Below are 43,447 nucleotides of genomic sequence, written 5' to 3'. Positions count from 1 at the left end.
CGCGACGCGCAGGGGCAGGTGACGGAGGTGCTCAACTTTGCCGTGGACGTGACGGCCCAGGTGGAAGCCCGCCAGCAAGTCCAGCAGCTCAACCAGGAGCTGGAAGCCCGCGTGCAGGCGCGCACCCAGCAGGCGCTGGCCCTGCAAGCCGACCTGCTAGAAGCGGCCCAGCGCCAGGTGCAGGTGCGCGAGTCCTTCTACCAAATCTTCGAGCAAACCCCGGCGGCCGTGTCGCTGCTGCGCGGGCCGACGTATCGCTTCGAGTACGTCAACCCGGTTTTTCAGCAAGTCTTTGCCGGCCGCCAGCTGGTGGGGCGCGACTTTGCCGAGGCCCTGCCCGATGCCGCCTCTCAAGGCTACCTGGCCATGCTCGAGGGCGTGTACCGCACGGGCGAAACGTTCTTTGGGGCCGAGGTGCCCTTCGTGTCCGAACAGCCCGACAGCCCGCCCCACCCGGTCTACTTCAACTTCACGTACCAGGCCTACCGGGAAAATGGCGAGATAGTGGGCATTTCCACCTTTGCCCTCGATGTCACCGAGCAGGTGCTGGCCCGCCAGGAGCGCGAAACCCAGCGCCAGCAGCTCTACACGGTGTTTGAGCAGGCCCCCATCGGCATCGCCATTCAGGCGGGACCCGACCTGGTGTACGAGTTTCACAACCCGAGCTACCTGTGGATGGTGCCCGACCGGCAGCTGGTGGGAAAACGCTTTTTTGATGTCTTTCCCGAAATGGCCGGCACCCACGTGGAAACCTTGCTCCGGCACGTGTACGAAACGGGCGAAACGCAACAGGAGCAGGAGCTGCTCATCCCCGTGGCCCGCGCCGACGGCAGCACCGAATTGGAGGACCGCTACTTCACCGTCGTTTACCAGGCCCGGCGCGACGAGCAAGGCCACAGCAACGGCATTCTGGCGTTTGTGATGGAAGTAACCGAGCAGGTACACGCCCGCCAGCAGGTGCAGGCCCTAAACGAGGAGCTCGCGGCCATCAACGAGGAGCTCGCGGCCATCAACGAAGAACTCACAGCCACGAACGAGGAGCTGAATACGACCAATACCCAGCTCACGCGCACCAACGTGGACCTGGACACGTTCGTCTACACCGCCTCGCATGACCTGAAAGCCCCCATTACCAACATCGAGAGTATTACCCTGGCCCTGCGCGACACGCTGCCGGCTGCCGTGCAGCAGGACGAGATGACCGCGCACCTGCTCCACCTGCTGGAGCATACCACCACGCGCTTTCAGCTCACGATTGGCCAGCTGACGGACTTGTCCAAGCTGCAACTGGCCCACGCCAGCTCCGCGGAGCCGGTCCCCCTGGCCGCCGTCATCGAAGCGGTGCGCCTGGATCTGACCCCGGTGCTTGCGGGAGCGAACGCGCAGCTCACGGTCGAGGTCGCACCGGACCTGCTGGTCTCTTTCTCCCCCGCCAACCTGCGCTCCGCGATCTACAACCTGCTCAGTAATGCAGTTAAGTACCGCGCCCTGGACCGGCCCGCCCAGGTACAGGTGCGCGCCTATTCGACGGGGCCGCGGGTGGCGCTGGAAGTGCAGGACAACGGACTGGGGCTGAACGCCCACCAGCAGAGCCGCCTGTTCGGGCTGTTTCAACGGCTGCATACCCACGTCGAGGGTACCGGGGTGGGCCTCTACATCACCAAGCGCCTGGTCGAAAACGGCGGCGGCACGATTACCGTGGCCAGCCACGTAGACGTGGGCACCACCTTTACGCTCACCTTCCCCACCTAAGGGCCTTTTCGCCATGCCTCACTTAACCAGTGTGCTGCTCATCGATGATGATAGCACAACAAATTTCCTCAACAAGGCGCTGCTGACCCGCATGGGCGTAGTGGAGCAGGTGCTCACGGCCGAAAATGGGGAGCAGGCCTTGCGTACGCTGGGCCAGACCTGTCACGGTCCCGACAGCACCGCGTGTCCCCAGCTCCTGTTCCTCGACATGAACATGCCCGTGCTCAACGGGCTGGGCTTTTTGGAAGCCTATGTGCAGCTGCCACTGGCGCAGCAGCGGCCGATTGTCATCGTCATGCTCACCACCTCGCTGCACCCCCTCGACCAGGCGCGGGCCGAGCAACTGCCCATTGCCGGCTTTCTGAATAAGCCGCTCACCAAGGAGAAGGTGACGGCCATTTTAGCGCAGTACTTTGCCTAGCAACTGCTGCCGGTGGGTATGGCTAGTAGGTAGCCGTCAGCCTACCTCCTGCTTGGTCCTAGCAAAATAGGATGTTGGGCAAAGTTGGCGGCGGCTTCTTTTCCCTCTTGCTCCTGGGAAAAGTTGCTTTATATAAGGTTTCTTCTCGGACACTCCCTGGAATATGTAGGGTTTCTGCCTCGTCGCTCGCAACCTCGGATTATGGTATTTTACCTTAGCAAGACGTTCTTATTTGCCTCGCCTATGTCTCGTGTTCTGTCCCCCTACTGCCAGTTTCGCCTTGGCTATCGCTACGGGTTGCTTGGAGCAGTGTCCACCCTGCTAGCGTGTCAAACGCAAACAGCGCCGGTAGCGCCACCAGCCAATGCCTTTCGGGAAGGTCATCAGTTCACCTATCAAGTGGCTCGGGTTGCTCCCGGCAGTCAACAGGTACAACTAGATACGCTGGTGCTCACCAGTTTCGGAATCGATCCTAGTTGGGAAGTTGACACCTTCCGTACGGCCCATTTCGCCCTGCGCACGCGGCAGACGAGACTCGGCTATAGCTACGGGGCTCACGCCACGCCTACAAATTTTTCTGGGGTAATTGAACATGATTCGCTCCTGTGGAGTCACCCTCCGCGGGAGGGGGACTACGCCATCTTGGAGCTGAGTCCTTTCCCCTACATACAATTACCCGCTAAAACAGGCCATCAGTGGACGTGGGATCTAACAGTGGGTGAGAGTTGGAGTAATCCGCAGTGGGCCACGTGGCGGGGTCGAATCCAAGTGCGCAGCCAGTACCGGGTGGTCGGGAAGCAAGTGGTACATATGCCGCTCGGTTCACTCTCCTGCTGGCTGGTCCGCGCCCGTGCCAGCTGCCCGGTGGGAAATTCTTCCCTGGACCTATGGTACCATCCAGCCTATGGATTTGTGCAACTAGACTACCATACGATCACGGGTACTCGTCTCACGTTTAAATTAGTAGGGGAACGTATGGAGCAATCTACTAGACCCTTTCCAGTACCGAATTATCAACTGTCAGCCTCGAAGTGAACGCACTGATTACAGTCTATAACCTTTATTAAAGGGTGAATTACAAGGTGTTACGACACGGTTTTCTTCACTGTCAACTGGCTATCTTCTAAGGGAAGCGTATAGAGTCCCTATTGTTTCCTGCCGTATGTTGGTAATATTGTATTTGTGCATTATACACACGCACAACACAAAGCATATTGTCAATACCTACAACATCTCCAACATTAAGAATACAATGTGCTTTTTATGGTTCGTATTGTGAATACTGCGTATGTTTACTCGCAATGTTCTCAACAATACCAATACGATGCAGATACTAACGTTTACAAACCGCAAGGGAGGAACAGGCAAATCCACTTCTGCATGGGCCGTTGCTCACTGTCTTGCTCATGATGGGCACCGGGTGTTGCTTGTTGACGGCGACCCGCAGATGAATCTTACCCAGGCACTTCCAGCCAGCTCACAGGACAAGAGCCTGACCCAGATACTTGATGGCTCTCTTGGCTTCCCAGAAGCTATGCAACAGGTCGGTACTAACCTGTGGCTAGTACCCGCTTCTCCGTCGTTGGCGGCTGCCGAAAAGTTGCTGGGTACCGACGCCATGTACCCGTTGGCGTTCAAGAATCTGGTAGGCGACCTGCGCAAGCTGGTGGACTTTGTGATTTTCGATACAGGGCCCAGCCCAAACTCGGCCTTGGCCATGGCAGCGATTACAGCATCGGACCAAGTCTACATTCCTACAACGCCTGAGTACTTTGCTTTCAACGGCCTGGAGTCACTGCTCGACTTAGTAAGTCGCATTCAGAAAAACTTCTCACCGAACCTACGGGTAGGAGGGGTGTTTCTGACGAAATACGCCAAGAACTACCGCAAGAGCTTGCATCACCAATTTGTCGATGTCATGCAACAGCACCCCAACCTGGGGGCCTATTTGATGGAATCTACGATTCGTGATAACGTCGCAGTAGCCGAAGCGCAAGTCAACCAGCAGTCGTTGTACGAGTGGGCTCCTCAATCCGCAGCTTTGCAGGACTACGAAGCGCTTACCCAAGAAATTCTACGCAAAAAGTAATGTCGAAACAGAAAGTAACCCTCGGTCATCTGCTCCCAAAGCCTGCCCAATCGGTGGACGATCTTCTTCTGGGCAATTCACCTTCCCCGCGGATCGAGCCTGCACCTGAACCAACGGCAGGTGACGAGGCCAAGATTCGATTCACCAACGCGTTACCACCTAGCACGTTCCGTCGTCTACAACAGTACACCTTCTGGTCTCACGAGACGATCGGTGACGTACTTAACGATGCGCTGCTGGCTTACTTGGATGGCAAACCTGAAGCTGAACGAGAGATCCCAGCAAAGCAAGCGAAACGCCGTCGATTGCCCCCGGCGTAGAAGAGGACATGACTGTATCGTAAGGTCGTGATGTGAGCTACAACCCGTTGACTGTCAGTACATAAATAGGTAGTATCTAGAAGTATAAAAACGCAAAAAACGCGCGGTGTAAAATTGAGCTTGTATACTAATTTATACTCCCCAGAACTTAACAACCGCTACAAAAATGACGTCAAAAAAAGCTAGCTAGCTTTTACTACTTGTTACTATATTAATAGTATTATAGGTGCCATAACTCACAGTTTTACAAATAGTTAAGAGGGTCAACCGCTACAAAGATGACGTTAACCGCTACAAAGATGACGTCGGGCGCTACAAAAATGACGTCAGTCAGCTACAAAAATGACGTCAAGTAGGACTTCAACCGCTACAAAAATGACGTTACTTCCATGAAGAGTCCAGCCAGCAAGATTACAGCCGTCGTTGCCCAACACAATGCGCTTGTGAATGCCCGCTTTAGCTTCGCTCCCATGCAAATGCGGCTTTTCATTGCCCTACTCACGCGCATTGACTTCAATGACGAGGAGTTTCAACCTCAGTTCATTCCGTTTGAGGAACTGCTGCACTCCAAGAGTAAAAAAGGTGGCTCCAGCTACGAGGCAATTGCTGACATGTGTCGTGATATCACCAAATTCACGGTGCACATAGAAGAGCTGGATGAGCAGACTCGGAAGCGAAAGAAGAAGCCTGTGTATCTCAACCGGCCGCTTATGGCGCAAGCGGACTACCATGGCGAAATGGGTGGGGTAGTCGCCTCTTTCAACCCACTGATCATGCCTTACCTGCTACAGCTTCGAGAGAGCGGCAACTTTACTACGGCCGAAGTAGAGCAGCTACACAAACTGAAGAGCCCGTATTCGCTCCGCATCTACTTCCTGCTCCGTGAGTACGGCGACTTCGGCAAGCGGACTATGACGCTGGAACAGTTACGGTTTGCCCTTGATATTGATGAGAACGAGTACCGTGAATTTAAGAACCTCAAAGCCCGGGTACTTGACAAAGCACAAGACGAAATTGCGACAACGGATATACCGTTCACCTACAATGTAGAGCGCAGTGGGCGGTCCGCGAAAAGCATCATCTTTTCCTTCCCGCCAACGGGAACCGCTACAATAATGACGTCCATTGCGCGTCCTGTGTGGCAGCAGCGTCTGATAGAAAGCGGAGTGGGGAACCGTAGTATTGCCACCATCGAAGCGCAACTGAGCGCCGGGGAGTACGATGAAGGGTACGTGGAATACGTGATGCACATTGTGCAGAGCCAGTTTCGCAAGGGCAAGATTAAAAAGCCCGCTGGCGCCATCTACAAAGCCCTGGTGGAGAAGTACCTCTTGGAGGATTATACTGCCTCCAAAAAGCCTCGGCAATTAGCAAAGAAGGAACTACCCCAGGTCACGGAGAAAAAGGCGGAGGTGGCTTTCCGGCTAAGCGAAGTGCGGGAGATGTACAACAACCCTGGGCCCTATGCGCAACGCCAGAAACGGGCGGATACCTTTGAGCAACATCTGCAGCAGATCTATCTACAGGACGGCTTCAGAATAGAAAAGCGAGAGCAAGAAGACTGGCTGGTAAAACAGGGCTAAGACCATGTTACTTTCGTTTCCATAAGGCGTAACTCACCTCAGCACATTCCGTACTAGAGCCTCAAAGCTGTGATAGCTTTTGTACTTTATTGCTGTATCATGTCTTCTGGTTACTTGCCTTGCCCGCCTGCTTCTCTGTCTCTACCTGAACAACAAGGGTGGTTATCGCGCCTCCAGCAGGCAGAGCAGATTGTGGGAATAGCCGAAGCAGGATTCCCGCAAGTGAGTTCTGAAACACTATCACTGTGGCAACGCTATGTGCAAGGCGAACTGACCCTGGAGCAGCTGTTGATTCTACAGTGTCACCGCTTACGGATCCGGTAGGCAGGGAGGCAAGCACTGGTTTACATTACCTATAGAAAGCTAGTAAATAATACACTTCCTGCGGAAGAGGCTAGCAATAGAAGGCCTACACAGATCGTTCGGTAGAGGCGGCCGATTTTCGTTCAATGTATAACCCACTATACATTGGAAAATCCCCTCCGGCTTCTTTCTACCTGTATCCGTAGCCCGCTACCTGATGGCCTTTGCAATTATTCGCGTCACCAAGATTACGAGTCGGGAGCAGGCGCAAAGCGTGGCGCACCATAACTATCGCACGCAAGAAACGCCCAATGCCGATCCTACTTTGCGCCATCTGAACCAGGAACTGGTCAACCACTCCCAGCGCAGCTACTGGGACTTGGCCTTCTTATAGCAGCGGGGGGATAAAATTACTCTAAGCCGTTTCCAGCGGCTTTCGCAGGCTGCGCAGCCCGTTGGGCTCCACTTCCACCTGGCTGGGGAAGGTGTATTTGCCTAACCGGTTGATATGCTCGTAGCGGGCGGGCGAGAGCCGGGCCAGGTCTTCGTCGCGCACCGCCACGCCTTCGGCCCGCAGCGTTTGCACCACCTGCTGCAGGTAGACCGTGTTCCAGAGCACCACCAAGTTGGTAACCAGATTTAAGGCTCCTACGACCTCCTGCTGGGCTTCTTCCTGTTTGCGGCGAATGAGCCCGTCGCCGCCAAACCAAAGAAACACCCGCAACGCGTGCAGCCGCTCGCCCTTGTTGAGCTGCGCGTGAATCTTGCGCCGCAAGGGTTGACTGAGCAGGTAGCGTAGGATGAAATTGGTTTTGATGAGCCGCCCGTATTGCTGCAGCACGTAGGTCAGGTTGTGCTGACGTGGATAGGCCTGCAACTTGCCGATGAAGAGCGAGGCCGTCACGTAGCCGAGCTTAAACGAGCCGGCTATTCGCAGCAAGTCTTCCAGGCGGGCCTCGATGTAGCCGGGCTGCACGTGGCCCGTGAAGTGCAGGCCTGGGTAGCTCAGCTCGCGGCCCCGGATGCGGCAGAGCTTCTGGTCGCCGATGTCGCGCAGGCGCGGCGAGTACTGCAGGCCCAGCAAGTCGAAGAGTCCGAAAATCAGGTCCGTGTAGCCGTGCGTATCGGTGGCGTGCTCGACGATGACCACGTCGGTCTCGTTGCCCAGCACCTCGTCCAGCACGTAGGTCGCGTCGCGGGTGGTCGAGGAAATGGCCCGGCTCCCAAACTGGGCGTAGTGGTCGGCGGTGTGGGTATAGAAGGTCAGGCCCTGCCCGTAGCCGAAGTAGCGGGGGATGGCGCGGGCGTTGCGGATTTTGCCACTGACGGGAAAGCGCTGGCCGTCGGAGGAAGAGAGCGTGCCCCCGCCCCAGTGCCGGGCCAGCCATTGGCGGTGCTGGTGGTTGACTAGGCGGGTGGTGGCGCGCTTGAGCGTGTCTTCGCGTAAGTAGTTGGCGGCCACCCAACACAGGGACTGGTAGTCGAGCCCCGTGCTCTGGGCCATCTCGCGCAGGGAGATGTGGCAGGCGTTGGCCAGCAGGGCCGCGTAGAGCAGCGCCTGGTGCTCCGGGGCGCGGGGCGTCGTCTGGTCCAGGCCGGTCAGCTCGGCCGAGAAGCCCGTCCACTGGTCGACTTCCACCAGCACTTCCGTCAGCTCCGCCCGCGGCAGCGAGGCGCTCAGCAGCGCGCGCAGCTGCTCGACCTCGGGGCTCAGTTCCTCGGCCCGTAACGGGGTGACGACCAACTCCCCGTCCTCGTCGAGGCGGATGTCCTGGCCCTGCGCCAGTAACTGCTCCAGCAACGGCAACTGCGCCTCGACTTCCTGCAACCGCTCGTCAAGACGCTGGGCGCTGCCGAGTTGCGCCAGTAGGTCCGGGCGCTGGCGCGCCCATTCGGCGGGCGAAAGCAGGTAGGTATCGAGCGAGGCGTATTTGCGCGAGGCGTTGACGACCACGTCGCCCGCCCGCAGCCGCTCGCGCAGCGTGGCCAGCACGCACAAGCCGTAGCGCACACGCTGGGCGCGGCCGGTTTGGTCGAAGACGAACGCCCTCCAGCTGGCGGGAATAAAGGCCGTGGCGGCGTCCTCGGGCAATTTGCGCCGCTGGCCCGTGTGCAGCTCTTTGATTAAGATAAGCGCGTCGGCGAAGTCGTCGCCCGCAAACGCCTGCTCAAACACTATCTGCTGCAAGAGGCGGCCCAGCAATGTATTCAGGCGGGCGGCCACCGGTAGCAGATAGTCCAAGTACGAGTGACGGGCCGGGCGGGCGAAGTCGGCCACGGCGGTGAGCGCGGCTTGCAGCTGCTCGCGGGGTACCTGGGCGTAAATCTGTTCCCGCAGCACCTCGTCCGGTACGTGTTCCTCGTCCATGACTAGGCCGATGGCCTGGCCCAGCGTGCGTAGGGCCTGGTCTTTGGCCCGCGCGTGCGCCAGCTGGTCGTCCTGCAGCGCCCGCCGGGCGCGGGCCACGGCGTGCTCCCAATGCTCGTCCATCATTTTGAGCACCGTATCCGTCAGGTCGCGATAGGCCTCCCGACACGCGGCCACCAGCAGCGGATAGCGCTTGGCCGGCGCGAAGCGCTGAAGAACTTGGTTGGTTTTGTTGCGGGCGGTGTGGGCCAACCGCTTCTGGCGGTTAGGGTGCAGCTCGTCCGCTTGCCAGCCCGGCACACCGAGCTGGTCGAGGTACGCTAGCTTGCCCAGCGTCTGCAGGATGCTGGTCGCCGAGCTACTGGTCGGGGGCTGGTGCAACCACGTGTGCCGGCACAGACCCAGCGCGGGCTCCACGACCAACAGGGCATCGAGTTGGGTCACGACTTCGGGGGTAAGCAGTGCGAGCAACCGGCGGTAGGTTTCGGCCTGGGTACGCTCAGACAGGGCGCCCACCAGCCGCTCCAGCTCCACGATGCCGGGCCGCAGGATGCCGTGCTGGCGCAGGTGGCCCAGGGCCAAGGTGAGCAGCAGGCGCTCGTTATCGTGCTCCAAGGCCCGCTCCACCAGCCAGGCTTCAAGCCACGGGGCATCCAGCACGGGTTGCCAGCGGCGCACCTGCAAGTGGTTCAGCAGCACGCGCAGGTGCTCGGTTAGCGTCGCCTCGCGCTCGCCGTAGGCCTGAAACAACGCGGGGTCGATCTCCAGTTGCCGGGCCACGAACTGCACGAGACTATCCGGCACCTGACGGTACCACTCCGGTGGCAGGTAGCCCAGCAGCCGTAGCACGCCCAGTTGCACCGCAAACCCGAGGCGGTTGGTGTCCCGGCGCTGCTGGGCGACCAGCTGCTGGTCGGCGGGGGTAAGCCAGCAACTGGCTTGCAGGTCTTCTTCGCGCAGGTCGGCGGGAAGGGTCTGGTAGCGCTGGCGCTCCAGGGCAGTCAGGAAGTCGGCGGGCATGCGCAAGGCGACAGGTGGTAAACAAACGCCCCTTTTCCGGTACCACCAAGTACCGCCCAAAATCGGACGCCTGACCCGGCAAACTGCGGTACCCGAAACGGGTTTCCGCAATCAAGATACCCTAAATTCGCGTTTCGCCTCTTTCCGGTACCACTCACCCTCCTTTTACCATGAAGAAACTCGGCTACGCCCGCGTCAGCACCAGCGAGCAGGTACTCGACCTCCAACTCGATGCCCTCCGGCAGGCTGGCTGCGACGATATCTATACCGATACCGTCTCCGGGGTGCAGGCCCACAAGCCGAACTGGGAAAAACTGCTGGCTTACGCCCGCAAAGGTGACACGGTCGTGATCTGGCGGCTCGACCGGCTGGGCCGCTCCACCAAGCACCTGATTGAGGTGGTCGAGGACCTGAGCCGCCGCGGCCTGCACCTGATTTCCCTCCAGGACCCGATTGACACGACCTCGCCGGGTGGTCAGCTCGTGTTTCAGATTTTCTGCGCCTTGGCCGAGCACGAGCGCAACGTGCTCGTGCAGCGCACCCGCGCTGGGCTGCAGGCGGCGCGTGCTCGCGGCCGCCAGGGCGGCCGGCCCCCGGGCCTGGCCCCGCGCTACCAGAAAATCGCCCCCGCCGTCAAGGAACTCTACGAAGCCGGCCAGCAGTCTACCCGCCAACTCATGGACTACTTCCACATCGGCTCCCGCCGCACCTTGTATAAGATCCTGCGCTTTGCGGGCTGCCAGATCAACGAAAAGTCCACGGTGCCTACTGCAAAAGCAGTCGACAAGGCCTTACCGTAATTCTTTGTCCAGTTACTAACGCAACCCCATAGCGGTCAGTACTTCCCCTTCCAAACGCTTGAGGTGCTCCAGCGTCACGTAGAGAAAATTTCCCGACCCACAGGCAGGATCTAAGATGCGCACCGATGTTAGGCGTCGCAAAAAGCGCGTTAGTTCAGCCCGGGCTTCTTTCGTCTTACCCTTCTCCAGCCACAACGCACCAGCAGCCTGGGCAGCTGCCCATTCCCGACGGAGCGGCTCAATGATCGTGGGAATCACTAAGCGCTCCACGTAACGCCGCGGCGTATAGTGGGCACCCAATTGGTGCCGTTCCTTTGGGTCCAACGCACGCTCCAGCAGCGTACCGAAAATTGTAGGCTCTACTTCGGTCCAATCGGCTTTGGCGGCTCGTAGCAGCAACTCCATTTGATCCGCTGTCAGTGGCAAGGCAATCGCATCGTGAAAGAGCTTCCCGTTGAAATGACGCAGCCTGGCCTTCAAATCGGGAGAGAACCCTCCTTTGTCCATCGTATGCCACAGGCTCTGTAGTGCATCAGGTAGCAGGTCACGTAGCTCGGGCGTACTGTATTGTTGCAGCAGACCCGTAAAGGAGGCCTTCGGAATCAAGTTGACGTCCTCGGCGAACATGGTGAACAGGCAGCGCATCAGAAAGTGCGCGACCGTATCGGCAGCGTGGCCAGCTCGTTCTAGTTGGGAGGAAAGCCCTGCAAGGTAACCAGCGAGCTCGCGGGTGACGCGGGCAGCCCGCCGGGAAGGATCGAGTTGTTGGGGCTCTAGGAAGATTTGACGAAGCGTTTGCCGGGTGCTTTCCTCCGCCAGGTCTTTCAAATAGAGGCGGTAGCGGGTCTGGTCAGGGAAGGGGACGAACGCTTCGCTGACGCTGGCAAAGTTGCTATAGACGTCAATACAGTAGCCCACGTCGGCCACTAGAATGAAGAGGGGTTGGGGCTCTTCGGTTGGTAGGGCACGGGCGTAGCTCAGGGCTTGTTGGCGGGCCGCCTGCATCATCTGCTCCCATTTGGCCGTGCCGCGAGTGGCGTGGCCGGTGCGACGCTTCTCGGGGGCTAGACCCAGTTCACGCCTGAGGTCCTGAGGTCCTGAGGTAAATCACGCGCCGCGCGTTTTTTTAGAGTAGTTAAAACTTCAACAAAGTCGTTGACCCCCTGCTTTGTTTCGAGAATAAAGCAACCGCGTTTGTAGAGGTCGATTCGGCCGGTGCTTTTCTTGCCGCCGTCGTTGAACTGCACGGCCCGTTCGAGCACGTAGGCGTCGTGGGCGGGGTTATCCGTTTTGGGGTCGGGGCGGGGTACGCCGAGCAGGTCGCAGAGGTCTTGGATGAACAGGCCGTAGTTGGACAGCTCCGCGCCGCCGGATGTTTTCCAGCGGGTTTCAAATTCTGAATAGGTCACGAGCAAGTAGCGTTACAATAGAGGTACTCGCGAAGTAAAGAATAAATTCGCCTCGTGCTAGGGAGGTGCTACAAACTATTGCCAGAATACGTCCTGTTGCCAATTTGCCGGGAAGTCCATCACGCGTTGGGGAATAGTGGGATGGGCTTGCAACAACGCTTTCAACTCTTGCTTGAACGTCACGGCCGCTCGTGGATCAATCGCATCCAAAAGATAAGCAGCAACGACCAGTACGATGTAGAGCCGGTCGTCCTGTGGCATAGGGCCTGTGACGGGCCATAGGTTACGGGGTCGCCGAGGCAGCACTGGTTTGATCGTCAGGGTACGATTCCACAGCCGGGAATGGTGCGCGCAGATGTTGCGCACGTAGCTTAGCATTTGCGCCCAGCTTTTCAGTACGACGTCATCCACGCCGAAGTAGGCCCCAATGGCTTTGGTAGCAGGAGAAGAGCGTAGGTTGTGTAGCAGTTTGGATACTATGCCGAAAGAGGCCACTTCAAAGGCCATCCAGCAGGGCGGACGTTGCGGGGAAGAATATGTTGCTCGGTAGTGATCGAGAAACATCTCATGGGCGCGGCCTAAATCCTTATCTAGTGCTACTAGATTGCCTTGGAAACGATGCGAACTAATAGCCGTGCGTGGGTTTTCATACCAATGCGGTCCCCATAGAAGCGCATTGTGATAAGCGAGTTGAGCCCGCAATGCTATTTCGATGGTTCCGGTGGCTCTAAAGACCAGCGAGCGCAGTGCCTCATCAAATTCGTAGAGGCCAATAACGGTTTCCAGCGTGGTACCGGGACGAAATGAATGCGTAGGGTCGCCGGGCGTCTGGAACGAGAGAAAGTAGGCCGCCAGCCGGTAATAGCTGAGCCTGGCCAGGGCGCGTTCGGCTTCGGCAACATCGGTAATAAGCAGCCCACGACTCTGCAATAGAGCCACTTGTTGCGCAAACGGGAGGGCAGGCTTGGAATAAATCACAGGCGATAGGCAACAAAAAACCCGCCCTGGTGCGCTGATCTAACGAGAAGCGTGGCGGGTGTTGTTGTGACAAATGTAAAACGAAAGAGAGGAAAAACAAGTTTCCTCCCTCTGTGCACTGCTAGAACGTGGCTGCAACGGCTTTGCTTTCTTGCGGGGTATCGGTCGATTGGCACTGTGTAGATTCTCTATCAGAAACTTCTCCATGCCGCCGGGGGTACGTAAGAGTTCTAGGAAGTCATTTCCTTCAATGCGGCAAGTGTAGGTGCCGCGTCTGCTACGCGCGCTGAGCATAATACCGTCGTCGCAGGCATCCATGATGTAAATACCCCAACCATCGTCGCGCCATGCCTTCCACTGCGAAGGATAATCTGTAATCGATACGGCATGAGAGGGGTGAATGACTCCTAGATAGGCGGCTAGTTCTGCTGTAAGACGAAGGACTTGGCCGGTGTCCTGGGCCACGAGTACGCGTTGTCTTCTGCGGAGCTCTACGCGCCACAAAAATGAGCGTTGGATAGGCTCTCCATCAGGAAACCCCCAGCGGGCAGGATACACCCAGACTCCTTCCACCAATGGTTCACCCAGCGCCGCGCAGAATATCTCTTGAGCCATAGTGCTTATACTTTTGGGATGGTATGCTCTGAGAGTAGCGGTAAGCCAGGTGGTCCTTGCCGATAGTATGCCTGTACAATGGCTTTTTCCTTCGCCAATTCTTCTTGGTAACGCTCCAAAATGGAGTTTATAGCCTGAATATTAAGCTCTAACAACCCAATGATTTGCGCGTGAAGCAGGAGTTCTTGTGGTATGGTAGCGTGCGTCTCCGACATGTTCCTAGAGTAGGTGGGATAATAGGAATCAGATGGTTGGGGCGCCTGCTTCAGAGAATGCTGGGAGCAACTCGCGCAGCTGCTCTTCCTCTTCAGGTGTCAGCAGGCTGGCTTCTTCGCGTATGAGCAAATTCAACATCCGCCGTTCCCGATCTAATTGGCGTTGCGTACGCTCCAGCAGGACGTTGAGCATCATCACTTGCGATTCCAAGCTGCCGATTAGTCGGCCCGACAGATGCATGTATTGTGCTTTGTAATCAGCTGCCAGTTGTTTATAGTCCGACGTAGACTCTTGCGTGTAGCTTTGTTGTGGAGTAGTAGGTGGTTGGGTGGGCTTAGGCATAGGTGTAGAAGATATGGGTACAGAAGATAATCAGTGCTCATATTAAGCAGAATATCCCAGCTCTTTTACCGCACGCTAAGATGCGAGTGTTCCAGCTTTTTTCCAGAGAATATTAGCAGACTGCCACATTATGTGTAGAATAGTGGCACTGAGCAAAGTATTTTGTTCAGAACTATTGCTGTATCAAGAATTGTTAAGTAATTGCTAAACATTTATGCCTGCTTCTAGTAGTAAGAGAGCACCTAAGTTCGAGGTCGAAAGACTTACGCAGATTCAGGGCAAGGTTACTTTTTACAAGCTTCTGAAAGATGACGTCTGCTTTTTTGATGAGTTTCAACAACAAATTAAAGACGATGGCAACCACGTTTCAGAACTAATCAGTGCATTTAGCTTGATGGACCAGGTAGCAAAGCTCAGGCATCTACCTGGGACGAAGTACCATCCGTTGGGCGAGAGCTTTACTTACACATCGAACGGTAAAGCTTGTAGGGCGCGCAACCACGAAATCAAAACGAAAAACTTACGCGTGTATTTGTGTCACTTAGATGACCCTGCTGGAAAGGTAGTGGTGATGGCAGGACATAAAAACACACAGGCCGCTGATATAGCTGCTTTTGAAAATCTTGTATTACAGTACCTCTCTACACTCTAGCATCACACTCTATGTTCTCCCGCCGCGAAATCCTATCCCATCCTAGCTATTGGCTCACCGAAATGCGCACGACTGTCTTCGAGGCCGTTTCTGCCTTCATGACGAAACGCAACATGACTCGCCGGCAGTTGGCAGAGCATCTTGACTGCAGCCCCGGTTATGTTTCGCAGATGCTCAATGGCGATACAAATGCCTCGTTGGAAAAGCTTTCCGAAGTGTGCCTGGCTATTGGCGTTGTTCCCCGTCTGCGGTTGGAAGACTTAGATGATGTTCTAAAAAGAGATGAAATCTTGGGTTTTACTTTGAGCAGTCAAGCTCAAGGCGTTTTATCAATGCCTAGTTCAACAAAAGCAGTTACTGAGAAACCTGCTGCCTTTATTTGACCCCTGCCTAAGCTTCAAAATAGTTGCTATTATGCCTGAAAACGCATTCCCTGGAAGTGTTATAGTGGAAAGCATAGATCTTACTTCTTTCTACTATGACATAGATTTCAAACCAGATGATGACCACAAAATAATTTATCAATTAAATACGCTTCATCGAATATTCCTTGAAAGCAAGCGGGTAGAAGTTAGAATTGATATTACATACCTTGCTGAGGGGCACGACAAGCCTGTCGTCAGTGGTACTTGCGTAACCTCATTTATGATTGAGGAAATATCGAAAGTAGTCGTTGAATCGACTGGCCGCGTGAAGTGGAGGTTAGCGGGTGAACAGCTCCAGATTTTAGCACATGAAAGTGTCGCTCATACACGAGCATTACTGGCTCTTCACACAGCCGCAACGCCTTTAGGGAATACACACCTAACTATTTTCGATCATTTGAAGCTTCAACTTGAGCCTGTACAGGATGATGAGCCAGTTGAGTAACAACTAATAACAAAGCCCCTCAATTGAGGGGCTTTTTACATTTAGCCGAATCTTGAACTATTGCCCTACAAGAGTGCAATCAGCATAGCTGTCGACGTTTGGAGATCTGGGGCAGTAGAGGAGCCAACGGATCGGATTACAGGCCTTAAGCTTACAAGTATTGCATGGTAAAATGAAAACTTCTTCTATTTTAGTACGCAATGAAAAACGCAGTACACCTCAAGCAACAAGTTGACGCACTTGAAAAGCAATACATAGTCCTTCTCCAGAAACGAGCAGCTCTTCCTAGTAGACGCCCGACAAATGGCAGCAAAGCCCGACAAGAGCGCGAAATATCTGACGAAGCATACTTCCTTTTGCAAGAACTCAATGGCCTATCATATGCAAACACTGCTTATGCTGCAGCATTAGATGATAGAAAAGAGGGATGTATGAGGATGATAAATGACCCTTACAATCATAACAGTAGATAAATATCAAGCTCTACATTTTAGATGCTTGCCGCCAGCTCCATCATAGGGGTCTTCTATCAATAATGTTGTAAGAAGTGTCTTGATGAAGTAACAGGAGGTATATACTTTTCCCTAGGGGTTCCCCCAAGGTTTCGTGTGTCTTAGAGGAGCTAAGCCATGACCAAGTAGGTTCACATAGACATTGCCAATGATCCTCTTTCTCTAAGTGAACCTGCTCTCCGCAATCCCAACACCAAACATGAAACTTACCGCAGCCGTCGCATTTACCGACCGCATGCATGGCAATCATTCCACCGGTCTGAATATAGAAGTAATAATCCCAAAGGACGAGCCCGAACTTACATGTTTCAGACATGCACTCGACCCATTGGCTCAAGTTTAAACTTTCGATATCCTCCTGCATTATGAGGCGGATGCCTATATGGTCCTGAGCTCGATTCAAAGCTGCTTTGGTATGTCCATTCGTACAAACTAAGAAGCCTCTCTTAGCTTGTACGTCACGCATTAGGCCTTCGAAAGCTTCTACCTCCTTGACATCAATTGGGCGCTTCTTGTCCTTGGCATCAAAGATTATCCTCCTCTCTATATCAGTGCCATACCTGTAATCGACTAGGACATCAATCTGTCGTTTGTAGCCACTTAAGTGACCCTTGATCCTAGCGTTAGGAATTACAGTGAATAACAGGTTGTCTTGATATTCTACTGCAGTGAGCAGAGCAACTAATCTTTCTAGGGCTCGCCACTGTTGCATAATTAAAAGCGCTCATCCCGCTCTTCTTCATCGTCAATATAGATAGTCACTAGCTGTCCCGCCAATGGCATCTCCATTGAAAGCTGTGCTTGGCGGTATGCTCCTTGTCGGTCTGTAGCCAGCACCATGAATTCTTCTGTCAACTCTGGAAGCGTTCGCCCACCAAGTGGATCAGGTCCCGCTACCGCATGTACACGCACCTTATAGAGCTGTAGGCCTTCAGGTAGTTCATTGGTGTACCAAATGTATTCCAGCTTGCAGTGGGAGCAACGCACCAAAATGTGCCAAGCACCCTTATAATGTCCTACCCAACAAGCCAAAAGGCGTCGCTGTATGTGTGGCAATACCTTTTGGCTCACTGGACATGTGAGGGATGAAAAAATACTTTGCTCTATGGTATCACCTACAATCATCTTGATGTTTTCTGTATTTTGAGCTAGTATAATTTATTAAATGCAATAATAAATTATATAATTAAAATTTTATACAGGTTGCTAGTGTGTGCTGGTCTAGCGATGCTTGCTTATATTAATTGTATAAATCATGCTTTGTTATTGATCTTTCATCATGTATAACTAGGAGATCGACATTGTGTCTTAATATACCGGCTGTTACAAAATTATCCTCTTCAATATACCTATAATATTGTTCCCAGTAATAATCTATCATTAGTTTTACTGACTCGGTTAGGGTATCACTTGTATTTAAAAAATGTACTAGTCCTTTATTCTCACATGTAATAAATATATCTTCATCTTCTACACTATCAGGAAGCCGTACTTTTCCTTTATATCCTACATAAGCATAACAATTAGAATTGATTAGTGAATCCTTTAATTCTAATGCTGAATAACAGCTATTAGTATAAACCAAGCTGCATCCAAATAAATGAGAGTTATTTGAGTTCAAATATCCCATTTGGTCTGCTGTGGATACAAGCGCGCTTGGACTACCGTGTGAATAGGCTACGAAAACGAATTTTCCTTCGTTAAACGACGCAATTGAAGCCTCAACATTTACTGAATGACATGAATCTCCGCTCAATACATGTAAGTTATGTGAATTCAGATCAAAGGATGTGCATAAATGAATATAGGAACGTCTGCAGTTATCTCCGATTGTTTCATCACAATCATCAGACACTATTATTATATTAAGCATTCTATTTATTACCAATTCGTGATTTATCGCGTGCTAAAATATCAATAGCAACAGCTAATATGTTAGAGATCATTTCCTGGCCGATATTGTCGTCACCTCCCTTTCTAACGGAATCAAGGATATCTAGAAGCGAATATGATTCCCCATTACGTGATTTTATAAAGGGTCTGATTTGCTCTTCTCTCGAGTGACGCAACACCCATTCTTCAAGAGCACTATCGACACGTGACGATATGTGAGCATCAGCTTTTTTTATAATATCTAGAATATATTGTGCTGGTTTATCTCTTTGTACAATATACCAAGCATGTCTATTTATAAGTTTAACTAAATCTTCCTTGCTAATATTATTGATGCTGCCAGTCATGATTATAAAGCAAATCAAAAGGCTTTTTTCTGTGATAGCATCAAAAACATTAAGCCCCTCAGCAATGCTGCCGAACATAATGTCTAGCAAGACGATAATTCTTTTAGATATATTATTTTCTATATATTCTATTCCTTCTTTCGTTGTTGGAAATATATGTATGTTGTCTGCATCATAGATCATCTTCAGTCGATCTACAAGCGGATAAGCTTCAGTAATGTTATCATCAATAATTACCAATTCTGGCTTTATTTTAGTTAGCATACAAATTATTTTTTAAGTGGAAGTGTAAGTTTGAAAGTTGCGCCAATAGGTGAGTATACACTGTTAGTTAATTCTATACTTCCATTTAGTGCAGACATTCGTGTCTTAGCGATAAATAAGCCTAAACCAGCGCCACCTTCTTCAGCAGTTGTAGTCGAAAACATATCAAACATACTGTTTTTAATTTTATCATTGACACCGTGTCCATTATCAGAAAACAAAATATAAACGCTTTTGCTGTCAACGTAGCTTTCGCACAATATGTGTTTATCACTGGTTTTTTTAAGTGCTTTAATTGAATTAGAAGATAAATTAGTTAATACATCTTCTAATAGTTTTTTCTTTCCAGTTAACTGAATATTTGAGCTAATATTAATGTCAACATGTATGTTTTCCTGTTCGAATTTTAGAGCATATGCTTCTGATAATACAGAAGTTATTAAATCCTTTATAGAGAAAGTAGTATCCTCTACATCAACTTGTGCATAGCTCAACATAAAATCTATTAAAGAACTAATTTTTTCACTTTGGTCAAAAATAACCTTGCTGTATTTAGTGTATAGAGTATTGTAATTCGGATTCGGGAAAGTATCAATAAAAAATTCGGAAGCGTGCTTTATCGGAGTTAATGCAAAACGAATACCATGAGCTAATTCCCCAGCAAAATCTTGTAGGGACATTAAGCTTAAGTACAGTGCTTCTTTTCGAAGAAACTCTTGTTCAGTCTCTTGTTGGTCTTTGACCCCCTCCTTTACTATATCAGTAACTTGTCTTGCTTTAGCAATTGTAGGAGCTAGTACCTCTTTTAACTCTGGTCTTGCTCTCACAATCTGAGCCAAATTCGTACTTATGTCTTTCACATCTGCAGATGCTCGCTTTAAATTATTTTGAACGCGTATCTTATTTTCAGATCTCTTTTTAACTTTATAATTAACAAAAACATCTAACTGTTCAATTATAAACTCTTTAAGTCTTCTATATGCCTCATTGTCAACAAAGTCTTGTCTATTTGTAGCATCAATAATCTGTGGGTTTCTATCTTTTGTAATATTTATAATTCCAATAAATTCCCTTGTGCTTAACCTGTTAAAGGCATCTTGCCATCTGCGTTTATCAATGCCTAAAATATCTCTTCGCTTATCTAAAACTGTTTCATACTCTGCAAATGGAGTGCAAATAACCCCATCACGATATATTTTAGCTCCCTCAATATAGTTCTCTGTGTCTTTATATTTAGCTTTAAAAGCTCTTTGATCTTCTTGATTGAAAAAATATAAATCTAGGTTTATAGGTCCAAAGGATTCAATATCTCTATACCTTATCTCAAAATCCTGACTGATCTCATTGAAATACAGATATCCTTGTTTTTGCTCATTGTAATCAAAAGGTATATTAGCATGTATTGTGGCCATAGACTCGATAGGCTCAGCAATAATCTTTTTATCCTTTAATCCAGCATTAGATGCGGTAATAAATATGTCAAAAGGAGGATTTAATTTATGAACCGGAGGTATAATTCTTTTTAATTGATTATATAAACGTAAAAGCATTTCAGTATCCCAAGCTTCATGAAGCATAGTAATAATGAGTTCTGTGCCTTGCTCATCTTCAAAAGTATCATCGTTTTCAATATACTCATATTCATTTTCTAAATCTGTGAACATTACTTGCTGCTGTAAGGATATCCTCTCATATTCTTTCCAGTTAATAGTTACTTTTAATATTTTTTTATCTGATTTTTTCTTTGTTTTTATACATAGGTGTTGCCCTAGTTTATCTGTGGCGAAACGACCAACACCTTTTTCCCCTATATATCGTCTCTTAAAAGGAGAAGGAGATAATTTATCCTTTCTTTTGCTAGCAGTGCCAACCACAAGCCACTTATCCTTGATATCATTTAAGGTCATGCCTAAGCCATTATCTCTAATGACAATCCGGCTTTTTGAAGACCTAGAGCTAACATTCGAAAACTGTAATTCAACTTTAGTTGAGTTGGCATCATAACAATTTTTTACCAACTCATATATAGCAGTTATTCTGTCAGTTATTAGACCCCGTCCCAGTAGTTTGAATGTGCTTACGTCAAAACGCCACTTTAACTTGCCTCCCATTATTTTGAATAAAAATTAAGATGCTGGATAATACTTTTAGCAACAGCGCTTCCTAAAGCAGGTGGAACAGCATTACCTATATGTCTCGTAAGTGCAGATGTACTCATTTGAATCTCAGTCTCACTCGGTAAGAATTGATAATTGAGTGGGAAGGATTGTAATAGAGCAGCCTCTCTAATAGATATAGCCCGATGCTGAGCTGGGTGACCATATCGTCCGTTGCTTAGGCCTGTACAATGGGTTGTTAATGTTGGAGCAACATCATTCCATGACATTCTTCCATAGGCACTTGTAAAACGTTTGCCAGAAGTCGTTTCACGGCAAGTCAATCCTGTTAGTAATTCTGATGGCCAATGAGTCCAATCTCCTCCCATAGGAGTAGCCTCTATTCTTCTCTGATTGATTTCTGTTAAAGACCTAGATCTATGTAGCTTATCAAGCTCATGAATCTGCCCGGCTGTTATATGAGGTAACTTTCCTATTGCATCATGCACTGTTACGTAACTGCCTTTTTGATGAGTAGGATTGATCAAATCGACCTTACCTATTAGGGAAGCAAACAAAACTAGCCTATAACGTCGTTGAGGGACGCCGTAATTAGCAGCATTTACTCTATATGTGCTGACATGATAACCTAAAGATTCTAACGTATCGATAAAGTCATTTAAAACCTTTCCCTTCTCATAACTAGCTAATAAAGTCACGTTCTCCATCGATACTATTTCAGGACGAACTTCACTAATTAAATTCGCGAAGGAATAAAGAAGCCGCCACTTCTCATCCTTATCTTCACGTTCACCTGGTACACGTGAAAACGGTTGACATGGCGCGCACCCAACAAGAATTTTGATTTTCCCCTCAGGATATAAACATCTAATATCATCTGCCGTAACTTCCGTGATGTCACGATGAAGGAAATTAGCTTTGTTATTAGCCTCAAATGCATGCTTACAAGTATTGTCAAAATCTAGCCCTGCTACTACATTAAGACCTTCTGTTTGTAAACCATGTGTTAATCCACCTACTCCACAGAATAAATCAACAACAGCATGTGGCGGGACGCAAGTATGTAGTAGAACCCTGCTATTTAAATTATTTTTTTTATTTATTAGCTGGCGTTTCTTCTGCTGAAATTCAGGAAATAATGGTAAGCTATTTAAACGTTTACTGGACATGATCTTGATTACTTCCTGTCTGTATGAAAGAAATTTGGAGGAGTAAGTGGCGTTAATAAATATCAGGAGCTCGATCTAATCGAAGCACTTTCCATATTCCACGTATTTCACTACGTTGTGCAGTCTTTACACCACCTTTCTTCTCATTATCAGACCATAGTTCTAGATATGACTTCTGGCGGAGGAGGTTTGTCTTTATACGCTTAATAACTAAGTAGCCGGCGTAGCTTACTACGAATACTCTATCAGATTGGTACTCCCAGTCTGCTTCATTCACAGGCTCAGCAACGATTCTTTGGCCGTGGTTCAACGTAGGTTCCATGGAGTCACCATTAACTTCGAATACGACACACTTTTCTAGCTGTTCTGGCGACTCTCCAGGCATTATAGGTACCGCAATAGTACCAAATTGATCAAAGTCAGCTTTTGATGCTCCTACTTCAGCGAAAGTGGCGCGAGCTGGCACAGAGATGAAAGTCAATTCAACTGTTCCAAATGGGACAACCTTTCTTAATAGGGGAGCGGTGTTATAACGTGTATCTCCCAGTATACCTCCACGGAGAGAATCAATTGATAAATCAAACTCCTTTGCTAACAGTGAAAGCACATGATCAGAAGGTTGTGCTTTCCCTTTTTCGTAGGCAGAAATAGATGCCTTAGTTACTCCAACTTTATTTCCTAGCTGCTCTTGTGTAAGAGCAGCTTGTATGCGGAAGGATTTTATTAAGGAGGCTGTGGTACCTATCATTGATTAATTTGACTTTCGGAAAGAAAATCGATTGATTGTAAAATAAATCAAATCAATGACTTGACTTATATTTTATCGTTTGACTATATTTGACTTGTCAATGAAAGACAGTGAAATACGCGGCAAAGTAAACTCTTTCCACGAAAAGTCAAGCGACCATGGATGTCAAAGAACCCCTCACATTAGCTGATCTACTACCTCGTGGGTCTCAGCAAAAGATTGCCGAGCGACTCGGCATTAAGAAACAAGCGGTCAGCGCTGCAATCAAAAAATGCAAGCCCGGGAATGCAGTCGTGATTGAAGCCCTACGCATCGCCCGCGAATGCGGCGCGCTGGATGCGGCCCAGGACTTAGCCAAACTCGCTGCCTAGCCATGAGTGCGGCCCCCATCCCCTTCGCGTTCAACGGCGTGATCATCCGCCGGGACGAAGCCGAGCGCGTGAGCCTGACCGATTTGTGGAAGGCTGCCGGCCGGCCCCGCAAGAAGAAGCCCACCGAGTGGCTGGCCCGTGAATCCACCGTGGACCTATTGGACATGGCGCAGAGTTTAATTACCCCAAAAATGGGGCAATTAGAATTCGTCGCTTCCCAGGCTGGGCGCCACGGCGGCACCTACGCTCAGCAGACGCTGGCGCTGTCCTACGCCAAGTGGCTTTCTCCCGAACTGCACTTGGCCGTCAACCAAGTCTTCTTCGAGCGGCAGGCTGAGGAGAGAGACCCCGACAAGATCCTGGACCGGGCGGAAGCGGCCTACCGCCGACGTGGGTTTACGGAAAGCCAGATTCAAGCCCGGTTCATGGGCAAAGCCTCCCGCAGTCGGTTGGTGTCGGTGTTGTCCCACCACGGGGTGAAAACGCCCAATGGATTTCGTCTGTGCACCAACGCGACCTACAAGCCCCTGTGGGGTGGGGAAGCGTCCCATATCCGCCAGCGCAAGCAGCTGTCTGAGAAAGCCAATACCCGCGAGCACATGAGCGAGAAAGAGCTTGTGGTCCTGCACCTGGCAGAGATCCTGGCCGCGGAGAGCATCGAGCAGAAAAAGGTACGGGGCAACAAAGCCTGCGCCTTGGAGTGTGCCCGCGCCGCCCAGTCGGTAGCCCGTCTGATTGTGCAGCACAAACAGGGAAATCACCTGCCCCCGGCCAGCTAAGGCAAGGTTCGAATCCCCCCTTCTCAGCAACCACCAAAGAAAATGGGCACCCCGCATTCGGGCACCCACCTTCCATCAATCACCACTTTTATCCTCCACAAGAATCATGCAAACCATCCTGCAACAATTCCAGCACGTCGACACCAACGCCGATGCGTTCGACGCCAACTTCTATCCCCGGCTGCTCGCCCGTTTGCAAAAGGCATACACGGCCCTGCTAGCAGATTACGACAGTGTATGGCAGGCGGAAGCCGAAGGCATCCTGGAAGTAACGCTACGCAGCCGCACGCAAACCTTGACCGTGCCCGTGCAAGGCAAGGTAAGCCCGGCGCTGGCGCTGCTATTGAGCGAGATGCTCGGCGACCAACTCCACGACTTGCAGCAGCGCATCATCCTCGAACACGAAAGCCTGGCGCGGGAAGGCGAGTCGCCGGAGCTCGTCAAGCTCCTCACGCTGCTATTGACGCCCATCGACGAGCAGGGCCGGGCAGTGCGCACGCTGGCGCCGGAGGCGCAACAGGCCGCTTAGGCAGAGAGGATGGGATTCGAACTCGCGCTCCTCTCTGCCCTACAGGTACCCCGGCCGGGGTGCCCATCACAAACAACTAACCTCTTGACTACAAAGAAAATGAAAAGTCAGCCATCTCCCAACTTCTCGGCCTCTGCCTTACTCCAACATCAGCGGCAGGAGGGCTTTAACAGCCACGACTTCCCTACTTCCCGCGAGCAACTGGCCGAGGCACAAACCCTATACGCGGCCAAACAACAGATCGTGCGCGCCTTATGGAACGCCATACAGGATGATACGGCGGAGCTAACCATTCGCACGCAGACGCAGCACGTGCACGTGTTTGTGGGCGAGAAGACCCTCTCCGATGCCTTGCGGCCCATCATAACGTACCTGGAAGGCGAGCTCAGCCGCTACGAGCACCGCATCTTGCAGCAGCGGGTGTACGTGGAAGCCGGCATCAATGAATGCGGCTTGGATGCCAGCGAGCAGCAGTGGGCGGTGTCGGAGCTACTGGCTGCGCCGGCGGAATCTTCGCCCCTGCATCCCTCAACGGAGAAACAGGCCGCCTAAGCGTCGGCCCCATGAATTACATCTCCCTGATCAATCAGTTCTGGGCCAAGGATCTGGAGCATTCCTTCACCCCCAATGACATCGCCGTGTACTTCAGATTACTGGAGCGCTGCAACGCGTTAGGGTGGAAGAATCCCTTCAACTTCTCAGTAGACGAATTACTGATGAAGCTGCGACTGAAGACCAAGGACCCGTTCACCACGGCCCGCAACCGCTTGAAGCAAGCCGGCCTGATTGAGTTTAAGAATGGGGATGGACGCGGCTGGACCACGCAATACTACTTGATCGATCCGGATGAAGATGAGGAAAGGGATAAGAAAAACACCCCCCTTATGCCACCCCTTTCGCCTACCCTTTCCCCACCCCTTTTACCCCCTGAGACCCCGCTACTACATAAAACTAAACTAAACAAAACAAAAAGAAAGACAGCTAACGCTGTCAGTGCGGGTGCGAGTGGGCAAGAAGCTGCTTCGCTTGCCGGGCAATCACCACCGGGGAAAGAACCCCTGGAAGGCGATGAACCGCCGCCCCCTGGCAAGACAGGCAAGAAAAGCCGGGCCGCGGGCCGGGCGTCCCCGGCGCGGGCTTCTCCGGCCAATCCTCTCCTGCCGCTGGCCGAGCGCTACGCCGAGGAGGTAGCAGCCCTGAGCGAGGAGGACCGTGCGGTCTGGGACCGGTTCGTAGCCTGGGAGCAGCACAACCCGTTGCCCAAGCTCTTCCAGATGGCCGAACCCCTGCGTCCCCGTCAGTTGGCAGCCCTTACCCGCCGGTATTCGCCCGAGGCCGTAGCCGACGTGCTGCGGGATATGCAAAACAAGCCCAAGCTGACCACGCAGTACGACTCGGCGAATCTGACTGCCCAAAGCTGGCTCAAACGCCGGCAGCAGTAAGAAAACGGCCCTTCCTGGCCTTGTCTCTTCTTTCACCTCTACCCCTACTGTCTTGAACTACGAAATTGTGCGCGGCAGCCTCACCAACCGGGGGACTGTCAAGCCCCGCGCCGAGATTGCCCTGACCCCCACCAGTGAGGAATTCTACCTCTCCCTGTTCGGGTTCGACAACTCGATCTACGAGCACCTGCAACTCAACCATACGGTCTCGGGCTTTGCCGGGAGTTACTTCTGTGAGTTCCTGTACTTCGATCTGGACCGCAATGGCGACTTGTGGGGCGTGCTGGAGTCCGCCCGTGACTTGCTCCGGCGTTTGCACCAGCGGTTTCAACTCTCACCCAAGCAAGTTTATCTCTCTTTTTCGGGCAGCAAAGGGGTTCACATCGGCTTTCACCAGAGCCTGTTCGGTGGGTTTGCTCCTTCTCCCCAACTGCCCCAACAAATCCAGGTCTTGGCGGCCCGTTTGCTCGCCGAGTGCCACGACCTGACGCTGGATGAAATGCAGGCCCGGCACGTCGAGGCGAAAAAAGCGGGTGGCAACTTCGCCGACGCCGACCTGGGTATTTACAACCCCAACCGCCTGTTCCGAGTGATCAACTCCCTGAACAAGAAAAGCGGCCGCTACAAGGTGGGCCTCACCAGCGAAGAGCTCTTCAACCTGCCCCTCACAGAAATCGAGGCGTTGGCCGCACAGCCCCGCACCGACTACAAGCCCGAAACCAAGCTCACGGCTCAGGTGGCCATCCCTGAACTCGCGGCCCTGTGGGAGTACGCCCGCACCTTCGACGTAGCGGCGTTCACCAAGAGCACCACCGGCAAGGGTAGTACGATCGACCGGGACTTCTTCGCTCCTCCCCAGACGGGCAACCGCAACAACGAGTTATTCAAGCAGGCCTGTCACCTCTTCGACCATTCCGACCTGTACGAAACCCACGTGCTGCAACTCGTGAGCCTGATCAACGACGCCAGTGGGGTACCCCTGCCCAACGACGAGGTGAGAACGTTGGTTAAATCCGCTTTCAAGCGCACCCAGCAGGGTAAGGCCCAAGCAAAAGCTTCGGTACTGGGCACCCAGCCCGCGGCCACCGACAAGGTGGAAATCTGGAGTGATTGGACCGAGGAGTGGCTGGAGTACTACACGCAGGCTCCCTCCCCCATGACGTGTCTACTCCCGGAAATCGACGAAGACCAGGAGCACAACCTGAAAGGCAAGCTGGCGGTGTTCATCGGTTCGGGCGGTACGCGCAAGAGTTATTTCCTGCAGAATGTGATTACCCATAACGTGCTCGGCTACGGGCAACGGGTACTGTACTCGTCGATGGAAATGGGCAAGCCGGAGACGGTGAACCGCTTCCTGGACATGTACTTCGAGCCCGAGGAGGGACTGGCGGCCAGCAAACGCTTGCAGCGCTACGCCCGTGAGAATAAGGATGATACCCGGGAGATGCTCCGACTGGGCTCGCAGACGATCAACGATCAACTGATCCTCACTAGCGTCGGCGGCAAGACCACCCAGGACTACGAGCGCGACATCCAGAATACCATCCGCCTGTACGGCTCGCTGGACATCCTCGCCATCGATGGACTGTCCGTGATGGGTGGGAAAGCCAAGGACGAGACCGAGCGCTTCAACCTGATCACGCTGGAATTGAAAGAGCTAGCCAAGCGCTACAACCTATTCATCATGCTGATCTGCCACACCACCAAAGCCTGTGCCGCCCACACCCGCGACGCAAGACCCTTCGTGCGGGGCTCAGAAAAGATCCTCGACAACTCCGACTTCTCCATCAGCTTCGCCAACATCATCGACGCGGTGCGCTCTACGCCGGAAAACATCCAGTACGCCAGTCATCTGGCCCACATCAAGTACTACAACAAACGGGGCTCGGGCAAGATGCTCAACCAGCTCCTACAGTTCGACGGACTGCGCAAGTCTTTCTCGGCCTCCCCTGCTCCCTTACTGGAATACCCCGACTACGACACGTTCGTGCGCGAACACAACCGGCAGGCCCGCAAGGCCGAAGCTCAGGGGAAAGCCAACAACGACGCTTACTAACCCCTGAAGTAGTCCACACCTGTGGACTACTTCCCCACAAGGCTGCATCAAGACGGTGCACCCCCTCTCCCACTTCTTTTAATCTACCCTATGCGCTACCATATCCTTCAGCGTTTCGACGCCGACGATAACCTCGCCCTGCTGCTGAACGCCTACATGAAGCCCTTGTTCCTATACGAACAAACCGTGCTGCCCCGCGAGAGCATGCATGAATTCCGGCAGCTACTCAACTCCGCCGCCGGTCTGTCGCCTACCGAAGAAGCCGAGCAGCGGTTGCAGTGGGCTCCTCCCCGCCTCTACCAGCTGTGCGTGCTGGACAACTCCCTCACCGACCTCCATAAACACATCCACTGGGCCCTGGACGCCTTGACCAAGTTCTTTGCCGAGTACGAGGGTGATCTAAAGCGCTACGCCATCGAGACCCGCCTGAAAGTCCTCGACGAGTTCGGCAGCAACGACGAATCGGACTGGGAAGAAACCGGCACCCTGGACGAGGAAGGAGAACCCGAATGGAAAGTCACCTACAAAGACGACGAGCAGAGTCTAGAGCGCTACAGCCTGCACCGTGACCTGGCCCAGCACTTCGCCGCCCCCGACACGATGGGCGAGCGCATTGGTACGAGCAAGGCCGGGGACTTTGCCTACTTCTCCGATGTTGTCGCTCGCGCCACTTCGTTCAACCCGCTCAAAATGCTACGCGACTTCACGGGCAAAGAATTACCCCTCTACCACCCCAATGACGAAGGGCAGATGATCCCTGAATCACTGGGCGAGGAGGTAGAACGAGAACTCAGCGAAGACCTACGCAACGAGTCCATTGTCCAGTACTTCCACCTGGTGCTAGACGAGGCGCAGAAAACCGCCACCCACTACCACACCTGTAAAACGAGCGACGACTTCCGCGAGCTCCTCACCCAATTGGAGCAGCTGCGCGACGTGTGCTTTTTCTAACCTTCTACCTTTTCGACTACCATGTTCTACGATATCCTGCGTCCCATAAAAGCCGACGACCCGCTGGCCCAGCTCTTCAACCGCTATCAACAAGGCCTGTCGACCATCGAAATTGTCTTCACGCCCCGTGAAACCATGCGGGAGTGCCGGGAGGCGTTCGAAACTGACAAACGCAAGCCCACCTCCAAACACTCCATGGCCCGGCAAGCCAAGGTCTTCTACGAGCTCACCGTGCTGGGCAATGCCCTGCGGGGTATCCACCGTAGCGTCGTGGGAGCAGTCGCCCTGCTGGAAGACTTTTTCACCACCTACCAGGGTGACTTACAACGCTACGCCATTGAGAACCGCCTGGCCAGCCTGGAAAAATACGGCAGTGACGAGGACGACGATTGGCAGGAAACCGGTGAACTCGACGAGGAAGGTAATCCGCAGTGGCAGGCCGTCTACAAGGACGATCCGGCGAGTTTGACCTACTACACCCTGCACCACGAACTGGGCGCTTTCTTCCACGGCCACGAGACCCGGGGGGAGTACATCGGTACCAGTGGTCCGGAAGATTTTGCCGCCTATACCCAGGCCGTGGCCACGCAAACCGACGTGAGCCTGCGCAAGATGCTGGGCCGCTCCCCAGGCAATACGGAACTCACCGTGTACCAGCAAGGAGAAAATGGGGAGATGCAACCGCTCTCCTTGGCTGATCAGATCGAAGACGAACTCAACGAAGACATCGAGAATGCTCGCCTAGCCGACACCTTCACCAGCATCCTTACGCTGGGCGTTGGCGCGGCCCAACTCTACGAGCGCTTGCCCTCAGATACTGCCGCTGAGTACCGCGCCCTACTGGGCCTACTGCGCCTGATGCTGGACGTTGTGCGCCCCAACACCTAACGAACTCTATCATCCCTTAAGACGACTTCCATGAGCAAGATTCAGCATTTTGAAACCGTGAACACGCACTTGCACGTGCGCATGCACTACTTCCTCACCCGTTTGCTGCGCGCCGAGCAGTACGAGTTTACGCCTGAAACCTTTGACCACTACACGAAGACCGTCGGCCAGGCCACCATCCTACAAGCCGAGATCGAAGACCACTGCGACAGCCTAGCGCACATCGAAGCCGCCTGCCAGCACGGTCTGATTGGCACCATCCCGGAGGGCTATGAGGAAGATGGCTACGAGTTTACCGAAGACCCGGAAACGCCGGAGCTCCCCTACGACCCCTACACCGACATGCTGGGCTACCTGCACGGGGGAGGTAATATCAGCTGCCTGACCCTGAGCCCGGCCTTGCTGCGCTTTATCGAACTCCTACCCGACGTGGCCGCCGAGCGGGCCGAACGAAGCGTTAGCGGACAAGACGGTACGTTTCTCTGCCACGACGAGGAAGGCGGCCTACGTCCCATGACCCAGCGGGAGCTACGCCGGCAGGGCAACCGGGCCGTGCTGGAAGCCGCCGAGGAAGCGCTGTTTGCCGAAACCTACGCAGGCGACTTGCAACAGATCAAGACCCTGGCCGAACAACGGGGCGACTTACAGCAAATCTTGGACTTGCTCTAGCATACCGGTGCTTCGAAGCTTTGCCAAAGAGCAGTATTCCCCCTTCGACTTGGCACCTAGCCATTTACTCAAAGCAACTTAACGACTGTACGCTATGCCACACTTCACGCAAGAACTCTCCCGCCTACTGAAAAAGGACTCTACTCCTTTCGAGTCCGACCACTATCCCAAACGCATCGCGATGCTACAAGAACTGTATGCCAAGGCGTGCACCGACTACAAGGCTCTCTTCCATGCCTTTGCGGAAGGGCCGTTTGAAATTACGATCTGTAGTGAATCAAAAACGATCACACAGGTAGTTGATCCGTCTGTTGGCCGGGAGGTAGCGATGGCCCTCAATAATGCCCTCCATAGCCGCTTGCGGCAGCTGGCAGCGGATATCGTAGACACGCACAAAGAGTTTGTCGCAGAAGGTGGCGAGAACACGCAGAGCGTACGTTTCCAGCAGTTGCTGTTAACACCATTAGCGGAGCTTGCTGCTACTGCGGACGGTGAGAAAGAGAAGCCGACCCGGAAGAAGCAAGCACCTCAAGCAAGCTAACACAGCATTCTTATGTACACGCTTCGCCATAACAGTGGATACACTCTCGGCCTTTACAACGGCATTTGGGAGTTACCCATCAAGCATCTGGTTGTCTTTCGTAACTACTGGGAACGCACCGCTGTAGAGTTCATTCCCCGCACGCTACCGCCTCCGACCCCCATCGAGACTGCTACTGCGGAAAGCAAGCAGCGTCGTGCGTTGGTTGAGCTCAAACTACAACTTCCAGGAGACGTGCAGCACGCGGAACTGGTGCGCCCAGAGATAGTTTCCCCAAGTGAATTAGCTTTCACCACCCTGGTACAAACCCTGGATGATATGCGCCTGCTTTTGTTAGACGAGGCTGATCGGTATGATTTCCTGTCGCTCCTACGGACGACAGGAATACCACCGCACGTACTCCAGGCGGAAACTGCCAGTAGCAGTGAGCGCCTGATAAACGAGTTGGCTACGGCCTTCCCAAACGTGTGTCAGCAGATGGCAACGGATGTTCAGATCTACCAACAAAGGCAGCGGCGCATGCTGGCTGAATGCGCTCGGCACTTAACTGGAGAAACGCTGCCAGTGCAAAGCCCTCAGCAGCTACATGAAGCGCTGGTGGATTTACTTACTCCCGCCCCATGGGGAGCTGAATTTGCCGAAGCGGCGCAGGAGCTACGAGAACAGGTACTACAGCAACTATGTGATCGGCTACAGGGCGTTGGGGTACAGAAGCCAGCAGAACTACCCGTGTATGCATTCGTCACCCAATGCTTGGTAACGCTCTAAGCTTCCGAATGTGAGGTTTTGTGAGGTCGGTAAGGGCAAAATGTATGGTCTTGACAGGTTTGCCTTCCTCATTATACTGAGATTGAGGTACCCGCAAGCTCATCCACTCAGCTCACCACTCTCCCGAACGTTCCGCGCGCACATGCACGCGTGAGTGCTGACATAGCTGCCCAGAATCCGAGAGGAAGGCAACATCTACGCGCAACAATGTTAGCTTTTGTCATCATTTCTTCCAGAAAGCACCGCTTTCTAACGGTGTCCACGTTGTGCGCCGCCTCTCAAGCACGCTCCCTTTTTAACTGTGTCCGAAGTGTCTCATTATAGCTGAGGTAGCCACGCCTTTTCAACAATGTGTTTCGGATCGGATGTTAGCATTTGTTAGCATTCGATCGGTTGGAAGCACCGCTTTTTTAATGGTGTCCAAAGTGTCCAATGAGGTGGAGACAGCCATCTGCTTTCAGTAGCTTACGCCGACTCAAATGTTAACATTTGTCAACATCTGCCCTGCTTTTTTTGCCGTTTGACAGCCACTGCTCCACTGAATGCTTCCAGTTTCAAAAACCAACTTGTATGGATAACCAACCGCCAAAACGTGTTTTTTATACCCCTGAATTAGGTGCGGCTATTTGCAATCATCTGATAGAAGGCAAATCGCTACGGCAAATAGAGAAAATGCCCGGGATGCCAGCTGCCAGAAGTGTATTTCGCTGGCTGGAGCAGGATGAATCGTTTCGAATGCGATACCGGATAGCACATGAGATACGGGAGCATATGCTGGTGGACGAAATCAAAGAACTGGCAGACGGTGAGCGGATTCCTTGGCCAACTGAGCATAGCATTCAGAAAGCGTGGATAAAGAGAGTAAAGCTGATGATTAACGTCCGACTGTGGCTGCATGAAAAGCAAACTCCGAAGAAGTACATTCTCTAATGCACTTCTGCTACCAGCTAATACTAATTACTACATTGACTAATAATTATTTATGCCTCTTAATTAAAGTAATGATTTAAGTAAATTGTATCTTTATGCTACTAAACAGTGTGTTAGCATATGTCGGAACTAGACCTCTCCAAGTATATTACCGGCCAGCAGGGCGTTACGGAAGCGGCCAAGTCCGTGCGCAATCTGAAAGCCGCCGTTACTCTGCTGAGCAAAAGCCTGGAAGAGGATGGGCGACGCATCGAAGCGGGTCTGGGCAAGATCATGGCCACTGTCCGCACGATCGGCAACACCACCAGCGGGCTGAACCTGACGAGTGAGCCAGAGAAGAAGCAGCTCTACGACCTCTTGCAGCAGGTGGAAGCGCTCCGGGCCGCCAAAGCTGGCCTGCGCGAGCAGGAACGCGGGAATGTCGCGGCCCAGAAAGCCCTGGCTGATACCACCAGCGTCTACACCAAAGAGCTCAGAGAGCAGCGGGCGGCCCTCAAGCAAGCCTACGATACCGGCAACTTCGAGGGGCTGCGCAAAGCGGCGCTCAGCATTCAGGCCCTCAAACAGGATAGTGACCAGTTAGCCAAAGCCACCCGCGGGGTCGCTTCCGAGTTCACCAACGCCAAGGGTAGTTACAACGCTACTTCCGCTGAACTGGCCTCCCTGCGCGCCGAACTACGGGCGTTGGGTGGGGGACTCGACAGTGCTGGGAAGGGCTTCGATCAGACCAACCCGCGGGTCGTCGAGCTCAACACCCGTATCAGCCAACTCGATACCCAACTTAAAGCGGCCGATAAAGCGCTGGGCCAGTCCTACCGGTCTGTCGGGGCGTACGCGGAGGGGATCCTGGAGGCCGTCGCTGCGTTGGAGAAAGAGCAACGATCGCTACTAGGGGCGTCAGCGGCCTTGCGTACCCAAGCACAGGCAACCGGGCTGTCAGCTGAGCAACAGCAGCAATTGCAGAAGGAGATCAAGCAAACCGATAAGGCCCTAGACGATGTGAACGGCCAGCTCCGCACTTACGGCGTTGGACTGCAACAGAGCAATGGCTTTGTCGACCAAGCCGGTAAAAAGCTAAAAGATTACGTCTTAACCCTTAGTGCGGCTTACTTCTCCTTGCAAGCCATTGCGCGGGCCGTGCAGCAGGTCTTTGAGGGGAATGTGGAATTCAGCGATCAGCTCGCCGACGTACGCAAGACCACGGGGCTGACGGCGGATGAGGCCGACCGGCTGGTTGATTCACTAAAAGCGCTGAGCACGCGCACTAGCCTACAGGGGCTACTGGACATTGCCAAAGTAGGCGGACAGTTGGGTATTGCCAAGCAAGATATCGCGGACTTTACCTCCGCCGTGGATATTGCGGTACAAGCGCTGGGCGATGATTTCAGCGGAGGCGCCGAACAGATCGCCACGGAACTAGGTAAGATTGCCAACGTCTTCAAGAAAGACCTGGGGCCGGATATTTCCACCAACCTCCTCGCGATTGGGTCGGCCGTCAACGAGATTGGGGCACAAGGCGCGGCTACGGCCCCTTTCCTGACGGATGTGGCCTTGCGCGTGGGACAAACCTCCGCCGCGTACGGCGTTGGCCTGAAGAACGTGCTGGCCTACGCGGCCGTGCTGGAGGAGTCGGGGAGTTCAGCGGAACGGGCGGGCACTTCGTTAAACCGCTTGTTCTCGACCATTGCCGGTAAGACGGAGGCTTCCTTCAAGATTGCGCAACTGGGCGACTCCACGTTGACGCTCAAAGAGTTCACCCGGCTGGTCAACACCGATTTCAACGCCGCCATCCAGCTGTTTTTGAAAGGGTTGAACGCCGGGGGTACTTCCACCACGAAAGTAAACGCGCTACTGGGCACGCTGAAGCTGCAAAGTGGAGAAGCCAAGAACACCATTCTAGCCCTGGCACAAAACACGCAGCTCTTTGCCGAGCGCCAAGCCACGGCCAGCGAGCAGCTGCAGAAGGGTACTTCCGTGGCAGCGGAAGCCGCTATCAAGAACGATAACTTGGCCGGCTCGTGGAATCGGCTCAAGAATAGCATCACCAACTTAGTGACCGATGGTAGCATCGGCCAGTTCTTTAAAGGACTGATTGACGGTGTTAATACAACCATTGCCGCATTGCAGGGCGACAAGCTACAGCAGAGCAAGCTACGCGCTATTCAATTGTCGGGGGATCAGGTTGCCGCCAACCTGCGGGTTGCGAACTCGGCGCGCGAACTGGAACGGGAGTATGAACGCCTCACGGGTCAGCACCAACTATTGCAGAGTAAGGGGCAGCAGCCTACCTTGGAGCAAAAACAGGAATTACAACGTATTACGCTGCGGCTGCGCGATGCACTGGGCGAGAATATTGGGAAGCTCAATCAGGAAACCGGCGCGTTTGAACTCAATGCGGATGCCGTGCGCGACGCCATCAAGCAGCGGCTGCTGTTGGCAAACCAGAATGCCTCCACGTTGGCGTTACAACTAGATCAGGCCAACCGGGACGCCAAGGGGCAGAAAGCACTGAATGCGGACCTGAGCACCACGTTGGAATTACGCAAGCAGAACCTAGCGGCCGTGGGCCTCACTGTCGCACGCGCCCAGCAGCTCAGCGCGTTGCAGATTGAGGCGCAGGCGAAGGGGCAAACCGTGCGGGGCTACGACTTTAAAGCCATTGATGCCTATGACGAAGCGCAGCGCAAGCTGACGCTGGGTACGCGGGCGTTGAGTGCGATTGAGGAGCGCCGTGCCTTGATTCTGCAAAAACTAGAGGCAGCTGGGTTCAACGCAGCCGATGCCGCCCGCTTGTTGGGAGATCAACAAGTCAAAAACAGCAAGGAGGCAGACAAAAACGCGGGCGATAGCATCAACAAGGACAAAGAAAAGGCAAAGTCCGTGGCTGATGTAACGAAGGCTGAATACGATCTCGCCAAGCAACGCCTGGAAACACGCATTGCGGACTTGGACCGACAAGCAGAGAATCCGGCCAATACGGAAGCCCTGCGCACCGAAGCGCTCCGCAAAGCGGCCCAGGCCCGGCTGGAGTTGGCCAAGTTGGAACAGGTGGAAGGCGTGCGCCTGGCCGTGCAGGCTAACAAAGACAAGCTCAACGGGGAAGCTGCTGCCGGTACGGAGCGCATCCGGCTGGCTGAGAAGTACGCGCAGCAGGTCAAAAGTATTGGAAGTAAACTCAGTAAGGATGAAATTGCGCTGCGTAACGCTACCCTGGATGCCTTCGCCGAGATCGACAAGCTGCTGATTAACCAGGAAATAGAGGCTCTGGACCGCATCATCCAGAACGAGAACGCGGGCTACCAGGTGCGGCAACAAGCGGCCTATGACGCGATGGCCCGCCGGCTGGAACTTGTGGAGCTCGAATCGGAAACCAAGCGTCGGGCCGCGAAAGGCGACTTGTTTGCTCTCAAGCGCATCAACGAAGAAGAACAAGCGGCCCTGGCCCAGACTTTGAAAGGGGCCAAACCCTTCGACGCGCAGAAGTACACCGACGAGGTGGCGGCGGGTTACGCCCGCACCTCCCTTACCTTGGAGACGCTGCGCGGCAAGCGGCTGGTATCAGAGAAACACTATCAGCAGCAAGTACGCGACCTAGCGAACCAACAGGAGCAGGAAGCCATTGCAGCGTTGGAGCGGGAATTCGGGGAGACCCGGGACGTACTGGAGCGCAAACAGCAGCTGCGCCAGCGCTACAACGAGCAGGAGTTGGAGCAGGCCCGGGAGCAGAGCGAAAAGCGACAGGCCATTACGGAACTAGTGGCTCAGCAGATCGACTCGATCAGCAGTGCGTATTTCCAGATTCAGGCCAATCGCACGCAGGCCGAACTGGCTAACACCGAGGCCGCCAAGCAGCGGGAGGTGGACGCGGCCGGCGACAACGCGGAGCTCCGGTTGAAGATTGAGCAGGACTATGACGAGCGGGTCAAGAAGTTGCGACGGGAGGCCGCAGCGCAGGAACGCAGACAGGCGCTCTTTTCCATTGCGTTGAACACGGCGGCGGGCGTGGCATCCGTGCTCAGCACGGGCGGGGGCACGCGGTACGCCGACTTTGGCATTTCCGCCGGTATTCTGAGCGCGTTGGTCGTTGCCCAGGGCATTGCGCAGGCCGCGGTAGTGTTGTCCCAACCGCTGCCCCAATACTTCAAAGGCCGCCGTGGTGGCCCCGCAGAATATGCTGAGGTAGCCGAACGCGGTCCAGAATTGATTGAATCGCCGGGTAAGGGGATGCGATTAGCTTCGAAGCGCGGCATTACGTACCTGCACCAGAATGACGTTGTACACACGGCTGAACGGACGCGCGAAATTCTGCGCGCTACGACGGTGCAATATCAACTACCCGAGGTGATTAATCACTCCTTTGCCCGTGGCGCGGCAGCCATGCAGCAAGCTGCTGCGCCAGTCGTCAATTTGGATAAGCTGACGACTACCATTGAACAAGGCAATCAACAGATGATTAAGGCCATTAAGAAAATGCCCGGCTTCAACGTCAACATCTCAGATGATGGGATTGTCGAGAAGATCGTAGCAAGGGGTGCGAATACCACGCATGTGTTAAACACTCGTCTACGATTGTTAGGTCGTACATCCTAATCGGATAGCGTCCGGCTATATATAGCTGGTAACCTTTTTTGCCTGTTTTCGTCTTAGCAGAATACCACGACCTTTCTTTCTTGCAACAATTCCCGAACGCCTCCACTTCCCCGTGGGGGCGTTTGCCTTATTAGGCGACTGCTTCTCGTTACGGCTGCGTACAGGTAAGCAAGTACGCGTGCGCTTCTTCCAAGCTTGTGAACGCGTCGGAGCGATGGTGCTTGCGCGCTTCCTGTTGGAGTTCGTAGATGGCTAAACGTGTCAACGCATTATCTGCCAGCACATAGGCCGTGCACAGGCGCTCGGGCCGCGGGATGTGGCCCCCGTACCATTCTTCCATCAGGAGGATCTTCTCCGGGGTGGACAGCGGTTCCATGGTCCGCATATCCGCTAAGATGCACTGCCAGTTGCGCCGCAGCAGCAAGTTGCCCAGGTGGGTGAGCAGGGCCCGCAGTTCGGCAGGCTCCCGCTTGACGGCATGGTAGCGGATCAGCGCGTAACCGGCTGCGTCCTCGGTGATGCGTCCCACTGCATTCTCGAAGTACACGGGTTGAATAGACGTCGGCATACGAACAGAATCAGGCCTCAAAACTAACAGAAAAGACCGGCCAAGATGAGCGTTGTAGTGGCTTTGCCAGGATCGCCCTAGTCATACGGTTAAGGCCCTTTATGCTATAGCATCTTTTCTGGTCGTGCTTGTCTACCGTTGGTGTACGTTACTATTTCAACCCTTCAACCCTGGAAGCGGAAGTTAGCATGTCATCTTTCGAACAAACGCAGATCCGGTCCCTATTTGAGCTCGCCTTTGCCCAGGCCTGCCGCGCAGGATGGCGGGCTGATCTAGAGCGGAGAAGTGATGAGCAGTGGGTAGTCTGCGCTACGTATTTAGGGCACGAACTCATGCTGTTCACTTCAACTGATCACAGCACCTTAGACACATGGCAGGACGTAAAGCAGTGGTTCGATACGTGCGCCGCCATCCTGTGCGCACGGGTGACATAGGCCATGACATGCGGTTTGTAAAAGGCCACTCAGTACTGCGTATCTTGTCTTGCTTCTATGGCTATTCCATCCCGCGCTACCTTCGACCAGTACTCCTTGCATCGCCGTCTGGGCATGGTGATGGGACACGGCACATACTTGCTGCAACGCGTTGACAACGCGCACGTTATTAACCTCTACTACCTGGGCAGCTTCTTTGTGGAGGTGTACTATGATCCGGAAGTCAACCACTTATATGACTGCCGCACCTTTGTGGGCAAAGAAGAGTTAGAGCAGTACGCAGTGTGTATCGACTTACCAGCCTTATAAGAACAAACGCCTCCGCTCTTTTGAGGGGGCGTTTGCGTTGTCTTCCGGTTGCCAGCCAACCCATTCTCCTCTACCAGCAAAGAGAAAACACGATAGCTTCGTCGGCTAGCTATCTGCTTACGGTCACCAGCTTGCGTGCAATTTGAACGGGAAGTATTCGTGGCTGCAAACCGCCGGTTTGTAGCTACAAAGACATGGCTTGCTGCCCCCTATCCAAAGTAGGATCAAGCCCTGCCTAACAGGAGTTGATCAGGGCGGAAAAAGACAAGTAGACGACTGTGCAGTGAAAGATCAAAGCCAGATGTAATAGCTGCCAGTATAGTTGATTATTCAACTATCAGAACATAAGAACATCAAGGTATCAGAACATCAATTTAACTATATGACTATACAGTTGTATAACTACACAGTTATATAATTACATAGTTGCGCAGTTGCCTAACTACGCAATTACACAGTTGCGCAATTGTACAACTGTGCAACTACGTGGTTAGGTATGAAAGGGAACACTTGCTTGTACGGTGTTTGTACAGCAGGCTCTAGCGACGTGGGTGGGTAGTGGCAGCGTGGCCGGCAGTAGGCTCACCAGCTGAGCGCAACGAATAAGCTGCTCAAAAAAACACTACTGTATACCAGGGTAACAACCTGCTTCTTCGACTATAGAGACGTACACGCCCCACTCTATTGCAACACAAACGCCTGACCACTTGGCCGGGCGTTTGCTATTCTAGGGCATGGCCCGCTACAACCCCTCCAGCTACGAAGACCCCAACGAACCTACGCTGTGGCAGAAAACACTATTCGTGCTAGCGTTATGCGGGCTGGTGCGGCTGCTGTTGTGGTTCTTTGGGTTGGCTGGGTAGCCAAAATGCCCAGCAATAAAGCGCCCCGGCCGGTTGGTCGGGCCGTTTTGTTTATAACATTAAGTGTTTGCTGAGCTTGCCTTTTACTCGTTTGCTATACTATTTTTAGGATACATGGCAATTCCTAGAGTGCGTTCGAACCTACAATACCTGTTTTACATTGCCTTCTACGGCGCCAGACAAGTAGGCTGGTGGGTGGATTTTGATCAACAACGGGGCAGTCATATTGTGATTGTTGCAACTTATCCTGGACAAGACACGCAGGTGTTTGACTCCAATGCGGCAAGCTCGGTCGAGTTTTTTCGCGGCATGTCTAGCTGGTTTCAGGAGTGTAATGCTATTCTCTGCAACCAAGTATCTCGCCTAGGGATATCCACCTAATAAGCTGATAGCATACTGGCTATTCCGTCACGCGCTTTGAGGAAGAGGACACGGTGAACCTCTACCACATGGGCAGCTTCTTTGCCGAGGTGTACTATGATCCGGATGCCAACCACCTGTACCACTGCCGCACGTTTGTCCGAACAGAGGAGATGGAGGAGTATGCCGTGTACATTGACTTGCCGGAATTGTAAACGGAGAAACTCCTGAGCAGTCGATTTTTCGCTGATCAATGCCAAGCTCTGCAACCTTCTACTCTACTCGGGTATCCTGCTGTTACGTCTTCTACCCACTTAGTGCGCTTTCTATGAAATCACTTCTTACGCTACTTGCTTTCAGTTCTCTATTGCTACAGAGTTGCACACAGGATGACAACTCGACCGAGGAAGAGGTAACGCCTACGATCAGCATTCGTGGTCAGATCGTCTATGGTGCAGGCGATTGCATGCCGGCCATAGACGAAGCAGGGCGCAAGTACAACATGTATACGGGAGAGGTGTACTTCATCCGCAAGCAAGCCCTGGATCAATTAGGCAACGGTAGCTTCGAGCAACTCAAACAAGCGAGCTTACATTACCCTGTCAAAGCGGGCAAATTCCGCGCTGCGCCACCAGCCGACACCTACGTAGTAGTACTGGCCGAGCAAGTCGCGAATCAGCATGTCGTGACCGTTACCGCCACGCAGCCAGTAGTACAAGACTTCAAATTCTGGAAGTGCCTTTCTTATTGAGGTAGTCAGTAACCACCTAATACCAGCCCCGATCAGCTAGTATTGTAGTATTGTTGCTAGCAGAGAACTCCGTGTTACAAACTTGTTTGAGAAACGGGAGCGGAGCCGTTACCAGCAACTCTGCGAAAGGCTGCGCAAAGGGAATCCCCTATGGATTATCTAGCTAGTTGTGCGAACTGCCAGCAACTCGTTGCTTTACGTGCGTGCGGTAGTCGCTTGCACACGTAACCAAGCAATGGCAGCCGCTTCCTCGGGGAAGTACCGGTAGGTTAGTTGCAGACCTTGGACTTGTGAGCGGATGGTGTCCATGGCCAGGCGGGCAAATACATCATGGGCCTGCACCACCGCGCCGTAGCGGTAGCCACCTTCTATAATCGCCTGGGGGAGCAGTGCTCTAAGAGCCAGCGTTGTTCCTCCAGCGAAAAGGCGCGCATGGAACGTTGATCCACGAGCAGCCGGCCGTGGCCCTGCCGGGTAAGTAAATGTTTAGTGTGTTGTAGTAACCCGTGCCACGTGCCGGGCGCTCGCTGCCCCGCTGTATAGGTTAGCCGCACGAAGCCGCCATGGTCTTCTTCAACGCGACCTGCTGCATTTTCGAAATACAGCCGATTGGTGGGAGGAAACATACCAAAAAGTAAAAAGAAGAATCAACTAGGAACAAAAATAATAGACTGCAAAAGTTTCTCCCGCGCTATAGTAGGGAAAGAAGAGCTGAATAGGGAGTCAGCAGCCTTCACCCGTTTGAGCAAGCGCTGCACGGACATGGGGAAGAATGCCTTCCCCCGGCGAGTACGGTAGCCGGCTTCGTTGAGCTCCTGGGCAATCTGCTGCAAGGTATGCCCCTGCGCGGAGAGCAGCGAGGCCAGTCGCGCCGCCTGCCGGTTGGCTTGGTGCTGCTGCGCGTTCTGCGTGCGGATCGCCCGGCTATGCTCAATGACGGCCCTCGTGAGGTTGGCCGGTGTGCCGAGCACGGCGCCGCGGGCCTTCTTGGCCTGCAGCGCATCCTTCGTCCGTTTGCTGATGGTTTCGCGCTCGTGCTGGGCCAGGACGGCAAACAGGCCCACGGTCAACGTATTCGCGTCGGGCATGTCGCAGCACTGAAACTCCACCCCACTATCCCGCAGGGCGAAGATGAAGCCCGCGTTACGGGAGAGCCGGTCAAGCTTGGCGATGAGCAGCGTGGCCCCCACCCGGCGGGCCTCGGCGATGGCGGCGAGCAGCTGGGGACGTTGGTTCTTCTTACCGCTCTCGACTTCCACGTAGGCGGGCAGCAGATTCGCAGGATCGGTGACGAAGGCGTGCACGGCGGCCTGCTGGGCTTCCAGGCCTAGACCGGACTGGCCTTGCTTCAGGGTGGAGACTCTATAGTAGGGAACGTAACGGATAGTGGGTGCCGACATGCGAGCAGAGGCAGTAGGGAAGAAACGACCCACAAGATAGGCCTTATAACGTTTAGTAAACGTGCGTTCAATAAATGTTATACGCTCGGCTGCCACGCATTTTCATCCTTAGCTTTGGTTAAAAGTTTAGTACAAAAGTCGAACGAGCCTTCGCTACCTATCCTCGACCTTCGTATTGTTATCCCGACCCTACCGCTATCCTCGATGACCCTGCCTCCGCTCGACTTGCTGCCCGTCTTCAACGCCCAGCCCGGCGCCACGCTGCTGCTCTCCCCGGACTGGGTGATCCTAGGCGCCAGCGACGACTACTTGGCCGCCACTCTTACGGAGCGGACTACCATTGTCGGGCAGCACATCTTCGACGCCTTCCCCGACAACCCCGAAACGCCCGAGGCCAATGCCGTCGCGAACGTGCGCGCCTCGCTGGAAACGGTGCTGGCCACCAAGCAGCCGCACGCGATGGCCCCGCAGCACTACGACGTGCCCGACCGCACCCGGCCCGGCCGGTTCATCGAGCGCCACTGGCAGCCGCGCCATACGCCCGTGCTCAATGCTCAGGGGCAGGTGCAGTGCATCATTCAATCCGTACAAGACATTACCGCCCGCCGCCTGGCCGAGCGGCAGCTGCGCGAGAGCCAGGCCGCCGAGCAAGCGGCCCACGCCGTGGCCGTGCAGCAGCGCCACCGCTTCCGCGAGGTGCTCACGCAGATGCCCGCCTACATTGCCGTCTATCAGGGCCCGGACCACATCTACCAGTTTGTTAATCCCACCTATCAGAGCCTGTTTCCGCACCGCTCCTTTCTCGGTCGGCCATTTCGCGAGGGGACCCCGGAGGCCGTCGAGCTGGGGATCGTGGCCTTGTTTGACCAGGTGTACCGGACCGGCGAGCCGGTCTACCTGCGCGAAATGGAAGGCTGGTTCGACTTTCACGGCAACGGGCAGCTGGTGCAGGTCTTTCTCAACATCTCCCTGCACCCGTTGCGCGATGTGGGGGGCCACATTGATGGCGTGATGGACTTTACGTACGACGTGAGCGAGCAGGTGCGCGCCCGCCAGCAGGTCGAGCAGCTCAACCAGCAGCTCGAAGCGGCCCGCGACGAGGCCGAAGCCGAGCGCCAGCGCCTGACTCAGGTGCTGATGCGCATGCCGGCCAACATTGCCCTGCTGCGCGGCCCCGAGCATATCTACGACCTGGTGAACGCCGAATATGAGCGGCTGTTTCCGGCCCGTACTACCCTAGGCCGCACCATCCGCGAGGTCATTCCTGATATTGAAGGCCAAGGCTTTTACGAGCTGTTTGACCGGGTATACGAGACGGGCGAGCCCTTCTACGAGGCCGAAACCGAAGCCTGGGCCGACTTTGCCGGCACCGGCGAGCCCCAGCGCCGCTACTACCGCACTACCTTCGAGCCCATCCGCGACGCGCAGGGGCAGGTGACGGAGGTGCTCAACTTTGCCGT

Annotated in this window: 42 protein-coding genes; 28 read left to right on the top strand and 14 right to left on the bottom strand. The window is 53.5% G+C overall.

The window, feature by feature from the left end; translation table 11 throughout:
* The 6 genes from KYK14_RS09985 to KYK14_RS09960 form a co-directional block, all read left to right on the top strand.
* Positions 1 to 1,752: PAS domain-containing sensor histidine kinase (locus KYK14_RS09985; protein ID WP_219158718.1), on the top strand; the 1,752-nt coding region annotated here is incomplete at its 5' end.
* 13 nt (positions 1,753 to 1,765) lie between these two features.
* On the top strand, positions 1,766 to 2,173 hold the full coding sequence (locus tag KYK14_RS09980) for a response regulator (protein WP_219158717.1): 408 nt from the start codon (positions 1,766 to 1,768) through the stop codon (positions 2,171 to 2,173).
* A 1,288-nt stretch (positions 2,174 to 3,461) separates the two neighbouring features.
* Entirely contained in the window at positions 3,462 to 4,262 is an 801-nt protein-coding gene (locus KYK14_RS09975; protein ID WP_219158716.1) for a ParA family protein, read from the top strand.
* Positions 4,262 to 4,582: a hypothetical protein gene (locus KYK14_RS09970; RefSeq protein ID WP_219158715.1), complete on the top strand. Its 321-nt coding sequence runs from the start codon at positions 4,262 to 4,264 to the stop codon at positions 4,580 to 4,582. The genes KYK14_RS09975 and KYK14_RS09970 overlap by 1 nt, the downstream gene beginning before the upstream one ends.
* Before the next feature lie 389 nt (positions 4,583 to 4,971).
* Positions 4,972 to 6,165: a replication initiation protein gene (locus tag KYK14_RS09965; protein ID WP_219158714.1), complete on the top strand. Its 1,194-nt coding sequence runs from the start codon at positions 4,972 to 4,974 to the stop codon at positions 6,163 to 6,165.
* A gap of 520 nt (positions 6,166 to 6,685) precedes the next feature.
* Positions 6,686 to 6,862 carry a plasmid recombination protein gene (locus KYK14_RS09960; RefSeq protein WP_219158713.1) on the top strand — a complete coding sequence of 59 codons (177 nt, stop codon included), beginning with the start codon at positions 6,686 to 6,688 and terminating at the stop codon, positions 6,860 to 6,862.
* Between the two features lie 21 nt (positions 6,863 to 6,883).
* On the opposite strand, the gene KYK14_RS09955 is transcribed toward KYK14_RS09960, so the two are convergent.
* The gene (locus KYK14_RS09955) at positions 6,884 to 9,856 is read right to left on the bottom strand and encodes a Tn3 family transposase (RefSeq protein WP_219158712.1); all 2,973 of its coding nucleotides are present in this window, start codon (positions 9,854 to 9,856) and stop codon (positions 6,884 to 6,886) included.
* Between the two features lie 170 nt (positions 9,857 to 10,026).
* Between KYK14_RS09955 and KYK14_RS09950 the strand changes: the two genes are divergently transcribed.
* Positions 10,027 to 10,656, top strand: coding sequence for a recombinase family protein (locus KYK14_RS09950; RefSeq protein WP_219158711.1), 630 nt, complete (start codon positions 10,027 to 10,029; stop codon positions 10,654 to 10,656).
* Between the two features lie 15 nt (positions 10,657 to 10,671).
* On the opposite strand, the gene KYK14_RS09945 is transcribed toward KYK14_RS09950, so the two are convergent.
* The 5 genes from KYK14_RS09945 to KYK14_RS09925 all read right to left on the bottom strand — a co-directional run bounded on the left by KYK14_RS09945 (position 10,672) and on the right by KYK14_RS09925 (position 14,216).
* On the bottom strand, positions 10,672 to 11,664 hold the full coding sequence (locus KYK14_RS09945) for a type IIL restriction-modification enzyme MmeI (protein ID WP_219158710.1): 993 nt from the start codon (positions 11,662 to 11,664) through the stop codon (positions 10,672 to 10,674).
* A 56-nt stretch (positions 11,665 to 11,720) separates the two neighbouring features.
* Positions 11,721 to 12,065: a type IIL restriction-modification enzyme MmeI gene (locus KYK14_RS09940; RefSeq protein WP_219158709.1), complete on the bottom strand. Its 345-nt coding sequence runs from the start codon at positions 12,063 to 12,065 to the stop codon at positions 11,721 to 11,723.
* 75 nt (positions 12,066 to 12,140) lie between these two features.
* Positions 12,141 to 13,043, bottom strand: coding sequence for an Abi family protein (locus tag KYK14_RS09935; protein ID WP_219158708.1), 903 nt, complete (start codon positions 13,041 to 13,043; stop codon positions 12,141 to 12,143).
* A 39-nt stretch (positions 13,044 to 13,082) separates the two neighbouring features.
* On the bottom strand, positions 13,083 to 13,658 hold the full coding sequence (locus KYK14_RS09930; protein WP_219158707.1) for a hypothetical protein: 576 nt from the start codon (positions 13,656 to 13,658) through the stop codon (positions 13,083 to 13,085).
* A gap of 243 nt (positions 13,659 to 13,901) precedes the next feature.
* Positions 13,902 to 14,216, bottom strand: a complete 315-nt coding sequence (locus tag KYK14_RS09925) for a hypothetical protein (RefSeq protein WP_219158706.1) — start codon at positions 14,214 to 14,216, stop codon at positions 13,902 to 13,904.
* Positions 14,217 to 14,430: 214 nt separating this feature from the next.
* On the opposite strand from KYK14_RS09925, the gene KYK14_RS09920 reads away from it, so the two are divergent.
* The 3 genes from KYK14_RS09920 to KYK14_RS09910 are packed head-to-tail and all read left to right on the top strand — an operon-like array spanning position 14,431 to position 15,738.
* Positions 14,431 to 14,868: a hypothetical protein gene (locus KYK14_RS09920; RefSeq protein WP_219158705.1), complete on the top strand. Its 438-nt coding sequence runs from the start codon at positions 14,431 to 14,433 to the stop codon at positions 14,866 to 14,868.
* 11 nt (positions 14,869 to 14,879) lie between these two features.
* The gene (locus KYK14_RS09915; protein WP_219158704.1) at positions 14,880 to 15,251 is read left to right on the top strand and encodes a helix-turn-helix domain-containing protein; all 372 of its coding nucleotides are present in this window, start codon (positions 14,880 to 14,882) and stop codon (positions 15,249 to 15,251) included.
* A gap of 31 nt (positions 15,252 to 15,282) precedes the next feature.
* The gene (locus KYK14_RS09910; protein ID WP_219158703.1) at positions 15,283 to 15,738 is read left to right on the top strand and encodes a hypothetical protein; all 456 of its coding nucleotides are present in this window, start codon (positions 15,283 to 15,285) and stop codon (positions 15,736 to 15,738) included.
* A gap of 513 nt (positions 15,739 to 16,251) precedes the next feature.
* Here KYK14_RS09910 and KYK14_RS22575 read toward each other — a convergent pair.
* The 6 genes from KYK14_RS22575 to KYK14_RS09880 form a co-directional block, all read right to left on the bottom strand.
* Positions 16,252 to 16,962, bottom strand: a complete 711-nt coding sequence (locus KYK14_RS22575; RefSeq protein WP_219158702.1) for a restriction endonuclease — start codon at positions 16,960 to 16,962, stop codon at positions 16,252 to 16,254.
* A gap of 528 nt (positions 16,963 to 17,490) precedes the next feature.
* The gene (locus KYK14_RS09900; RefSeq protein WP_219158701.1) at positions 17,491 to 18,006 is read right to left on the bottom strand and encodes a hypothetical protein; all 516 of its coding nucleotides are present in this window, start codon (positions 18,004 to 18,006) and stop codon (positions 17,491 to 17,493) included.
* 118 nt (positions 18,007 to 18,124) lie between these two features.
* On the bottom strand, positions 18,125 to 18,754 hold the full coding sequence (locus tag KYK14_RS09895) for a hypothetical protein (protein ID WP_219158700.1): 630 nt from the start codon (positions 18,752 to 18,754) through the stop codon (positions 18,125 to 18,127).
* A gap of 5 nt (positions 18,755 to 18,759) precedes the next feature.
* Positions 18,760 to 20,865 carry a sensor histidine kinase gene (locus KYK14_RS09890; protein WP_219158699.1) on the bottom strand — a complete coding sequence of 702 codons (2,106 nt, stop codon included), beginning with the start codon at positions 20,863 to 20,865 and terminating at the stop codon, positions 18,760 to 18,762.
* The gene (locus KYK14_RS09885) at positions 20,865 to 22,040 is read right to left on the bottom strand and encodes a DNA cytosine methyltransferase (RefSeq protein WP_219158698.1); all 1,176 of its coding nucleotides are present in this window, start codon (positions 22,038 to 22,040) and stop codon (positions 20,865 to 20,867) included. The genes KYK14_RS09890 and KYK14_RS09885 overlap by 1 nt, the downstream gene beginning before the upstream one ends.
* Before the next feature lie 52 nt (positions 22,041 to 22,092).
* Positions 22,093 to 22,788 carry a LexA family transcriptional regulator gene (locus tag KYK14_RS09880; protein ID WP_219158697.1) on the bottom strand — a complete coding sequence of 232 codons (696 nt, stop codon included), beginning with the start codon at positions 22,786 to 22,788 and terminating at the stop codon, positions 22,093 to 22,095.
* Positions 22,789 to 22,946: 158 nt separating this feature from the next.
* On the opposite strand from KYK14_RS09880, the gene KYK14_RS09875 reads away from it, so the two are divergent.
* The 13 genes from KYK14_RS09875 (at position 22,947) to KYK14_RS09815 (ending at position 37,302) form a co-directional block, all read left to right on the top strand.
* Positions 22,947 to 23,159 carry a hypothetical protein gene (locus KYK14_RS09875; RefSeq protein ID WP_219158696.1) on the top strand — a complete coding sequence of 71 codons (213 nt, stop codon included), beginning with the start codon at positions 22,947 to 22,949 and terminating at the stop codon, positions 23,157 to 23,159.
* A gap of 2 nt (positions 23,160 to 23,161) precedes the next feature.
* Entirely contained in the window at positions 23,162 to 23,938 is a 777-nt protein-coding gene (locus KYK14_RS09870; protein WP_219158695.1) for a KilA-N domain-containing protein, read from the top strand.
* 106 nt (positions 23,939 to 24,044) lie between these two features.
* Positions 24,045 to 24,467, top strand: coding sequence for a hypothetical protein (locus KYK14_RS09865; protein WP_219158694.1), 423 nt, complete (start codon positions 24,045 to 24,047; stop codon positions 24,465 to 24,467).
* Between the two features lie 84 nt (positions 24,468 to 24,551).
* Entirely contained in the window at positions 24,552 to 25,019 is a 468-nt protein-coding gene (locus KYK14_RS09860) for a hypothetical protein (RefSeq protein ID WP_219158693.1), read from the top strand.
* Positions 25,020 to 25,030: 11 nt separating this feature from the next.
* Positions 25,031 to 25,909: a hypothetical protein gene (locus tag KYK14_RS09855; protein WP_219158692.1), complete on the top strand. Its 879-nt coding sequence runs from the start codon at positions 25,031 to 25,033 to the stop codon at positions 25,907 to 25,909.
* Positions 25,910 to 25,961: 52 nt separating this feature from the next.
* A complete protein-coding gene (locus KYK14_RS09850) occupies positions 25,962 to 27,965 on the top strand; it encodes a primase C-terminal domain-containing protein (protein ID WP_219158691.1) in 2,004 nt (667 codons plus the stop codon).
* Between the two features lie 90 nt (positions 27,966 to 28,055).
* Positions 28,056 to 28,916: a hypothetical protein gene (locus KYK14_RS09845; RefSeq protein ID WP_219158690.1), complete on the top strand. Its 861-nt coding sequence runs from the start codon at positions 28,056 to 28,058 to the stop codon at positions 28,914 to 28,916.
* Positions 28,917 to 28,937: 21 nt separating this feature from the next.
* On the top strand, positions 28,938 to 29,804 hold the full coding sequence (locus KYK14_RS09840; RefSeq protein WP_219158689.1) for a hypothetical protein: 867 nt from the start codon (positions 28,938 to 28,940) through the stop codon (positions 29,802 to 29,804).
* Between the two features lie 30 nt (positions 29,805 to 29,834).
* A complete protein-coding gene (locus KYK14_RS09835; protein ID WP_219158688.1) occupies positions 29,835 to 30,473 on the top strand; it encodes a hypothetical protein in 639 nt (212 codons plus the stop codon).
* A 94-nt stretch (positions 30,474 to 30,567) separates the two neighbouring features.
* The gene (locus KYK14_RS09830; protein ID WP_219158687.1) at positions 30,568 to 31,014 is read left to right on the top strand and encodes a hypothetical protein; all 447 of its coding nucleotides are present in this window, start codon (positions 30,568 to 30,570) and stop codon (positions 31,012 to 31,014) included.
* A 12-nt stretch (positions 31,015 to 31,026) separates the two neighbouring features.
* Positions 31,027 to 31,782, top strand: coding sequence for a hypothetical protein (locus KYK14_RS09825; RefSeq protein WP_219158686.1), 756 nt, complete (start codon positions 31,027 to 31,029; stop codon positions 31,780 to 31,782).
* Between the two features lie 489 nt (positions 31,783 to 32,271).
* Positions 32,272 to 32,712 (top strand): terminase small subunit-like protein, encoded by a 441-nt coding sequence (locus KYK14_RS09820; protein WP_219158685.1) that lies wholly within the window; start codon positions 32,272 to 32,274, stop codon positions 32,710 to 32,712.
* Positions 32,713 to 32,832: 120 nt separating this feature from the next.
* Positions 32,833 to 37,302 (top strand): phage tail tape measure protein, encoded by a 4,470-nt coding sequence (locus KYK14_RS09815; protein WP_219158684.1) that lies wholly within the window; start codon positions 32,833 to 32,835, stop codon positions 37,300 to 37,302.
* A gap of 148 nt (positions 37,303 to 37,450) precedes the next feature.
* Here KYK14_RS09815 and KYK14_RS09810 read toward each other — a convergent pair whose 3' ends face one another.
* Entirely contained in the window at positions 37,451 to 37,849 is a 399-nt protein-coding gene (locus KYK14_RS09810; RefSeq protein WP_219158683.1) for a hypothetical protein, read from the bottom strand.
* A gap of 512 nt (positions 37,850 to 38,361) precedes the next feature.
* Between KYK14_RS09810 and KYK14_RS09805 the strand changes: the two genes are divergently transcribed.
* From KYK14_RS09805 to KYK14_RS09800, 4 genes are all read left to right on the top strand, one after another.
* Positions 38,362 to 38,613, top strand: a complete 252-nt coding sequence (locus KYK14_RS09805; protein ID WP_219158682.1) for a hypothetical protein — start codon at positions 38,362 to 38,364, stop codon at positions 38,611 to 38,613.
* A gap of 734 nt (positions 38,614 to 39,347) precedes the next feature.
* On the top strand, positions 39,348 to 39,476 hold the full coding sequence (locus tag KYK14_RS22330) for a hypothetical protein (RefSeq protein WP_281421327.1): 129 nt from the start codon (positions 39,348 to 39,350) through the stop codon (positions 39,474 to 39,476).
* Positions 39,477 to 39,925: 449 nt separating this feature from the next.
* Positions 39,926 to 40,051 carry a hypothetical protein gene (locus KYK14_RS22325; RefSeq protein WP_281421326.1) on the top strand — a complete coding sequence of 42 codons (126 nt, stop codon included), beginning with the start codon at positions 39,926 to 39,928 and terminating at the stop codon, positions 40,049 to 40,051.
* A gap of 113 nt (positions 40,052 to 40,164) precedes the next feature.
* Complete coding sequence (locus tag KYK14_RS09800) at positions 40,165 to 40,587, top strand: hypothetical protein (protein ID WP_219158681.1); 423 nt, start codon at positions 40,165 to 40,167, stop codon at positions 40,585 to 40,587.
* Between the two features lie 647 nt (positions 40,588 to 41,234).
* On the opposite strand, the gene KYK14_RS09795 is transcribed toward KYK14_RS09800, so the two are convergent.
* The gene (locus KYK14_RS09795) at positions 41,235 to 42,020 is read right to left on the bottom strand and encodes a recombinase family protein (RefSeq protein ID WP_425514674.1); all 786 of its coding nucleotides are present in this window, start codon (positions 42,018 to 42,020) and stop codon (positions 41,235 to 41,237) included.
* 171 nt (positions 42,021 to 42,191) lie between these two features.
* Here KYK14_RS09795 and KYK14_RS09790 point away from each other — a divergent pair.
* Positions 42,192 to 43,447, top strand: a 1,256-nt coding sequence (locus KYK14_RS09790; protein ID WP_219158680.1) for a PAS domain-containing protein, incomplete at its 3' end; no start/stop codon positions are given.

Source organism: Hymenobacter profundi (assembly GCF_019334315.1).
Lineage (GTDB): Bacteria > Bacteroidota > Bacteroidia > Cytophagales > Hymenobacteraceae > Hymenobacter > Hymenobacter profundi.
The sequence above is the reverse complement of the archived record's forward strand: the minus strand, read 5'-3'. Positions and strand labels throughout refer to the sequence as shown.

What these genes read in the sequence shown, in the direction of transcription:
- KYK14_RS09980 (WP_219158717.1), top strand. Translation starts at nt 1,766, where the DNA reads ATGCCTCACTTAACCAGTGTGCTGCTCATCGATGATGATAGCACAACA.
- KYK14_RS09975 (WP_219158716.1), top strand. Translation starts at nt 3,462, where the DNA reads ATGTTTACTCGCAATGTTCTCAACAATACCAATACGATGCAGATACTA.
- KYK14_RS09970 (WP_219158715.1), top strand. Translation starts at nt 4,262, where the DNA reads ATGTCGAAACAGAAAGTAACCCTCGGTCATCTGCTCCCAAAGCCTGCC.
- KYK14_RS09965 (WP_219158714.1), top strand. Translation starts at nt 4,972, where the DNA reads ATGAAGAGTCCAGCCAGCAAGATTACAGCCGTCGTTGCCCAACACAAT.
- KYK14_RS09960 (WP_219158713.1), top strand. Translation starts at nt 6,686, where the DNA reads ATGGCCTTTGCAATTATTCGCGTCACCAAGATTACGAGTCGGGAGCAG.
- KYK14_RS09955 (WP_219158712.1), bottom strand. Translation starts at nt 9,856, where the DNA reads ATGCCCGCCGACTTCCTGACTGCCCTGGAGCGCCAGCGCTACCAGACC.
- KYK14_RS09950 (WP_219158711.1), top strand. Translation starts at nt 10,027, where the DNA reads ATGAAGAAACTCGGCTACGCCCGCGTCAGCACCAGCGAGCAGGTACTC.
- KYK14_RS09945 (WP_219158710.1), bottom strand. Translation starts at nt 11,664, where the DNA reads ATGATGCAGGCGGCCCGCCAACAAGCCCTGAGCTACGCCCGTGCCCTA.
- KYK14_RS09930 (WP_219158707.1), bottom strand. Translation starts at nt 13,658, where the DNA reads ATGGCTCAAGAGATATTCTGCGCGGCGCTGGGTGAACCATTGGTGGAA.
- KYK14_RS09925 (WP_219158706.1), bottom strand. Translation starts at nt 14,216, where the DNA reads ATGCCTAAGCCCACCCAACCACCTACTACTCCACAACAAAGCTACACG.
- KYK14_RS09920 (WP_219158705.1), top strand. Translation starts at nt 14,431, where the DNA reads ATGCCTGCTTCTAGTAGTAAGAGAGCACCTAAGTTCGAGGTCGAAAGA.
- KYK14_RS09915 (WP_219158704.1), top strand. Translation starts at nt 14,880, where the DNA reads ATGTTCTCCCGCCGCGAAATCCTATCCCATCCTAGCTATTGGCTCACC.
- KYK14_RS09910 (WP_219158703.1), top strand. Translation starts at nt 15,283, where the DNA reads ATGCCTGAAAACGCATTCCCTGGAAGTGTTATAGTGGAAAGCATAGAT.
- KYK14_RS22575 (WP_219158702.1), bottom strand. Translation starts at nt 16,962, where the DNA reads ATGCAACAGTGGCGAGCCCTAGAAAGATTAGTTGCTCTGCTCACTGCA.
- KYK14_RS09895 (WP_219158700.1), bottom strand. Translation starts at nt 18,754, where the DNA reads ATGCTAACTAAAATAAAGCCAGAATTGGTAATTATTGATGATAACATT.
- KYK14_RS09890 (WP_219158699.1), bottom strand. Translation starts at nt 20,865, where the DNA reads ATGGGAGGCAAGTTAAAGTGGCGTTTTGACGTAAGCACATTCAAACTA.
- KYK14_RS09885 (WP_219158698.1), bottom strand. Translation starts at nt 22,040, where the DNA reads ATGTCCAGTAAACGTTTAAATAGCTTACCATTATTTCCTGAATTTCAG.
- KYK14_RS09880 (WP_219158697.1), bottom strand. Translation starts at nt 22,788, where the DNA reads ATGATAGGTACCACAGCCTCCTTAATAAAATCCTTCCGCATACAAGCT.
- KYK14_RS09875 (WP_219158696.1), top strand. Translation starts at nt 22,947, where the DNA reads ATGGATGTCAAAGAACCCCTCACATTAGCTGATCTACTACCTCGTGGG.
- KYK14_RS09870 (WP_219158695.1), top strand. Translation starts at nt 23,162, where the DNA reads ATGAGTGCGGCCCCCATCCCCTTCGCGTTCAACGGCGTGATCATCCGC.
- KYK14_RS09865 (WP_219158694.1), top strand. Translation starts at nt 24,045, where the DNA reads ATGCAAACCATCCTGCAACAATTCCAGCACGTCGACACCAACGCCGAT.
- KYK14_RS09855 (WP_219158692.1), top strand. Translation starts at nt 25,031, where the DNA reads ATGAATTACATCTCCCTGATCAATCAGTTCTGGGCCAAGGATCTGGAG.
- KYK14_RS09845 (WP_219158690.1), top strand. Translation starts at nt 28,056, where the DNA reads ATGCGCTACCATATCCTTCAGCGTTTCGACGCCGACGATAACCTCGCC.
- KYK14_RS09840 (WP_219158689.1), top strand. Translation starts at nt 28,938, where the DNA reads ATGTTCTACGATATCCTGCGTCCCATAAAAGCCGACGACCCGCTGGCC.
- KYK14_RS09835 (WP_219158688.1), top strand. Translation starts at nt 29,835, where the DNA reads ATGAGCAAGATTCAGCATTTTGAAACCGTGAACACGCACTTGCACGTG.
- KYK14_RS09830 (WP_219158687.1), top strand. Translation starts at nt 30,568, where the DNA reads ATGCCACACTTCACGCAAGAACTCTCCCGCCTACTGAAAAAGGACTCT.
- KYK14_RS09825 (WP_219158686.1), top strand. Translation starts at nt 31,027, where the DNA reads ATGTACACGCTTCGCCATAACAGTGGATACACTCTCGGCCTTTACAAC.
- KYK14_RS09815 (WP_219158684.1), top strand. Translation starts at nt 32,833, where the DNA reads ATGTCGGAACTAGACCTCTCCAAGTATATTACCGGCCAGCAGGGCGTT.
- KYK14_RS09805 (WP_219158682.1), top strand. Translation starts at nt 38,362, where the DNA reads ATGGCTATTCCATCCCGCGCTACCTTCGACCAGTACTCCTTGCATCGC.
- KYK14_RS22330 (WP_281421327.1), top strand. Translation starts at nt 39,348, where the DNA reads ATGGCCCGCTACAACCCCTCCAGCTACGAAGACCCCAACGAACCTACG.
- KYK14_RS22325 (WP_281421326.1), top strand. Translation starts at nt 39,926, where the DNA reads ATGGGCAGCTTCTTTGCCGAGGTGTACTATGATCCGGATGCCAACCAC.
- KYK14_RS09800 (WP_219158681.1), top strand. Translation starts at nt 40,165, where the DNA reads ATGAAATCACTTCTTACGCTACTTGCTTTCAGTTCTCTATTGCTACAG.